Genomic DNA, 57,462 nt, shown 5'->3' on the forward strand with positions numbered 1-57,462 from the left:
TGTGGAAGCGCAGTAATGCGTTAAGCTAACCGATACTAATTGCTCGTGAGGCTTGATCCTATAACACTGATGGTTATGACCTGGTGATATAGCGTTCCAAGTGTCGTTCAATACAAAATCTGGCTGCACCGTCAGCAGCCAGCCAACACCAATTACATCCCCCTGTGCGTGATCATCGAGCTAGTCTCTGATCGCCACACGTTGTGTTTCTTCCAAGATTGGAGCAGTTGCCTAAACCGCAGCCGCTCAACCAGTTACGCCTGACGACCATAGCAAGGTGGTACCACTCCTTCCCATCCCGAACAGGACAGTGAAACGCCTTCGCGCCGATGATAGTGGACGGACGTCTGTGAAAGTAGGTCATCGTCAGGCTTTTATTCCGCAAAACCCCACAGGTAATCCTGTGGGGTTTTGTCTTTGTAGAGTGAGAACCCCTGCGTATTGAAAGCGGCATTGTTGGTTGCCACATGCGTAGAGCGGGATCCACTGCAGTACCTGGGCAAGACCCAACAAGACTCAGCAAGACCCAAGAAGTACGCCAAGATTCGAGCGGTTGAAGTTTCAGGCAGCCGCTCAAGCAGTTACGCTTGACGACCATAGCAAGGTGGTACCACTCCTTCCCATCCCGAACAGGACAGTGAAACGCCTTCGCGCCGATGATAGTGGACGGACGTCTGTGAAAGTAGGTCATCGTCAAGCTCTTATCCCTCAAAGCCCCGCCGGTTCCCGGCGGGGCTTTGTCTTTGGGCGAGGGCAGCCTGAATGGCTGGCGAAAGCTCGTCCAAATCGAAGCGCTTTGCAGGTCGTCAATCAGGCTGCAAGCCGCGCCAATGCTGAATGTGCACAAATAACAACGCCCGTGGGCGGGGGGGCTTTGTGCGGTAAGATTGACCGAGTCAATTCGTTGGAGCGTTATCGTGAGTGATACCCAGACCCCCGTGCCCGGTACGAAGTTGGACCTGCGCACGTTGACCCACGTGGCTTACGGCTTGTTTGCCTTGGGCTTTCTAACGAGTGGAATTCTGGGCATCGCGACATTAGCCGCCGTTGTGCTGATGTATCTGAAGCGCTCGGATGCGGCCGGCACGGTTTACGCTGCCCACTTCGACTGGATGCTGCGCACGTTCTGGTGGGCAATGTTGTGGTTGGCCATCAGCGGTATCGCCGTCTACATCTTCATTGGCTGGATCGGCCTGATCGCAACCGTCGTGTGGGTGCTGTATCGCCTGATCAAGGGCTGGCTGGCGTTGCTGGAAGGGGCGGCGCCCACCACCTACGCGTGACCTGAAAGCAATTCGGGCAACAGCAACAAGAAAGGCCGGCGAGATCGCCGGCCTTTTTCATGGGCGTTTGATGCGGTGCCAAGGACAGATACCTAAGACAGGACCACATAGGCCGCGACAGCAAGCATCGAGGCGCCGAAGACCGCGGCCTGGATGCGTACGGCACGGGGCGTATTGAACCGTCCAAGGATGATCTGGCCGCCATAGATCCAGGGGAAGTGGCAGAACAGGCCCAGGACAACGAAGGCGGCGCTTAACTGCGTCACCTGGGTGGTGAGGCTGGCGCCAGGGGTTAGGAATTGCGCGAACATGACCACGATCATTGAGTGGATTTTGGGGTTCAACGCGACGCAGATGAAACCGTCCCAAAAGCCCATTGCTTTCTGCGGCCGCGTCGTAGGGTCGGGCGCCACGGATGCGCGGAAGAAGCCCCAGGCGAGATAAAGCAGATAGGCGGCGCCCGCCCATTTCAGGACGGTGTGGAGTTGCGGGTACTCGTGCAGCGTGCCGCCCAAGCCAAACCCGTAGAGCGCGCAGAGCGCCAGGTTGCCGGCTTCGAAGCCGATCCAGAATGGCACCGAGCCCTTGATCCCGTAGCGGCCGCCGGCGGTGGCCAAGAGGGTGTTGCCCGGCCCGGGACTGATGATCATGGGAATGGCGTACCCCAGGAAAACGATCCAACTTTCCCATCCAATCATTACCGCTTCCTTTGAATGTGGTTGCCGCCAATCCCCCGGGGTTTCCGTGAGCGGGCGAGGTCGTAGTAGATAGCGCTTCCGGGGCGGGGCCAAACGATCTATTCTCATCTCTTCGATAAACCGAACTAATCGAGAACATGCGCCGTCTGCCACCGTTGGGCGCGTTGCGCGCCTTTGAGGCCGCTGCGCGGCATATGAGCTTTACGCTGGCCGCAGCTGAGCTCTGCGTCACGCAGGCGGCGATCAGCCATCAGGTGCGGCAGTTGGAGCACTGGCTGGGTCATCCCATGTTCACGCGCCGAGGCCATGCGTTGAGCCTCACGCAAAAAGGCACGGCCTATCTGGCCGAACTGTCGCAAGTGTTTGATCAGATGGCGGCGGCAACCGAGCGCGTGCGCGACAAGCAAGAGGGGCCTTTGCGGATCTCGGTGCTGCCTTCCTTTGCGTCGAGATGGTTGTTGCCGCGCTTGCCGGCTTTTCGTGCCAGGCATCCCGACGTGGAATTGAGGGTGACGAGCTCGGTGCAGCTGTGGAGCGGCGATGACGCGTTCGACATCGGCATCCGTTCGGGATTGGGGCGTTGGCCTGGCCTCAAGGCGGACCTGATTGCACGCGAGTTCTTGAGCCCGGTCTGCAGCCCTGCGTTGGCTGCCGGGCCGCCTGCGCTTAAGCGGCCGGAGGATTTGAAGCGCGTGGCGCTATTGCATGATCAGCCGCGCGCGGCGTGGCAGCAGTGGTGCCAGCATACCGGCGTGGCATTGGACCTTTCGCAAGGTCTTGTCTTCAACGATGCGGCGTTGGTATTGCAGGCTGCGATCGAGGGACAAGGCGTCGCGTTGGGGCGCCTGGTGCTGGCAGCGGATGACTTGCGAAAGGGGCGTCTGGTGCGACTGTTTGAGCACGCTTTACCGAACGATTACAGCTATTGGATCGTGTATGCGCGCTCGTCCGCGCAACGTCCGGAGGTGGCTGCATTTCGAAGCTGGTTGCTCGAAGAGGCGCGCCAAGCCTAGCGATCAGCGAAATGGGATCGACAGGAACCAGTGAGGGAGTGTGGCGTGTCCACAGAATGTGGAGCAGAGTGTCGCGCGGGAAATGGAGCTTGCGCGAGAGGAGGGTGTGCTAGCCCGGCGTGAGCCAGGGCGTCGCGACAATCCAAGAGGCAGGGACGTACGGGGTACGCCCTTTGCCTGCTTACTTCAGATGTGCGTTGACCAGTTTGGTCAGTTCGAACATTGTGACCTGATCTTTGCCAAAGATCGGACGCAGCTTGGCATCGGCGTTGATGTTGCGCTTGTTGCTGGCATCTTGCAGGTTGTGCTTCTTGATGTATTCCCAGATCTTCTTGGTGACCTCGGTACGCGGCACGGCTTCCGAGCCGATGACAGCGGCCAATTCGGCGCTGGGGGTCAGGGGCTTCATGAATGCAGCGTTCGGCTTGCGCGCGGTCGCGGGTTTGGAGGTTGTGGCCATAATGCGGCGCTCCTTCTCTGGCTGTTGGAAAAATTGTCCTGCGGCCGGAGCATAACGTGTCTCTCTCGTAAAGACAAAGGCATTTATCCTCTGTAGCAACTAAAATGCGCAGACTGTCCCCCCTACCACGTCATTCTGTAACCTCCTATGTACGCACGATCTCCTTTGGAATCAATTCGCCTATTTCATGACGAATTGACGGCGCTGCGGCGCGATTTGCATGCGCATCCTGAATTGGGCTTCGAGGAAGTCCGGACCTCCGGGATTGTGGCCGGCGCGCTTGAGGCGCTGGGCATCGAGGTGCATCGCGGCATCGGCAAGACCGGCGTGGTGGGCGTGATTCGCGGCAAGCGCTGCGACAGCGGGCGCATGATCGGGCTGCGCGCCGACATGGACGCCTTGCCCATGACCGAGGATAACGACTTCGGCCACAAGTCCACCAAGCCGGGCCTGATGCACGGTTGCGGTCATGACGGCCACACCGCGGTGTTGATCGGGGCGGCGAAGTACCTGGCGCAAACGCGCAATTTCGACGGCACGGCCGTGCTGATTTTCCAGCCGGCCGAAGAGGGCCGGGGCGGTGCGCGCGCCATGCTTGAGGACGGCTTGTTCGACACGTTTCCGTGTGACGCGATCTACGCGCTGCATAATTGGCCGGGCCTGCGGCCTGGCACGATCGGCATCAACCCCGGGCCGATGATGGCGGCGGCGGACCGCTTCGAGATCCAGATCACGGGCCGCGGCGGCCATGGCGCGCACCCTTACCAGACGATTGATCCAGTGACGATCGCGGGGCAGATCATTACGGCATTGCAGACCATCGTGTCGCGCAACGTGAACCCGCTGGATTCCGCGGTCGTGTCGATCGGGTCCATGCAGGCGGGGCATCCGGGCGCCATGAGCGTGATCCCGCGCGAAGCCAAGCTGGTGGGCACGGTGCGCACGTTCCGCAAATCGGTCCAGGAAATGGTCGAGACGCGCATGCGCGAACTGGTCACCGCGATCGCCAGCGCATTCGGCGGCACGGCCGAACTGATTTACGAGCGCATCTATCCGGCAACACTGAACACGCCGCAGCACGCCAACCTGGTGGCCGACATCGCGACCGAGATGATCGGCAAGGAAAACGTGGTGCGCGATCTGGTGCCGTCGATGGGTTCCGAGGATTTTTCCTTCATGTTGCAGAGCAAGCCCGGCGCGTACTTCCGGCTGGGCCAAGGCGGCGCCGAGTCGGGCTGCGTGCTGCATAACTCGCATTTTGATTTCAACGATGCCGTCATTCCCCTGGGCAGCGCGATGTTCTGCGCGCTGGCTGAACGGGGCATGCCGCTGGCAGATTAAGAAGCCTTCCATGTCTACTCCAAACACGAATCAGCTCACCATCACCCGCCCCGACGACTGGCACCTGCACCTGCGCGATGGCGCGGCGCTGGAAGCCGTGGTGGCTGATACCGCCCGCCAGTTCGCGCGCGCCATCATCATGCCGAACCTGAAGCCGCCGGTGACCACCACCGAACAGGCGCTGGCCTATCGCGGCCGCATCCTGGAGGCGCTGGGCAAGGCTGGCGGAAATCCGGAAGCGTTCACGCCGCTGATGACGCTATATCTGACCGACAACACGTCGGCGGAAGAGATCTTCCGCGCGCACGAGTCGGGCCAGGTCTATGCCGTGAAGTTGTACCCGGCGGGCGCCACGACCAACTCGGATGCGGGCGTGACCGATTTGCTGGGCAAGTGTGCGAAGGCGCTGGAAGCGCTGGAAAAATGCGGCATGCCGCTGCTGGTGCACGGCGAAGTGACCGACCCGGCGATTGACGTGTTCGACCGCGAGGCGATTTTCGTCGAGCGCGTGATGAAGCCGCTGCGCCGCGCGTTTCCGGCCCTGAAGGTGGTGTTCGAGCACATCACGACGAAGGAAGGCGCCGAGTATGTGCGGGACGCCGAAGGGCCGATCGCCGCGACGATCACGCCGCAACACATGCTGTACAACCGCAACGCGATCTTCCAGGGCGGCGTGCGGCCGCATCTGTACTGCTTGCCGATCTTGAAGCGCGAGACGCATCGTCTGGCCCTGGTCGAGGCTGCCACCAGCGGCAGCCCGCGTTTCTTCCTGGGCACGGACAGCGCGCCGCACGCGCGAGGCTTGAAGGAACACGCGTGCGGCTGTGCCGGCTGCTACACCGCGCTGCACGCGATGGAGCTGTACGCTACGGCCTTTGAGGCCGCGGGCAAGCTGGACAAGCTGGAGGCTTTTGCCAGCTTCCACGGCCCCGACTTCTACGGCCTGCCGCGCAATACCGGCACCCTGACGCTGGTGCGCGAGACGTATCAGGTTCCCGACGAGCTGGAGTTCGGCAATACGACCTTGGTGCCGCTGGCGGCAGGTGAAGCGTTGGCCTGGCGCGCGAAGGTCTGAGCAGCGGGCGCGGGCCCTGATAGGGCGCGCGGCGACGAATGAGAAACGGGGGAGCGGCTGTGCGCCACTCCCCCGTTTTGTTTGCCGTTTGGATGACGGCTATCTATATATATAGATAGGGACGTCAGAGCGTGCCGTCGCGGCGTGCTTCCAGCAGTTCCCAGCGGGCGAATCGTTCTTCGAGTTCGCTTTCCAGTTTGGCGAGTTCGCCGTTGATGCGATCGACCTCGGCGGGCGCATCGCGGTACAGGCTGCCGTCGGCCAGCTTGCCGGCGAGTTCGGCCTGTTGCGCTTCCAGCGCGGCGATGGCGTCCGGCAGGCCTTCAAGCTCGCGCAAGTCCCACGCGTTCATCTTGGTGGCCTTGGCCGGTTTGGGCTTGGCGACCTTGGCGCGCGCGGCGCTTTCGTCGACGGGCTTGGCGGCGCTGTCCACATCGGCTGCCGGGGCGGATGGCGCGGGGCGCTGGGCGACCCATTCGTCGTAGCCGCCGACGTAGTCGCGCCAGCGGCCGTCGCCTTCGTAGGCAATGGTCTGGGTGACGACGTTGTTCAGGAAGGCGCGGTCATGGCTGACGAGCAGCACGGTGCCGGCGTATTCCTGAAGCAGCTCTTCCAGCAGTTCCAGCGTTTCGATGTCCAGGTCGTTGGTGGGTTCGTCCAGCACCAGCACGTTGGCGGGGCGCGCGAACAGGCGCGCCAGCAGCAGGCGGGCCCGCTCGCCGCCGGACAGGCTGCGCACGGGAGAGCCGGCGCGGGCGGGCGAGAACAGGAAGTCGCCCAGGTACGTCATGACGTGCTTGCGCGTGCCGCCGATTTCGACCCATTCGCTGCCCGGGCTGATGATGTCGACGAGCGAAGCATTTTCATCCAGTTGTGCGCGCATCTGGTCGAAGTACGCCACCGCCACGTTCGTGCCCATGCGCGTGGAACCGGTGTCCGGCTGCATTTCGCCCAGGATCAGCTTGAGCAGGGTGGTCTTGCCGGCGCCGTTGGGGCCGATGATGCCGATGCGGTCGCCGCGCAGGATCGTCGTGGAGTAGTCATCCACCACGACCTTGTCGCCGAAAGTCTTGCCGACGTGTTCGAGTTCGGCCACGAGCTTGCCCGAACGCTGGCCTTCCGCCAGCGCCAGCGATACGTCGCCGATACGCTCGCGGCGTTCGGCGCGCTGGACGCGCAGGCTTTCCAAGCGACGGACCCGGCCTTCATTGCGCGTGCGGCGGGCTTCGACGCCCTTGCGGATCCAGACTTCCTCTTGCGCCAGCAGTTTGTCGAAACGGGCTTGTTCCAGGCGCTCGGATTCCAGCCACTGGGCTTTGCGCTCTTGCCATTGGGAGAAATTGCCGGGGAAGCTGAGCAGGCGCCCGCGGTCGAGTTCGACGATGCGGGTGGTGACGGCGTCCAGGAAGCGGCGATCATGGGTGATGATGACCGCGGCGCCGCGCCAGCTGCGCAGCATCTCTTCCAGCCAGGCGATGCCGTCGAAGTCCAGATGGTTGGTGGGTTCGTCCAGCAGCAGCAGATCGGGCTCTTCGACCAGGGCGCGCGCCAGCGCGACCCGCTTGCGGGTGCCTCCGGACAAGCCCGCGATCTGCGCATCGGCGGGCAGACCCAGCTTTTCCAGCATGGCGCGCACGCGCGAGGGGCGCTGCCAGTCTTCGTGGTCGCCTTCCACATTGCAGACGACATCGAACACTGTGGCGTTCTCGTCCAGCTCGGGTTCCTGTTCGACCGTGGCGACGCGCAGGCCCGAGTTGCGGGCGATATCGCCGTCGTCAGGCAGCGTCCTGCCGTCGAGCAACCTCAGCAGCGACGACTTGCCGGCGCCGTTGCGGCCGATGAGGCCGATGCGCTCGCCGGCCTGAATGGCGAAGTCGGCGTGGTCCAGCAGCGGATGGTGGCCGTAGGCCAGCTGGATGTCGGTAAGAGTGATGAGAGTAGCGAGGGCCATGTATGGAGTCGTTTTTGCGGCGTCTAAGCGGATCAGCGCGTATTGTCGCAGGAACCCCGCAAGCTCGTTTGGGGCGGGCGGGCCCGCGCCTTGGGACCTGCTTCGGGGACGGAGCCGTGACCTGTAATAGAATACGGACCGCAGGGCGGGTCGGGCGATCGCGGTGGATGCGAATCCATCGAGGAAGGTCCGGACTCCATAGGGCAGGGTAACGGCTAACGGCCGTCCGGCTGCGTCTTCGGGCGCGGTTGAGGAATAGGGCCACAGAGACGAGACTGCGAAGCGGGCGTGCTTGCACGCACAGGTACGGCCATCTCCGTATCGCGCCATTCGGCAACGAAGGGCGGCATCGCAGGGTGAAACGCGGCAACCTCTACCCGGAGCAACATCAAATAGGCATGCGTGCGACCCTCGGGTCGCGAAGGGCGGCTCCGTCCAAGCATGCGGGTAGGTGGCTAGAGCGGCTCAGCAATGATCCGCGCAGAGGAATGATCGTCCGCCAGGGAAACCTGGTGTACAGAATCCGGCCTATAGACCCGTCCTGCATCTAATTTCCCACACGCGAGTTGGCCAGGCCCCAAGCCTGGCCGCGCGTGGTCGCGCCTGAAGTCCGACGCGCAATTTTTTTGGCCGCGCATGGCGGGAGGCCCGGCGGGAAGCCTCGTCAGTTCGGGCGAAACGGCCCTTCGTAAAACAATGCAAAGTCATCCTTAGGCGCTACTTCTGAAGAAGGACTTGTAGAGTGTGCCGCAACCTCCTGATTTATTAGGGGGTTTTTCTTTTTGCAGTTTTACATATTGGTCTAAGTCCTTGTTGTGATTGAAAAAATTGCAACCACGCGCTTGACCGCCCCTGTGCCATACCGTAGAGTGGGAAATAGTAGGAAATTGTGCAATTAAGTGGGGTAAAAGTGGTGTTTCAGGGAAGCAGCGCGCTCACGCTGGATGCCAAGGGACGGATCTCGATTCCGACCCGGCATCGTGACGCGCTGATGTCGCAGGCCGATGGCCGGCTGACCCTGACCCGCCACCCCGACGGCTGCTTGCTGGTGTATCCGCGGCCGGAGTGGGAAAAGAAGCGCGAACAGATCGCCGCTTTTCCCATGACGGCTCGTGCATTGCAGCGGCTGTTGCTGGGCAACGCTCAGGATGTGGAACTGGATGGCTCCGGCCGGGTCCTGATCGCGCCTGAACTGCGCAACGCTTCCGGTATGACGCGCGATGTGATGCTGCTCGGTCTGGGCGCGCACTTCGAGCTGTGGGACGCCGCTACCCTGGCCAGCCGAGAGGCAGAGGATCTGGCCAAGGGTATGCCGGATGTGTTGAATCAGTTTTCGTTCTGAAAAATCTATGGAATTCGAACATCGGCCCGTTCTGCTGGAGCCGACGGTGGACGCACTATTGCTGCCCGACTTCGGCGGCAAGGGCGCGACACGGTCGCACACGCAGACCGAGCCGGATACGGCTACGCGGGCGGAACGCGGCGTGTTTGTCGACGGCACTTTTGGCCGCGGCGGGCACAGTCGCGAGCTGCTGGGCCGCTTGGGCAAGGATGCCCGGCTGGTGGTGTTCGACAAGGACCCCGAGGCGATCGCGGTAGCCAATGCGTTGGCGGCGGCGGACCCTCGGGTCACGGTTATTCATGGCGGCTTTGCCACCATGGCTGAAGAATTGGAGCAGCGCGGCATCGGCAAGGTCGATGGCGTGATGCTGGATCTGGGCGTGTCGTCGCCTCAGATCGATGACGCCGAGCGCGGTTTCTCGTTCATGCGAGACGGCCCGCTCGATATGCGGATGGACACCACTCGTGGTCCCACGGTGGCGGATTGGCTGGCGCAAGCCAGTGTGGATGAGATGCGGGAGGTCATAGCGGATTATGGCGAAGAACGGTTTGCTTTTCAGGTTGCAAAGGCGATTGCTGCTCGCCGCGCAACAAGGCCGCTGCGCACCACGCTCGAGCTTGCCGAGTGCGTCGCCAGCGCCGTCCGCACGCGCGAAAAGGGGCAGCATCCGGCCACACGCACCTTTCAAGCTTTACGGATTTACATCAATCGGGAACTCGAAGAGCTCGCGCGCACCCTCGCGGCAGCTCTAGACCTGCTTGCCCCGGGGGGGAGGTTGGCGGTGATCAGCTTTCATTCGCTTGAAGACCGCATGGTCAAGCAGTGCATCGCGGCGGCGGCGCGTCCGGCCGCCGCGCATGCACGCCTGCCGCTGCGCGAAAGCGAAATGCCGCAACCCATCCTGCGTTCCCTGGGCCGTGTCCTGGCTGAAGACGATGAGGTCTCGGCCAATGCCCGCGCCCGCTCCGCTGTCCTGCGCGTTGCCGAACGCACCGAAACGCCGCTGCCCGCCGAGGGCGGCTTTGCGTTCGTGAAGATCGGCTCGCTGCCCGGCAGCGACCTGGCTCCGCCGCCTCGCCGCGGCGGCAAGGGGGGGCGGCGCTAATGGGTCGTGTCAACCTGATCATTGCGGCTTTACTGATGCTGTCGGCCATTTCCCTGGTCACCAGCCGGTATCAGTCGCGCCAGCTCTTTGTCGAGCTGGGACGTGATCAGGCCCAGGAACGCGACCTGGAAACCAACTGGCGCCGCCTGCAGCTTGACCGCGCCGAACTGGCCCGCAACGCGCGGGTCGATGTGATTGCACGCGACGGCCTGAAGATGATTCCCATCGTTCCGGACCGCACGCTGTATCTGAATCAAGCGCCCGTCTCCACGGCTGGGGGCGCCAAATGAAACGCGTTCCCTTCTTCGACAACCCGGTCCTGCGGGGGCAATTGCCCACCTGGCGCGCGCGTCTGGTGCTGATCCTGCTGTTTGGCGGGTTCACGGTGCTGGCTGGCCGCGCACTGTTCCTGCAAGGGTTGTCGACGGAGTTCCTGCAACAGCAGGGCGAACGCCGCTATGAACGCACGCTGACCCTGGCGGCCACGCGCGGCAAGATCACGGACCGCAATGGCGCGGTGCTGGCCTCCAGTGTGCCGGCGCGCGCCATCTGGGCCATTCCCGAAGACGCCAAGCAGGGCACGCCCGCGCAGATGGATGCGCTGGCCAAGCTGCTGGAAACGCCGGTGGCCGACCTGCGCCACCGCCTGGTCGACGAAGACAAGAACTTCGTCTACCTGAAGCGCCAGGTCTCGATGGACGTGGCCGACAAGATCAAACAGTTGGGCATGCCGGGCGTGCACCAGCAGCCCGAGACGCGCCGCTACTACCCCGACGGCGACGTGATGGCCCACGTGGTGGGTTTCAACAGCGTCGAAGATCAGGGCCAGGAAGGCGTCGAACTGACGTTCAACCAGCAGCTGTCGGGCCGTCCCGGCAGCCGCCGCGTCATCAAGGACCGGCTGGGCCGCGTCATTGAAGACGTGCAGGCCGTGACCTTGCCGGTCGATGGCCGCGACTTGCGCCTGTCGATCGATACCCGTTTGCAGTACCTGGTGTTCAAGGAATTGAAGGACGCCATGGACAAGCACCAAGCCAAGGGCGCCACCGCCGTGGTTGTGGACGTACAGACGGGCGAAATCCTGGCGCTGGCCAACGTGCCGACCTTCGACCCGAACAAGCGCGAGAGCTTCCACGGGTCCAAGCTGCGCAACCAGGCCATTACCGATACCTTCGAGCCGGGCTCGATCATGAAGCCGTTCACCGCCGCGCTGGCGCTGGACCTGGGCCGCATCACGACGTCGACGCTGTTCGAAACCGGCAATGGCCGTTTCCAGTATCAGGGCAGCACGATCAGCGACGTGAGCCGCAACGGCACGCTGGACGTGGCCGGCGTGCTGCGCAAGTCCAGCAACATCGGCATGACGATGATCTCCGAGAAGCTGGAATCCCGCGAAATGTGGGACCGCTTCACCGAATTGGGCCTGGGTCAGGCGCCTCAGGTGGGATTTCCCGGCGCTGCGCCGGGCCGCCTGCGCCCGTGGGACCGCTGGCGCCTGATCGAAAAGGCGACGATGGCCTACGGCTACGGCCTGTCGGTCTCGCTGCTGCAAGTGGCGCGCGCCTACACCGTCTTCGCCCGCAATGGCGACATGGTGTCGCTGACCCTGGTCAAGCGCGACAGCGACCCCACCAGCGTCAAGATCTACACGCCGAAGACGACCGCCATGGTACGCGCGATGCTTGAGGCCGCCGCCGGCCCCGAGGGCACGAAGGCCGCTCAGGTGCAGGGCTACCGTGTGGCTGGCAAGAGCGGTACCGCGCGCAAGATCGTCGACGGCAAATACAGCATGCAGCGTTATCGGAGCTCCTACGTGGGCTTCGCTCCGGTGTCCGATCCGAAGATCGTGGTGGCCGTGTCCATCGACGAGCCGACGGTCGGCGGCTACTACGGCGGCGCGATCGCCGCGCCCGTGTTCTCCCATATCGTGGGGGGGAGCCTGAGGCTGATGGGGGTGCGGCCGGACGCGCCTTTTGAATCCACGATTGTTGCTGGTCTCAAGGAGCCAGGCAGATGAGCGCCAAAGGCTTCCTCTCCTCCCCTGTCGCCACGGTTGCCGAAACCGTGGCGTGGTTGCATGCGCGCGTCTCGTTGACGGCGCACCTGAAGTTGGACTCCCGCGATATCGAGCCGGGTGACGTGTTCGTCGCCTGCCCGGGCCTGTCCAGCGACGGACGTCTCTATATAGATAAGGCGTTGGCGCTGGGCGCCAGCGCCGTGTTGTTCGAAGCGCCCGCCAGCGAGTCCGTCCTGGCCGCGGCGGCCGACACGCCCATGTTGCCGGTGACCGGTCTGCGCGCCTTGCTGGGCGAGCTGGCCGACACCTGGTACGGCCGCCCGTCCGCCGCGTTGGCGGTGGTGGCGGTGACCGGCACCAACGGCAAGACCTCGTCGGTGCAATGGATTGCGCATGCGCTGAGCCGCAATGACAAGCCTTGCGGCACCATCGGCACCCTGGGCGCCGTGCTGCCCGACGGCCGCACGCTGGGCGGCGACCTGACGACGCCCGACGTCCTGACCGTGCACCGCACGCTGGCCGCCATGCGCGACGCCGGCGCCAAAGCCGTGGCCATGGAAGCGTCGTCGATCGGCATCGAGCAAGGCCGTCTGGACGGCGTGCGCATCGCGCTGGCCGCCTTCACGAACCTGACGCGCGACCATCTGGATTACCACGGCACGATGGAACACTACGAGGCCGCCAAGGCCCGCCTGTTCCGCTGGCCGGGCCTGACCGCCGCCATCGTCAATGCCGATGACGCCGCCGGACGCCGCCTGATCGCCAGCCTGCCTGCGGGCACGGGCGCAATGGGCTACAGCCTGAGCGATTCGCCCGAGATCCCGGCCGCGATGCGTGCGCGAGATCTTCAAGCCACGTCCCAAGGCCAGATCTTCACGCTGGTGTCGCCGCATGGCGAAGCCCAGATCGTGACGCGTCTGCTGGGGGCGCACAACGTGTCGAACCTGCTGCTGGTGGCTGGCGTGCTGTACAAGCTGGGCCTGCCTTTTGCGCAGATCGCGCGTGAGTTGGCTGCGACCGACCCTGTGGACGGCCGCTTGCAGACCGTGGAATCGGTGCCGGTCACGACGCAGGCCCATGCCGGCCGCAGCCCGTTGGTGGTTGTGGATTACGCGCACACGCCGGATGCCTTGTCGCGCGCCTTGACCGCATTGCGCGCCGTGGCCGTTGCCCGCTCGGGCCGCCTGATCTGCCTGTTTGGCTGCGGCGGCGAACGCGATCCGGGCAAGCGCCCCGAAATGGGCCGAATTGCTGCGGAACTGGCCGATCACGTGGTGGTGTCCAGCGACAATCCGCGTACGGAATCGCCCGAAGCGATCGTTCAACAGATTCTGGCCGGCATCCCGGAAGCGGCGCATGCCGACGTGCAGGTCGACCGCGCACGCGCCATCATGCAGACCATCTGGGCCGCGTTGCCCGAAGACGTGGTGTTGCTGGCCGGCAAGGGGCACGAGACCTATCAGGATGTCGGGGGCGAAAAACTGCCTTTCGACGACCGTGAATGGGCGCGTCTGGCGATGCTGCTGCCGCAGGTCAAGGGCGTGTCCACCGACACCCGCCGCATCGATACGGGCGAACTGTTCGTGGCGCTGGTCGGTGAAAACTTCGACGCGCACAACTATCTGGACCAGGCCGAAGGCCGTGGCGCTTGCGCGGCTGTGGTCGCGCATCCCGTCAGCGACGCCAAGCTGCCGCAGCTGGTGCTGGGCGACACCCGCGTCGCGCTGATGCGCATCGGCGCGGCGTGGCGTTCGCAGTTCTCATTGCCCGTTGTGGCAGTGACCGGCAGCAACGGCAAGACGACCACCAAGGAAATGATCTCGGCCATGCTGGCCGAGTGGCGCGGCGAAGCAGGCCGGCTGGCCACCGCCGGCAATCTGAACAACGATATCGGCGTGCCGCTGACCCTGCTGCGTCTGCGCCCCGAGCATCGCGCGGCGGTTTTCGAATTGGGGATGAATCACCCGGGCGAGATCGCGCAACTGGCCGCCATGGCCGCGCCGACCGTCACGCTGGTGACCAACGCCCAGCGCGAGCATCAGGAATTCATGCACACCGTCGAAGCGGTGGCGCACGAGAACGGCGCCGCGATCGCGGCGCTGCCGGACGACGGCATTGCCGTGTATCCGGGCGACGAACCGTATTGCGCGATCTGGGACGCGCTGGCCGAGCCGCGCCGCGTCCTGCGCTTTGGTTTGCAGCCTGGCCTGGACGTCTACGCGGAACACATTCTTGCGGACGTGAGCGCCACGCGCTGCCGCGTGGTGACGCCTGTCGGATCGGCGGATCTGGTGCTGCCGGTGCCCGGTTTACACAACCTGCGCAATGCGTTGGCCGCGATCGCCAGCGCCATCGCGGCGGGCGTGCCACTGGACAGCGCGGTGCGCGCCCTGGCGGGCTTTGTCCCCGTCGCGGGCCGCATGCAGCACAAGCAAATGAGTGACGGAACGTTGCTCATCGATGACACCTACAATGCCAACCCCGATTCGGTTCGTGTGGCCATCGACGTGCTGGGCCGCATGGCCGGCAAGCGTGTCCTGGTGTTGGGCGACATGGGTGAAATCGGGGACAACGGTCCCGCCTTGCATGCCGAGGCGGGCATTTACGCGCGCGAGCAAGGGCTTGACGCGTTGATCACGCTAGGCGAAGCCAGCCGGGCGGCCGCGGCCGCGTTCGGAGCTGGCGCGCACGCCTGCGCATCGGTAGACGAAGTGGTTGCCGCCTTGCGCGGTTTGCGCGCGTCCTGCGTATTGGTAAAGGGATCGCGTTTTATGCGCATGGAGCGGGTTGTGACGGCTTTTTCTTTGAATGACGGACAGGCGGCCAAGGGGCAGGGAGAGCACCATGCTGCTTGAGATCGCCCGTCTGCTTTCCGATGATGTGCGCGCGCTGGGCGTGTTTGAGTACATCACTTTGCGCGCCGTGCTGGCGTGCGCGACGGCGTTGCTGATCGGTCTCGTCGCCGGTCCGCGTGTGATCCGCAAGTTGACCGAGATGAAGATCGGCCAGGCCGTGCGTTCGTACGGCCCGGAATCGCATCTGGTCAAGACGGGCACCCCCACGATGGGCGGCGTGCTGATCCTGATTTCCATCGCCATCAGCACCTTGCTGTGGGCGGACTGGACCAACCGCTTCGTGTGGGTGGTGCTGCTGGTGACGTTCGGCTTCGGCTGGATCGGCTGGCGCGACGATTACCGCAAGGTCGTCTATCGCGATCCGGAAGGCATGCCCGCGCGTCAGAAATTCTTCTGGCAGGCCACCATCGGCATGATCGCCGCCGTGTACCTGGCGTTCGCCGTGTCGGCGCCGGCCAACACCGAACTGTGGCCGCTCTTCAAGGCCTGGGTCGGCAGCGGCTTCACGATGGCGTTGCCGACGCGCGCCGACTTGATCGTGCCGTTCTTCAAATCGGTGAGCTATCCGCTGGGCGTGCTGGGCTTCGTGGCGCTGACCTGGGCCGTGATCGTGGGCACCAGCAACGCCGTGAACCTGACCGACGGCCTCGACGGCCTGGCCATCATGCCCACCGTGATGGTGGGCAGCGCGCTGGGCATCTTCGCCTACGTGGTCGGCCGCGTGGACTATTCCAAGTACCTGCTGTTCCCGTATATTCCCGGCGCCTCGGAATTGATGGTGCTTTGCGCGGCGATCGGGGGCGCGGGACTGGCCTTTTTATGGTTCAACGCGTATCCGGCCCAGGTGTTCATGGGCGACGTCGGCGCGCTGGCGCTCGGCGGCGCGCTGGGCACCATCGCGGTGATCGTGCGCCAGGAAATCGTGCTGTTCATCATGGGCGGCGTGTTCGTGGTGGAAACGCTGTCGGTGATGATCCAGGTGACCTGGTTCAAGTACACGAAGCGACGTTATGGCACAGGTAGACGCATATTCCGCATGGCGCCGTTGCATCATCACTTTGAAGTGGGTGGCTGGAAAGAAACCCAGGTGGTCGTGCGTTTCTGGATCATCAGCATGATGCTGGTGCTGATTGGCCTCTCTACGCTGAAGTTGCGATGAATACGATGGAAACCTCCCGCGCTGACGCGCAGCTCGTCCTGATCCTCGGATTGGGCGAGACGGGTGTCGCCGCCGCTCGCTGGTGCGCCCGCCTGGGCGCCCGCTTGCGCGTGGCCGACACGCGCGCCGAGCCGGGCGGATTGGCGGCGCTGCGCGATGCGCTGGCGCAAAGCGATGTGGAATACCGCCTGGGTTGCGACGTGTCCTTCGATACGGCGCTGCTGGATGGCGTGAACCAGGTTGTGCTGAGCCCCGGCCTGGCGCCGACCCTGCCGCCTGCCGCCGACCTGCTGCGCGAGGCCGAGGCCCGCGGCATCGAAGTGGTCGGCGAAATCGAATTGTTTGCACGCGCGCTGGCCGACCTGGCCGAGACGCGCGAGTACCGTCCCCGCCTGCTGGCGGTGACGGGCACCAACGGCAAGACCACCGTGACCGCGCTGACGCGCGACCTGATCGACGCCAGCGGCCTGTCGGTCGTGGCGGCCGGCAATATCAGCCCCGCCGCGTTGACGGCGCTGATCGACGCGCTGGACAACGACGCGCTGCCGCAGGTCTGGGTGTTGGAGTTGTCCAGCTTCCAGCTGGAAACGACGCGCTCGCTGATGGCGGATGCGGCCGTGGTGTTGAACGTCACGCAGGACCACCTGGACTGGCATGGCGGCATGGAGGCGTATGCCGAGGCCAAGGCGCGCCTCTTGAAGATGGCGCGTGTCGCCATCGTCAACCGCGACGACCCGCTGACCGTGCGCATGGTGCAGACCGTGAATGCCCTGAACGTGCGCAGCTTCGGCCGCGACATGCCGGAACTGGTTGGTGACATGGGGTTGGAACTGGGGCAGGGTGTGGCCTGGCTGGTCGCCGCTGAACCCGTCGATTTCGATGAGCCCGCGCCGCCCGTGCGTAGGAAGAAGGACGCGCCCGAACCGGTGCGCGCCAACGGCCGCATGAGCCGCCTGATGCCCGTGGACGCCTTGCGCATCCGCGGCATCCACAACGCCTTGAATGCGCTGGCCGCGTTGCAGCTGGCGCGCTGCCTGGATCTGGGTTGGGGCGCCATGCTGCGCACGCTGCGCGAATACGCCGGCGAACCGCATCGCGCGGCGTTCGTGCGCCAGATCGGCGGCGTCGACTACATCAATGACAGCAAGGGCACCAACGTGGGCGCCACCGTCGCCGCGCTGGAAGGCCTGGGCCAACCCGTGGTGCTGATCGCCGGCGGCCAGGGCAAGGGCCAGGACTTCTCGCCGTTGATTCCGGTGGTGTCGCGCCACGCGCGCGCCGTGATGCTGATCGGCGTGGACGGGCCCGAGATCGGCCGCGTGCTGGCACCGACCGGCGTCAACTGCATCACCGTCGATTCGCTGCATGACGCCGTGCGCGGCGCTGCGGAACTGGCGCAGCCCGGCGACGCCGTGCTGCTGTCGCCCGCCTGCGCCAGCCTGGACATGTTCCGCAACTACCCGCACCGCGGGCAGGTTTTCGTGGAAGAGGTCGAAGACCTGGCCCGCGACCGGGGAGAGGTGGCATGAGCCTGATCGCCGATCTCACCGCCAGCGTCAATGCCGTACGGCCCGGCCGTACCAAAATGCGCAACTTCGATCTGCCGCTGGTCATCGCGGCGTCGACGTTGTTGCTGCTTGGCTTGCTGATGGTGTATTCGGCGTCGATCGCGCTGGCCGACGGCCCGCGTTACGCGTCCTACGGGCGCTACTACTTCGTGATCCGCCACGGCCTGTTCGTCAGCGCCGGGCTGCTTGCCGGCGCCGTAGTGCTGGCGATCCCGATCCGCGTCTGGCAGCGCATGGCGGTGCCGCTATTCGTGGTGGCGATGATCCTGCTGGTCGCGGTGCTGGTTCCCGGCATCGGCCGTGAGGTCAATGGTGCCCACCGCTGGATTCCCTTGGGTCCCTTGAACTTCCAGCCGTCCGAATTGATGAAGCTGGCCGCGTTGCTCTACGCTGCCGACTACACCGTGCGCAAGCAGGAACACATGCAGGCGTTCGCCCGGGGCTTCCTGCCGATGGCTTTCGCGCTGGCCGGCGTGGGCATGCTGCTGCTGCTGGAGCCCGACTTGGGCGCCTTCATGGTGATCGTGGCGATCGCCATCGGCATCCTGTTCCTGGGCGGTATCAACGGCAAGTACTTCAGCAGCCTGCTGGCCGTGCTGGTCGGCACCTTCCTGATGCTGATCTGGCTGTCGCCGTGGCGTCGGGCGCGCCTGTTCGCCTATCTGGATCCCTGGAACGAAGACAACGCCTACGGCAGCGCCTATCAGTTGTCACACTCGCTGATTGCCTTGGGCCGTGGTGAATGGTTCGGCGTGGGCCTGGGCGCCAGCGTTGAAAAGCTGCATTACCTGCCTGAAGCGCACACCGACTTCCTGATGGCGGTGGTGGGCGAAGAACTGGGCTTTGTGGGCGTGATGGCGGTGATTACGTTGTTCGCCATCATCATCTATCGCGGTTTTGATATCGGCCGTCAGGCCATCGCTATGGAACGCACGTTCGCGGGGCTGGTGGCGCATGGCGTGGCGATGTGGTTCGGCGTGCAGTCCTTTATCAACATGGGCGTGTGCCTTGGCCTGCTGCCCACCAAGGGTCTGACCCTGCCGCTGATGAGCTACGGCGGTTCCGGTGTGGTGATGAATCTGTGCGCCCTGGCCATGCTGATTCGGGTCGATGTGGAAAACCGCGTGATGATGCGTGGGGGACGGGTATGACCGCCGCCCGCACCATCCTGATCATGGCCGGCGGGACCGGCGGGCACATCATGCCCGGCCTGGCCGTGGCCGATGTGCTGCGCGAGCGTGGCTGGCGCGTGTTGTGGCTGGGCAACCCGGACAAGATGGAAGGCAAGCTGGTGCCGCCACGCGGCATCGAGCTGGTGCCGCTGCGGTTCCAGGGCGTGCGCGGCAAAGGCGCCTCGGCGCTGCTGAAGCTGCCGTTCCTGCTGCTGCGCGCCTTCGCGCAAGCCTGGTCGCGCTTGTCGGACGTACGTCCGGACGTCGTGCTGGGCATGGGCGGCTACGTAGCCTTCCCGGGCGGCGTGATCGCCGCGCTGCGCGGCACGCCGCTGGTCGTGCACGAACAAAATGCCGTGGCCGGCACCGCGAACAAGTGCCTGGCCAAGATGTCGCGCCGCGTGCTGAGCGGATTCCCCGGCGTCCTGCCCAAGGGCGAAGCCATGGGCAATCCCGTGCGCGCGGACCTGTGCGACTTGCCAGACCCGGCCGTGCGCTATGCTGGCCGCACCGGCCCGCTGCGCGTGCTGATCGTGGGCGGCAGCCTGGGCGCGCAAGCCTTGAACACGACGGTTCCGCAGGCGCTGGCGCGCTTGCCGCAAGACAGCCGCCCGGTGGTCATTCACCAGGCCGGCGAACAACATTTGCCCGCGCTGCAGCAGGCCTACGCCCAAGCGGGCGTGCAGGCCGACTGCCGCGCATTCATCGATGACATGGCGGGCGCCATGGGTGATGCGGATCTGCTGATCTGCCGCGCCGGCGCCATGACGGTGTCCGAAGTGGCCGCGGCGGGTGTCGCGGCGCTGTTCGTGCCGTTCCCGCATGCCATCGATGACCATCAGACTGCCAACGCGCGCTTTTTGAGCGACGCGCAGGCCGCTTGGCTGCAGCCGCAGTCCGCCTTGACGCCCGAGTGGCTGGCGGACTGGCTCGCCCAGCGTTCCCGACAAGAACTGGAAGCCGTTGCCATCCGGGCCCGCGCCCATGCGCACCCGGAAGCGGCGGCTCATATCGCCGACGTCTGTGAACAAGCAGCGGGGCGTTCATCATGAAACACAGAATTCAACATATCCATTTCGTAGGCATCGGCGGCTCGGGCATGAGCGGCATTGCCGAAGTGCTGCTCAACCTGGGCTACACGATCAGCGGTTCCGACCTGAACGAGTCGGCCGTGACGCGTCGCCTGGCAAGCCTGGGCGTGAAGATCGCGATCGGCCACGTGGCCAGCAATGTCACGGGGGCAGGCGCCATCGTGACGTCCACGGCCGTGGCCGGCGACAACCCCGAAGTGATCGCGGCGCGCGCCTCGCGTATTCCGGTGGTGCCGCGCGCCATCATGCTGGCCGAACTGATGCGCCTGAAGCGCGGCATCGCCGTAGCCGGCACGCACGGCAAGACGACGACGACCAGCCTGGTGGCCAGCGTGCTGGCCGCCGGCGACCTGGACCCCACCTTCGTGATCGGCGGCCGCCTGAATTCGGCCGGCGCGAATGCGCGGTTGGGGCAGGGCGACTACATCGTGGTGGAAGCCGACGAGTCCGACGCGTCGTTCCTGAACCTGCTGCCGGTGATGGCCATCGTGACCAACATCGACGCCGACCACATGGACACCTACGGGCACGATGTGGCGCGCTTGAAGAGCGCGTTCATCGAATTCACGCAGCGCCTGCCGTTCTACGGCAGCGCCGTGCTGTGCTCGGACGACGCCAACGTGCGCGAGATCATGCCGTTCGTGTCGCGTCCCATCACGACCTACGGTTTGAACGAAGACGCGCAGGTGCGCGCCTATGAAGTGCAGCCGGATGGCACGCGCATGCGTTTCAACGTGCAGCGCACGCACCGCGAAACGCTGCTGCCGCCGTTGCAGGTGGAACTGAATCTGCCGGGCCTGCACAACGTCCGCAACGCGCTGGCCGCGATTGCCGTGGCGACCGAGCTGGGCGTGTCCGACGAGGCGATCTGCGACGCCTTGTCCGCATTCAAGGGCGTGGGCCGCCGCTTCACGCAAACAGGCGAATTCCCCGTGCCGGCCAATCATGGCGGCGGCACGTTCACCGTGATCGACGACTACGGCCATCACCCGGTCGAAATGGCCGCGACGCTGGCTGCCGCGCGCGGCGCATGGCCCGACCGCCGCATCGTGCTGGCGTTCCAGCCGCACCGCTACACGCGGACGCGGGATTGCTTTGAAGATTTCGTACGGGTGCTGGGCACGGCCGACGCCGTGCTGCTGACCGAGGTCTATGCCGCAGGCGAACCGCCCCTGGTGGCGGCCGACGGCCGCGCCCTGTCGCGTGCCTTGCGCGTGGCCGGCAAGGTCGAACCGGTCTTCGTCGAAGACGTGGCTGAACTGCCGCAGGCCGTGGTGGACTTCGTGCGCAACGGCGACGTGGTGATTGTGATGGGCGCGGGGTCGATCAGCAAAGTCCCGGCCCAAGTGGGAGAACTGGCATGAGCACGCAATTCGGCAAAGTAGGTGTGTTGTACGGCGGCCGTTCCGCCGAGCGCGAAGTGTCGCTGATGTCCGGCAAGGGCGTGCAGCAGGCGCTGGCCAGCGCCGGCGTGGACGCGCACCTGTTCGACACGGGCGAACGCAGCCTGGCCGAGCTGGCCGCTGAAGGCTTCGACCGGGTGTTCATCGCCCTGCATGGCCGCTATGGCGAAGACGGCACGATCCAGGGCGCCCTGGAACTGCTGGGCATCCCTTACACCGGCAGCGGCCCGATGGCCTCGGCGCTGGCCATGGACAAGACCATGACCAAGCGCGTGTTGCTGCAGCATGGCCTGCCTACGCCTGACTTCGAAGTGCTGGACGCCGACACGGAACTGCGCCTGGTCCCCGACCGCCTGAGCCTGCCGCTGATCATCAAACCGCCGCATGAAGGTTCGACCGTGGGCATCACCAAGGTGGTGGGCTATTCGGACATGAAGGAAGCCTACGCCGCGGCCGCCCGCTACGACAGCGAAGTGCTGGCCGAGCAGTTCATCACCGGCCGGGAATTGACCGTGGCGGTGCTGGGTTCCGGCAAGGGCGCGCGCGCGCTGCCGGTGATCGAGATCGCGGCGCCGGGCGGCAACTACGACTACGAACACAAGTATTTCTCGGACGACACGCAGTATTTCTGCCCGGCCAACCTGCCGCCCGAAGTGGCCGAAGACGTGTCGGCCATCGCGGTCAAGGCCTATCGGGCGCTGGGCTGCGAAGGCTGGGGCCGCGCCGACTTCATGCTGGATCGCGACAACCGTCCCTGGCTGCTTGAACTGAATACCTCGCCTGGCATGACCAGCCACTCTTTGGTGCCCATGGCTGCGAAGGCCGTGGGGATCAGCTACGCCGACCTGTGCGTGGCGATTCTGTCCGAGGCCTCGTGCAAAGTGCACGGCGTCTCCCGTAACGCTTGACCTGGATAATCCGTGTGGAACGACGCTCGCACTACCAACCTGATCGCCAACACGCTAGCCGTGCTGGCGGTTTGCGCCATGCTCCTGGCGGGCGTGGTGTGGGTGGTGCAACGCCCGTTCTTCACGCTGTCGGCGATCGAGCTGGAGTCCATGCCGGACACCGAGCTGCATTACGTGTCGCCGGGGGCGGTGCGATCGGCGATCGCCGGCCGCTTCAAGGGCAACTTCTTCACGGTGGACCTGGACGATGCGCGCGAGCTCTTCGAGTCGGTGCCGTGGGTGCGCCATGCGACCGTGCGCCGGATCTGGCCCAACGTGCTGCGCGTGCAGATCGAGGAACAGCAGCCCCTGGCGCTGTGGAACGAGAACCAGATGATCAACACCTGGGGCGAAGCGTTCACGGCGAACACGGGCGAGGTGGACGACGAAACCGTGCTGCCGCAGTTCTCCGGGCCCGAGGGCACCGAGTCGCTGGTCGTGCAGCGCTACGCCGAGCTGGCGCGCTGGTTCGCGCCGCTGGACATGCATGTCAAACAGTTGGAACTGAGCCCGCGCTACGCCTGGCGCGTGGTGCTGTCCAACGGCATGATGCTGGACCTGGGCCGCGATCCGGGCGCCGATGCGCCGGATCCGCACGGCTTGCCCGGCGCACTGCCGTTCGCGGCTCGCATTCAACGCTTTGTGCAGGCGTGGCCCGCCGTGTCGGGGCGCCTGGAAGGGCGCACCATCACGCAGGCCGACCTGCGCTATCCCAATGGTTTCGCCCTGGCGCTGGCCCCGTTGCCCGCGTCGGAAGCCAAATCCAAATCCACACCGAAACCTCCCAAGAAACGCTAACGCCATGACCCGTGACATCAAGGACCTTATCGTCGCCCTCGATATCGGCACCAGCAAGGTGGTGGCTGTGGTGGCTGAAATTTTGCCCGAAGGGCGATTCGAAGTGCTTGGCCTTGGCCAGCATGAATCGCGCGGCATGCGCAAGGGCGTGGTCGTCAACATCGAGACCACTGTGAATTCGATTCAGCGCGCGCTTGAAGAAGCCGAGCTGATGGCAGATTGCAAGATTCGCGACGTCTATACCGGCATTGCCGGCAGCCATATCCGCAGCTTCAACTCCAGCGGCATGGTCGCTGTGAAGGACAAGGAAGTCACCGCCACCGACGTTGCCCGCGTCATCGAGACCGCCAAGGCGGTGAACATCCCGACGGATCAGCAAGTGCTGCATGTGCTGACCCAGGAATTCATCGTCGACGGCCAGGAAGACATCCGCGAACCCATCGGCATGAGCGGCCTGCGCCTGGAAGTGCGCGTGCACATCGTGACGGGCGCGGTCAGCGCCGCGCAGAACATCGTCAAGTGCGTACGCCGCTGCGGCCTGGAAGTGCAGGACCTGATCCTGCAGCCGCTGGCCTCCAGCCTGGCCGTGCTGACTGCCGACGAGAAAGAACTCGGCGTCGTGCTGGTCGACATCGGCGGCGGCACGACCGATGTCGCCATCTTCACCGGCGGCGCGATCCGCCACACGGCGGTGCTGCCGATCGCCGGCGACCAGATCACCAACGACATCGCGGCCATGCTGCGCACGCCGACGCCGGATGCCGAAGAAATCAAGCTGCGCTACGGCGTGGCCAAGCAGGTGCTGGCCAGCCCGGACGAGTCCGTGGAAGTGCCGGGCCTGGGCGACCGCGGCCCGCGTCAGGTCAAGCGCCAAGCGCTCGGCGCCGTGATCGAGCCGCGCGTGGAAGAACTGTTCACGCTGGTGCAGCAGGTCGTGCGCGATTCCGGCTACGAAGATCTGCTGGCCTCGGGCGTGGTCCTGACGGGCGGGTCAGCGCAGTTGCCCGGCATGATCGAACTGGCCGAGGACGTGTTCCTCAAGCCGGTGCGCGTGGCGGTTCCCGAATACGAAGGCAGCCTGGCCGACGTGATGCGCAATCCGCGCTTCTCGACGGTGATGGGCTTGTTGCAGGAAGCGCGTATGCAGCGCGTACGTGGCCGCAAGGTCGCGGCCCAGACAGGCAATTTCAAGAGCCTGCTGGCGCGCATGAAGGAATGGTTTATGAATTAAAGGGTGCAGGTTGGGGCCTGCTCCTTGGCGTGACTCGCGGCGGTATTGCGGGGGGCGCCAGAAAGAGGAGGCGTCTCAAACCCGTGGCGGACCTATGTAGTCGGCATCGGCTTTGAGGCGATTCACAAAAGATAGGCTGTTGGGGAATTTTTGTGATTTGCAAAATCGGACTTGTGAGGGAGTCATCATGATGAACTTTGAGATGCTTGAGAACAACACCAAAGGGACCGTAATCAAGGTCGTTGGTGTGGGTGGTGCGGGCGGCAATGCCGTCGCGCACATGATTCGCAACGGCGTGCATGGCGTGGATTTCATCTGCGCAAACACCGATGCGCAAGCGCTGGCGGCAACCAATGCCCCGGTGCAGATTCGTCTGGGCCGTACCGGCCTGGGTGCGGGCGCCAAGCCCGAGCAGGGACGTGCGTCGGCTGAAACCGCGCGCGAGGAGATCCGTGCCGCGCTGAATGGCGCGCACATGGTCTTCATCACCGCCGGCATGGGCGGTGGCACCGGCACCGGCGCAGGTCCGGTCGTGGCCGAGGTGGCGAAGGAACTGGGCATTCTGACCGTAGGCGTGGTCACCAAGCCCTTCACCTTTGAAGGCAACAAGCGCCTGAAGATGGCCGAGGACGGTATCTCGGAATTGGCCAAGCACGTGCATTCGCTCATCGTGGTGCTCAACGAGAACCTCTATGAACTGATGGACGAGGACGCGACGCAGGAAGACTGCTTCCGTTCGGCCGACGATATCCTGCACAACGCGTGCGCGGGCATCGCCGAAATCATCAACGTCGAAGGCAACGTCAACGTCGACTTTGAAGACGTCAAGACGATCATGGGTGAGCAAGGCCAGGCCATGATGGGCACGGCATCGGCATCGGGCGCTGACCGCGCTCGCGTCGCCGCCGAGCACGCCATCGCTTGCCCGCTGCTGGAAGGTGTGGACCTGAACGGCGCTCGCGGCGTGCTGGTCAACATCACCGCCAGCCGCTCGCTGAAGATGCGCGAAACGCGCGAAATCATGGAAACGATCCGCAGCTACGCTTCGGACGACGCGACCGTGATCTTCGGCACCGCCTACGACGAAACGATGGGTGAAAACCTGCGCGTGACCGTGGTTGCAACCGGCCTGGGCCGTGCGCAAGCGCGTCCGCAACTGGTTCAGAACACCGCTGAAGTGCTCCGCACCGGTACCGACAACATGCCCATGGGCACGATGCCGGCCGGCCAAGGTGGCGATTACCGCAATCTGGACATGCCGTCGGTCATGCGCAATCCGCGCAGCCAGGCGTCTGCCCAGGTCCGCGCGCTGGAAAGCTCGGGCATGGATCACTTCGACATCCCGGCGTTCCTGCGCAAGCAGGCGGATTGAACCAAAGAGCCGGCCACAGGCTCTAAACGCACTCCCTCATCTCCGGCTTGCCTGTCCCCGCGGGCAAGCCGGAGGCGGAGCGGTCCGTGTTTCCCTTGCACGGTTCTAATAAGGGACGGAGGTATCGGTCGATCCCGCGCGCTGATGGCGTCAAGGGTCGGACAGCGTTACAATACGTCAGTTACGCCGGCAATCTGTCCTCTTCGTGCCGGCTTTCTGGCTCTAACACCCCAAGTCTCATGTTCCGACAACGCAGCATTCAGAATCTAGTCCGCACGACAGGCGTCGGCGTCCACTCCGGGCGGCGGGTAGAACTCACCCTGCGTCCGGCGCAACCCAATACTGGCATTGTCTTTCACCGCGTGGACCTGCCGCAGGTCGTTGACCTGCCCGCGCAAGCCACTGGCGTGGGCGATACGCGCATGGCGTCCGTCCTGCAACAGGGCAATGTCCGCGTCTCCACGGTGGAACACCTCATGTCGGCGCTGGCCGGCCTGGGAATCGACAACCTGCATATCGACCTCACTGCCGAAGAAGTCCCCATCATGGACGGCAGTGCGGCAACGTTTGTTTATCTGTTGCGCTCGGCGGGCATCGTCGAGCAGAACGCGCCCAAGCAGTTCATCCGCGTCAAAAAGACGGTGGAAGTGCGCGAAGGCGAAGGCCGCAACGAGAAGTGGGCCCGGCTGGAGCCCCATGAAGGCTACGCGCTGGCCTTCTCGATCGACTTCCGCCACCCCGCCATCGACTCCACGGCCAATTTCGCCGAGATCGATTTTGCGACGCACTCGTATGTGCGCGAGATCGCCCGTGCGCGCACCTTCGGTTTTGTGAACGAAGTGGAAGCCCTGCGCTCGATGGGCCTGGCGCGCGGCGGCAGCCTGGACAACGCCATCGTCATGGACGAATACCGCGTGCTGAACAGCGACGGACTGCGTTACGACGACGAATTCGTGAAGCACAAGATCCTGGACGCCATCGGCGACCTGTATCTGTTGGGCAAGCCCCTGGTGGCGCGCTATGTGGCGTGCAAATCGGGCCACGGCCTGAACAACCAGTTGGCTCGTGCGTTGCTGGCCCAGCAAGATGCCTGGGAACTGGTCACCTATGAATCGCAGGCAGAGGCGCCGCAGGCGTTTCGCCACGAGTGGAAGCTGGCCTGACGCCAGGCTTCCCATCTGGACCTGAATGCCGGGGCCTGTCCCCGGATCCCTTCAGGTTCCTGCTTAAGGATGGCGCGGGTTGCCATCCTCCGGAGCAAAAGTCGCCATCCGGTCGCAAACCATCGGGCTAGCCGCTCGAAAACTTGGTTTCGCTTCGTTTCCGGGCGCCTCTGGCGCCGGACAGGGCCGGATTGATTCAGCTACGCTTGTGATGCCTTAAAAGCTTGGCGACCGCGTCAGCCAACGGGCCGGGCCGCAGGCTGTCGTGCAGCGACTCGAACGCGCCCAGGGCCTTGTCCCCAAGCGGTTGCGCCTCTTTGGGAGGGCGCGGCTGGCGGGCACCGGGCTTCGGTAACCCCGCTTGTACCTTGACGGCAATTTCGTTAAGGTTCCAGCCTTGGTCTGCCAAGGTACGCGCGATGCGCGGCGCCAATTGACGCATCTTGGCGGCATGGGCAGCACTAGGCACCACCAGGTGCAGGCACTGGTTTTCCAGTTTGCCCACCTGGCAGACAGCACCCAGCGGGGTGGGCAGAACCGCCGCCACCGCATACTGAATTTGCAAGTGCTTGCGGGCAGTCGCCAGTACCCCGGCGCCCCGCATGTCATGACCCAGCCATCCCAGTGCGGTATTTTCTTTCCGCCGGCTGGAACCGGAACGTTGACGGGTTGAAGCAGGTCTATTCATCCCGGCTTTAAAGAATTAGGAAGCAACCTTGAAAATCGTGATTATGCACGCCCGCGACGGGCGGGACGGGCATTTCACCCTGGGAGGCGCGCGGTTGGCGTTGTTTCTCGGGGCCGCGCTCGTCACGGCAGCCATCTTCGGCGCCGCACTACAACGATACCTTACTCCGATACTGCCCACCGTCCAGACCGTGGGCTGGCCATTGGGCGGGCAGCCGGGGCGCGACACCGATTTCCTGCGTGGAAACATGAACTTGCTGGCCGCCAAGGTGGGCGCGCTGCAGGCCAAGCTGGTCAGCATCGACGGATTGGGCCAGCGCGTGGCCAAGGTGGCAGGCGTGGCCTACACCGATCCGGAACTGGCCAAGCAGTTGGCCGTGGCGCAGCCCGAAGCGCTGACCCAGCCGGAAGCCACCCAGGTCATGGACGACCTGTTCACCGATCATCCGCCGCCCAGCGCGGCCTCGGCCGAAGCGCTGGGCCGCCAACTGGATGAAATCCAGGCGCGGCTGGCGCAGCAGTCGGACAACCTGAAACTGCTGGATGCGGCGTTGACCAAGCGCTCGGCGGACCAGGCGCGCATGCCGACCGCCATGCCGATCACCGATTACCCCTATCTGAGTTCTTCGTACGGCTGGCGCCGCAACCCGGTGACAGGCCGCACGGCCATGCACGAAGGGCTGGATTTCGCCGCGCCGTCGGGCACGCCTATCCTGGCGGCCTCGGGCGGGGTGGTGCTGGAAGCCAAGTTTCAACCGGGTTTCGGCAATATGGTCGAGATCGATCACGGTGATGGCCTGATCACGCGTTACGCCCATGCTTCGTCCTTGATGGTCAAGCAGGGGCAATTGGTTGACCGCGGCCAGCAAGTGGCGCGCGTAGGCAGCTCGGGCCGATCGACCGGCCCCCATCTGCACTTTGAAGTCCGCCTTGCCGGACAGCCCCTGGACCCCAGATTGTTCCTGGGATCGCAGCAGCATGCCCCGCCTGCCGTGGCGCAGGCGACGGCGACTGAACCTGCGGCGCGCTGACCGGTCCAACAGGACAATGACAGCACCCTGGTCATAGATCCAGGCTATTACGCTCCAGGTGCGTTAAACTGGTTCGTTTCCCAGCGGACCCCCGCTCAACCAATAACATCAAAGTCACGGGTGACGCTGCCCTGGCCCTTTGCAGGCGCGGCGTGGCACGTGCGGCCGACATACGCATGGTTTCTCTGCTCAAAAAACTCATAGGTAGCCGCAACGACCGGCTGCTTAAGCAGTATCGCAAGCTGGTAACCCAGATCAATGGGCAGGAGCCCAAGATTTCCGCGCTTTCCGATGCGGAGCTGGCGGCCAAGACTGACGAATTCCGATCCCGATACGCCCAGGGCACCACGCTGGACGACCTGCTGCCCGAAGCGTTCGCCGTTGTGCGCGAAGCCGGCAAGCGGGTGTTCGGCATGCGCCACTTCGACTCCCAGCTGTTGGGCGGCATCGCGCTGCACAGCGGCAAGATCGCCGAAATGCGCACGGGGGAAGGCAAGACGCTGATGGCCACGTTGCCCGTCTACCTGAACGCGGTCGCCGGCAAGGGCGTGCACGTGGTGACGGTGAACGATTACCTGGCCCGCCGCGACGCTGAATGGATGGGGCGCCTGTACCACTTCCTGGGCATGACCACGGGTGTGGTGGTGCCGCAGCAGCCCAACGACGAGAAGAAGGCCGCCTACGCCGCCGACATCACGTACGGCACCAATAACGAATTCGGCTTCGACTACCTGCGCGACAACATGGAATACCGTGTTGAGGACCGCCGCCAACGCGTGCTGTTCTACGCCATCGTCGACGAAGTGGACTCGATCCTGATCGACGAAGCCCGCACGCCGCTGATCATCTCGGGCCAGGCTGAAGACCATACCGAGCTCTACATCCGCATGAATGCGGTGCCGCCGCTGCTCAAGCGCATGGCCAGCGAGCCCAAGCCGCAGGAGCCGGAACCCGAAGGCGACTACTGGGTCGACGAAAAGAGCCAGCAGGTCTACCTGTCCGAAGCCGGGCACGAAAACGCCGAAGCCATCCTGGCCCGCCTGGGCATCCTGCCGGAAGGCGAGTCGCTGTACGACCCCCGCCATATCGCGCTGATGCACCACCTGATGGTGGCTCTGCGCGCCAACAACCTGTTCTTCCGCGACCAGCAGTACGTCGTGCAGGACGGCGAGGTGGTGATCGTCGACGAATTCACGGGCCGCCTGATGGTGGGCCGCCGCTGGTCCGATGGTCTGCACCAGGCCGTCGAGGCCAAGGAAGGCGTGAAGATCCAGCACGAGAACCAGACGCTGGCGTCCATCACGTTCCAGAACTACTTCCGCATGTACGAAAAGCTGTCCGGCATGACCGGTACGGCCGATACGGAAGCGTACGAATTCCAGGAAATCTACGGGCTTGAAACGGTCATCATCCCGACCAACAAGCCCATGATCCGCAAGGACCAGAACGATCAGGTCTTCAAGACCGATCCGGAAAAGTACAACGCGATCCTTGAAGACATCCGTGATTGCCACGAGCGCGGCCAGCCCGTGCTGGTGGGCACCACCAGCATCGAAAACTCCGAGCTGCTGTCGGGCCTCCTGAAGAAGGCCAAGCTGCCGCACGAAGTGCTGAACGCCAAGCAGCACGCCCGCGAAGCCGAGATCGTTGCCGAAGCCGGCAAGCCGGGCCACATCACCATCGCCACCAACATGGCGGGCCGCGGCACCGACATCGTGCTGGGCGGCAGCGTCGACAAGCAGGTCGACCTGATCCGCGCCGACGAATCGCTGTCGGAAGCCGAAAAGGCCGCGCGCATCGAAAAGGTGCGTGCCGAGTGGAAGCCGCTGAACGAGCAGGTCAAGGCCGCCGGCGGCCTGCGCATCATCGGTACCGAGCGCCACGAATCGCGCCGTATCGACAACCAGCTGCGTGGCCGTGCCGGCCGCCAGGGCGATCCGGGCTCGTCCCGTTTCTACCTGTCGCTGGAAGATTCGCTGATGCGCATTTTCGCGGGCGACCGCGTGCGCGCCATCATGGAACGCCTGAAGCTGCCGGAAGGCGAGCCCATCGAGGCGGGCATGGTGACGCGTTCGATCGAAACCGCGCAGCGCAAGGTGGAAGGCCGCAACTTCGACATCCGCAAGCAATTGCTGGAATACGACGACGTGGCCAACGACCAGCGCAAGGTGCTGTATTCGCAGCGCAATGACGTGCTGGAAGCCGCCAGCGTGGGCGCCACCGTGCAGAACCTGCGTGACGCCGCCGTGACCGATCTGTTCAACACGTACGTGCCGCCGGAATCGGTGGAAGAGCAGTGGGACGTGCCGGCGCTGCAGAAGGCGCTGGAAGCCGACTGGCAGCTGCATCTGCCGCTGACCGAGATGCTGGAGAAAGAAACCAGCCTGACCGACGAAGACCTGCGCGAGCGCGTGCTGGCGGCTGCCCGCGACGCCTACCAGGCCAAGGTCGATCAGGTGGGGACGGAATCGTGGTCGCAGTTCGAGCGTTCGATCATGCTGCAAGCGATCGACACGCACTGGCGCGAACACCTGTCGGCGCTGGATTACCTGCGTCAGGGCATCCATCTGCGCGGTTATGCGCAGAAGAATCCCAAGCAGGAATACAAGCGCGAAGCCTTCGAACTGTTCTCGGGCATGCTGGACCGCATCCGCGACGACGTCGTCCGCGTGCTGATGACGGTGCGCGTGCAGTCGTCGGAACAGGTCGAACAGGCCGAAGCCGAAGCCGCCCAGCCGCATGTGCAGAACGTGCAATACCATCACTCGGACTACGACGAAGCCCTGGCCCAGTCGGAATCGGACGATGGCGCACAGCCGGTACGCAACGCGTTGCCGAAGGTCGGCCGCAACGACCCGTGCCCGTGCGGCAGCGGCAAGAAGTACAAGCAGTGCCACGGCAAGCTCGTCTGATCCAGGGATAACACGCCATGCTGCATTCCGTCGGCCGTACCGAATTCGACCATGCCGTCGTCATGGTGCGCGACCGGCTGGATGCGCTGGCGCCGCACTTCGAGCGTCAGGGCTTTCACCTGAGCGACAAGGCGGTACATAACCTGGGGTCGTGCAATCGGCTGATCGTGCTGGAAAGCACGTATGTCGAACTGCTGGGCTGGCCGGCGGGGGCGCCGCCCGTGCGCCGTGAAATCGCCGATTCGCCGTTCGGGCTGGAAGCGCTGGTGTTCCGCACCTATGACGCCGAGGCCACCTACGAGCGGCTGAAGGCGGCGGGTTTTGCCGTGAATCCCGTGCAGGAGCTGACCCGTCCCGCGATGCTGGACGGCCAGGAAGTGCAGGCGCGTTTCCACACCGTGCGCTTTGCCGAGCAGCCCTTGCCCGGCATCCGCATGTATTTCTGCCGCCATCTGACGCCCGAGTGCGTCTGGTCGCCTGAATTGATGGCGCACCCCAACGGCGCGCGCAGCCTGCTGCGTATCGACGCCCGTGCCGCGGATGCGCGGGCGGTGGCCGAACGGCTGGCGCTGGTGGCGGACGTCAACGCCGAAGCCGCTACCGGCGGCTGGGATGTGCCGTTGGCCAATCTGCGCATCCATGTGCAGCAGGATGCCGCGGCCGCCACCCCCACGCTGACTACGCTGACGCTGGAAAACCGCGACGGTGCGCACTACACGCTGGATACCGGCCTGTAATTCCTTCGTTTCGCCAGCGTTCGTACGGGCCCCTCGGGCCCGTTTTCATTTCCGGTTCTGCTTGACGTTCGCAGCGTTGGCGGCGGGCGTTCGCCTGCCCGCGTCCGGGCAAACCCGGGTTGTCGGTCAAAGTGTATGCACTTTAGTATGCACTTCATTCCCCTGGAAATCTTCCCGTTTTCGACCCGGTATGCCGCAAACCCCTTCCGCCATCCGACCCGCCGCCCGCACCTCCGCTGGCCAGGCCGAGCTCTATGGCGCCGTCAAGGCGATGGCGGTGCGCTTTGATTTCAAGCCGGGCGAACGCATCAACGAAGTCGAGCTGGCGCGGCGCCTGAATGTCAGTCGCACGCCGCTGCGCGAGGTGCTGAACCAGTTGATGGTCGAGGGCTTTCTGACTCGCTCGGTCAACCGGGGCTTCATCGCCCGCTTGCTGGACGCCAAGCAGATCCACAGCCTGTACGAATACCGCGCGGTACTGGAGGCCGGCATCGTGCGCGCCGCCTGCGAGCGCGCCAGCGACGAAGAACTGGCCGGGTTGCGGCAATTCGTCGAGCGTTCCCGGGACGTGCCGGAAGACAGCGACGCGACGCGCCTGCTGGAGCTGGATGAAGCCTTCCACCTGCAACTGGCCCGCCTGTCGCGCAACGAAGAATTCGTGCGCGCGCTGGAAAGCGTCAATGCCCGCATCCATTTCGTGCGCTGGATCGACATGCAGCAGGGCCGGCGCAGCCATACCCAGGGCGAGCACCTGCGCATCGTGCAGGCGCTGGAGCAACGCGACATGGACGCCTTGCCGGGCTTGATGAACACGCATATCGGACGCCGGCTGGATCAGATCACGGACGTGATACGCACGGGCTTTTCAACGATTTACATGCGGGACCAGGCCGAACCCGCCACGGCAGCGCCGGCCAACACCATGACAGCAGGGGAAAAAAAATGACTCACACGATGAAGCGGGTACTCGCGGCGCTATGCGCGACAGCCGCGGCCGGGGGCGCCATGATCGCCGCGCCGGCCGCAGCCGAAGAACGGCCACTGATCCTGGTGGTGCCGTATCCGCCGGGCGGCAGCACGGACATCCTGGCGCGCATCCTGCAGCCGCGCCTGTCGCAGCAATTGGGCGGGCGCGCGGTAGTGGTGGAAAATCGCCCGGGCGCGGCCAGCCAGATCGCGACGGCCTTTGTGGCCCGCGCCGAACCGGATGGCAATACGCTGCTGGTCAGCTTCGACAACCACGGCATCAATCCTGCCGTGAAGTCCAAGCTGCCGTACGACACGTTCAAGGATTTCGTGGCGATTTCGCAGACCGTGCGCTTTCCGCTGGTGATCGGCGCGAACCCAGGCGTGCCGGGGGATAACCTGAAAGCCTTCCTGGCGGCCGCCGCCAAAGAGTCCCCGAACAAATTCAACTATGCGTCGACAGGCGTCGGTTCGCTGAACCACCTGGCACCCGAAGAACTCAAGCGGCTGTCGAAAGTGGAGCTGCTGCACGTACCGTATGGCGGCGGTGGGCCGGCCATCCAGGCGGTGGTGGGCGGGCAGGCCAACATGACGTGGCTGAGCTTCGCGGCGCTGCGCGGCCAGATCCAGGCCGGCAAGATCAAGCCGCTGGCCGTGGCGGGCGAAAAGCGCCTGCCGGAACTGCCGAATGTACCGACGGTGGCCGAGTCCGGGTTCCCGGGTTTCGTCGCCTATTCGTGGAGCGGCATGTTCGCGCCGAAGGGCACGCCCGAGGCCACGGTGAAGAAGCTGACCGCGGACTTCAAGGCGGTGCTGGCCGACCCGGAAATCAAGAAGAAGGTCACGGAAGCGGGCTTCGAGATCGTGGCATCCGACGGCCCTGCGCTGGATACCTACGTAAAGTCGGAATACGACCGCTGGAGCGCGTTCATCAAGAGCAGCAACATTAATCTGGATAACTGAGTGGCGGACCGCCGGGCGGTGTGCCGCCCGGTTCCGTCCACGAAACACGTGGAGATGACATGGAAAACCTGACCGGCGCCGAAGCCATGGTGCGGATGCTGCAGCACAACGGCGTCAAACATATTTTTGGCCTGTGCGGCGACACCAGCTTGCCGTTCTACGATGCGCTGTACCGTCTGGACCACGGCATGCAGCACATCCTGACGCGCGATGAGCGCAGCGCTGGCTACATGGCCGACGCCTATGCCCGCGTGACCGGCAAGGTCGGCGTTTGCGAAGGCCCCAGCGGCGGCGGCGCGACCTATCTGCTGCCGGGTCTTGTCGAAGCCAACGAGTCGTCGATTCCCGTTCTGGGCATCACCTCCGACGTGGCGGTGGGCTCGCGCGGCAAATATCCGCTGACCGAACTGGACCAGGAAGCGCTGTACCGTCCGCTGACGAAATGGAACCGCACGATCGATCGGGCCGACCAGATTCCCGGCATGGTGCGCGCGGCATTCCGCGCCATGACTACCGGCAAGCCCGGCGCGGCGCACCTGTGCTTTCCATATGACGTGATGAAGCAGCAAGTGGACGCGTCCGATGTCTGGGCGCAGCCCGAGCACGGCCAGTTCCCGTCGATGCGCTTCGCGCCGGACCCCGCGGACGTGGCACGCGCCGCGCAGCGCCTGGTCGGCGCCCGCGCCCCAGTGATCATCTGCGGCGGCGGCGTGGTCATCGCCGGCGCCAGCGGTGCCTTGCAGACGCTGGCCGAAACACTGAAGGCCGCGGTTTGCGTGACGGTCAGCGGGCAGGGCAGCCTGGCCGACACGCATCCGTTGAACGCCGGCGTGGTGGGCTCCAATGGCGGCGTGATGGCCACGCGTGATGTGGTGGCCGCGGCCGACGTGGTGCTGTTCGTGGGCTGCCGCGCCGGGTCGACGTCGACCGAGCACTGGCGCTTCCCGAACCGCGACGTGCCCATCCTGCACATCGATATCGATCCCATGGTGATCGGCGCCAACTACCTGACCGAAGTCGGCCTGGTGGGCGACGCCAAGCTGGCGCTGGAAGCGCTGGGCACCGAGGTGCAGGCCCGCCTGGCGCACCGGAATTCCGACGCCGTGGACGGCGCGGTGCTGGCCGGCCGTGCCAAGGCCGCCCGCCTGGCGCAGCTGGAACCGTTGGCCAACAGCCTGGATGCACCGATTCGCCCCGAGCGCGTCGTGCAGTCGCTGAACCGCCTGCTGCCGGACGACGCGGTCGTGTGCGCGGACCCCGGCACGCCTTGCCCGTACTTCTCGGCCTACTACGACGTGTCGCGCCCCGGCCGGCATTTCATTACCAACCGCGCGCACGGCGCATTGGGCTTTTCGATGTCGGCGGCGCTCGGCGCGTGGGTCGGCCGCCCGCAATCGAAGTGCGTGTCGGTGATGGGCGACGGCAGCTTCGGCTTCACGGTGGGTGAACTGGAAACCATCGTGCGGCACAAGGCGCCGCTGCTGATGATCGTGTTTTCGAATTCGGTCTACGGCTGGATCAAGGCCAGCCAGAAGGCGGGCTACGACCAGCGCTACTACAGCGTGGACTTCAACCGCACCGACCATGCCCGCATCGCCGAAGCCTACGGCGTGAAGGCCTGGCGCGTGGAGGATCCGTCCAAGCTGGATGCCGCGATCAAAGCCGCCATGGAGCATGACGGCCCGGCGTTGATCGATGTGGTCGCGCAGCCCTTGCAGGACGCGGCGGCACCCGTCAGCCAGTGGATGGGGTGATCCCGGCTGGGGGCGCTTCTGCCGCGCAGTAAGAGGGGTTGAGCGGCAGCGCCGCAAAAAATTCCATTCCGAAGCGCGGCGGGCGCTCCTATACTGGTGCGCTTCGGCGCAGCGGCCCAGGTCGGTGGCGCGACACGCAACGGGAGCGACAGCATGGATCTGGGCATCAGCGGCAAAACGGCATTGGTCTTTGGCGGCAGCCGCGGCATGGGCCGGGCTTGCGCGCTGCAATTGGCGCGCGAAGGGGTGGCGGTGACCATCGCGGCCCGCAATCCGCAGACGCTGGAGCAGGCCGCCGCCGAGATCTCCCGCGAAACCGGCAACGGCGTGGGCTGGGTGTCGGCCGACCTGACCCAGCCGCACGGCCGGGACGCGGCGATCGCCGCCTGCCCGCACCCCGACATCCTCATCAACAACGCCGACGGCCCCTTGCCCGGTGACTTCCGGGACTGGACGCGCGAGGACTGGATCGCATCGCTGGACGCCATGATGTTGGGTCCGATCGACATGATCCGGCGCGTGGTCGACGGCATGATCGAGCGGCGCTTCGGCCGCATCGTGAACATCGTGTCGCGCAGCGTGAAGGCCCCGCATGCCGAACTGGGCTTGTCCAACGGTGCCCGGTCGGGCCTGATCGGCTTTGTGGGCGGCCTGGCGCGCCAGACCGTGCGGCACAACGTCACCATCAACAACCTGCTGCCGGGCGCCTTCGCCACCGACGCGCAGGTCAGGCATATCCAGGGCATGCTGGAGCAGTCCGGCAAGACGTTCGACCAGCTCTGGGAAGAGCGCGGGCGGGCGAATCCGGCCGGCCGTTACGGGCAGCCGGAAGAGGTCGGGGCGCTGTGCGCCTATCTGTGTTCCGCGCATTCCGGCTATATGACGGCGCAAAGCATCCTGATCGACGGCGGCGGCTACCCGGGCACCTACTAGGCGGGTTGGCGGCAGCGTGCTGCGCGTGGCTGGACGCGGGCAGCCGTAACAGGCAAGATTGGCACCCACCGCGCTGAGGAAACCATGGACCAGACCGACATCAAGATACTGGCGTTGCTGCAGAAGGACGCCACCTGTTCGGTCGCCGAAATCGCCGAGCAGGTGAACCTGTCGGTCACGCCGTGCTGGCGCCGTATCCAGAAGCTGAAGGATGACGGCGTTATCGCCCGCAACGCCATCCTGCTGGACCCCCGCGCCCTGGGCCTGAACCTGACGGTCTTCGTGTCGATCAAGACCAGCCAGCACAACGAGAAATGGACCCAGAGCCTGATCAACGCCGTCATGGCGCTGCCTAATGTGGTGGAGTTCCACCGCATGGCGGGCGACATCGATTACCTGCTGAAAGTCGTGGTCGAGGACATGGCCGCCTATGACCGCTTCTACCGCCGGCTGATCGGCGCGGTCGACCTGCTGGACGTCAGCGCCAGCTTCTCGATGGAAATCATCAAAAGCACCACGGAATTGCCCCTGGACGCGGTCTAGCGGCGGGCGCGCAATTTTTTTCCGCGCACGCGGGTCGTGGCGGATGCAAATTTCTTTCGGCGTGTTGCGAAGGCCCCATCTCGCAATTCTTTTGCGCGGCCGTCGGCGTAGGATATCGCTCATTCCTGCTAGGGAATGAATCGGGATATCAGAGGACCCTATGTCGTTGGCAGTACCCGCCGGCTGTGCCGGTCTGGCAAAAACGCGGCAAGCGCTGTCGGTGGACGATCTGCTGGCCGGATGGAACGGCGTGGACGATCTGTGGGTGTTCGCCTATGGATCCCTGATCTGGCATCCCGGTTTCGCGTGGCGCGAACGCCGCCTGGCGACTGTGCGCGGTTATCACCGGTCGCTGTGCCTGTGGTCACACGACCACCGCGGGTCGCCGGACAACCCCGGCCTGGTGTTCGGGCTGAATCGCGGCGGATGCTGCCGCGGCGTGGCCTACCAGATCGCGGCCAGCGATGTGCCCACGGTGTTCCAGGCCCTGTGGCGCCGCGAGATGGTGACCGGCGCCTATACCCCGCGCTGGCTGACCTGCCATACCGACGCCGCTCCCGTGCCGGGCCTGGTCTTCCTGCTGAACCGCGCCTGCGACGAGTATGCGGCCGATCTCAGCGATGACCGCCTGCTGGCCTCCGTGCGCAATGCCGTGGGGCAATCCGGCCCTTGCCTGGACTACGTGGTGGAAACCGAGCGCGCGCTGCGCGCCCACGGCATCGATGATTGGCGGTTGGGGGACCTGGTCCGGAAATTGGGCCAGGCCTTCTAGGCAGCGGCCGCGCGCGTCAGAAGTGCCAGCGGCCGAAGACGAACAACACGTTGCCCGCGCCAGATGCGCCGGGAATGTAGGTCGCATACAGCATGGCGTCCTTGTAGCCGGCGCCCACCAGCGGCAGGATCCCCGGGAACGGCACGTAGCTCATAATGTCGTGGCGCGCGGTCAGGAAGACGGTGTAGCCTGCGCCCAGGCGGAAGTTCTCGCTGACCTGCCCGATCTTCAGGAAGCCGTAGCCCGCGATGGGTTCGACCTTGCTGTGCGAATCCAGGAACGCCATGGCGTACAGGCCCTGCCAATCCCCGTCTTCATCGTAGATGCTGCGGCCGTAGCCGCCGCCCCAGGCCAGTTCGTTGAAGCTGTTGATCTTTTCGCGGCTGTACATCGCGCGGTTGTGCCACGCGTAGCCGCTTACATAGAGGTCGTTGCCGCCCTCGGTCCAGATCTGGTCCAGGCGGTTGCAGGCCGACTGCGCCCAGGAGGGCAGGTTTTCACAGGCTTGCGCCGTGGCGGCGAAAGTCGAGAGCAGCACGAAAAAGAGGGCTGCCCGGAGTTTGGCGGTCATTGCGGGTACTAAGGGAAAAGATGACAGTTCCATGACTTTACATGGAGCTGCGGTGTTTTCCCTGTCACTTCGCTGTCACGAGGCGACGTGCCGGTCTGCCCGGGCACACAAGCGGGGCAGGCAAACCAGGCAGCGCCTGACTGTTGCAGTGAGGCTACAGCAGGAAGAAGGTGGCCAGGCCCAGGAAGATAAAGAAGCCCAGCGAGTCGGTGGCGAAGGTGAGCAGCACCGACGACCCCATCGCGGGGTCCTTGCCAAAGCGGGCACGCACCATCGGCACCAGCACGCCGACCGAGGCGCCGACCAGCATGTTGCAGACCATCGCGGCCATCATGACCACGGCGATCGAAAGCGAATGCGAGATCACCCAGGCGAAGAGAGCGGCCACCAGGCTGCCGCACAGCCCGACCAGCAGGGTCACGAACAGCTCGCGCTTGACCAGTTGCCACAGGTTGCGCCCGGTGATCCGGCCCATGGCCAGCGCCCGGATGATGAGCGTCATGGTCTGGTTGCCCGAATTGCCGCCGATGCCGGCCACGATGGACATCAGGAACGCCAGGATGACGATCTGGCTGACGGTGCCTTCGAACTGGGAGGCCACGAATGAGGCAGTGGCCGCGGTACAGAGGTTGAGCAGCAGCCAGGGCGCGCGGTTGCGCAAGGCGGTGCTGACGGGCGCGAAGATGTCTTCTTCTTGCAGACCGGCGCGCGACAGCGCCTGTTCCTGCGAGTCTTCGCGCATCACGTCCACGACGTCGGCGATGGTGACGCGGCCGATCAGGCGGCCCTGGTCGTCCATCACGGGGGCGGACACGAGGTCGTAGCGTTCGAATGCGCCGGCGGCGTCGGCGTCGGAATCCAGCGGGTTCAGCGCCAGGAAATCCGAATTCATGACAGCGCGCACTTCGGTTTCGGGCTCGCTGACCAACAGGCGCGACAAGGGCAGGATGCCCTGCAGCTTGTCCTGGCGGTCCACCACGAAGATCTGGTCGGTGTGGTCGGGCAGCTCGTGCAGGCGGCGCAGGTAGCGCAGCACCACTTCCAGCGTGACGTCCTCGCGCACCCGGACCATTTCGAAGTCCATGATCGCGCCCACGCTGTCTTCCGGATAGCCCATGGCTTCCAGCAACTGCGCGCGTTCTTCTTCGGTCAGGCCCTTCTGCACTTCGGCCACCACGTCGGGCGGCAGGTCGGGCGCCAGGTCGGCCAGCTCGTCGGCGTCCATGTTGCCGGTGGCGGCGACCAGGTCCTGGCGGTCCATCGCTTCGATCAGCGATTCCCGCACCCAGTCTTCGACTTCCAGCAGCACGTCCGCGTCATGCTCGGGGCTGACCAGCTTCCAGATGGCCTGGCGTTCGTCCTTGGGCAGCGATTCCAGGATGAAGGCGATGTCTGCCGGGTGCAGGCCGTCCAGCAGCGTCTTGAGTTCAGCCTCGTGCTGGCGGTGCACCAGGTCTTCGACCAGCGTGGCCTTGGCGTCGCCTTCTTCCTGGCGATGCACCAGGTCGGCAACCAATTGCTGGCGGCGCAGGCGTTCCTGCACTTCGGCCAGGGCGGTCTGGGCGTCTTCCGGGTCGAGGCGGCGGGGCGTCGCGGGCGGTTTCTGCGCGGCGGCGGACTGCGTCATGCGTTACGGCTCAAAGAGTGGGGAGGGGGCGGCTGCGCCGCGCTTCGTCGGTGGCGACGTAGGTGAGCGTGGCCTCGGTGACCTTGACGACTTCGGCGTCCAGGCGCTGGCGTTCGGCATAGACCTCGACCGACACCGTGACCGACGTCGTGCCGGTCTTGGCGATGGATGCGTAGAAGCTGAGGAGGTCGCCCACGAACACGGGCTCTTTGAACTGGAAGGCATTGACCGCGACGGTGGCCACGCGGCCGGCGGCGCGGCGCGCGGCGGGGATCGACCCGGCGATGTCGACCTGAGCCATGATCCAGCCGCCGAAGACGTCCCCGTGGATATTCGCGTCAGCGGGCATCGGCATGACGCGCAATACCGGGTCGCGATTGGCAGGCAGAGTCGTAAACGGGGTTTTGGTGCTGGAGGTCATGCGGCCGACTCCAAAGCAAGGGAACCAGCCGATTATGCAGGAAAAACGAGACCGCGGCGTGTGCGGCAAGGGCCGCCGCGGCGCTTTGCCGCAGCGGCCCGTCGATCAGGTCGCCAACTTCACGATACCGTAGCCGCCAACCAACAGCCAGGCGTACAGGATCAGGCCCAGCGCCATCACGCGGGGGCCGGCTTTCTTGATCTGGGCGAAGCGGGTTTCGATGCCGAGCGCCGTCATGGCCATGGTCAGGGCGAAGACGTCCAGGCGGCGGACGGCGGCGATGGCATCGGGGGGGATGATGTTTAGCGAGTTGATGATGGCCAGCACCAGGAAGCCGACCGCGAACCAGGGAATCGGCAGCTTGGCGCCCTTGGCCTGGCCGCCGGCCTGGCTGGCGGCGCTGCGCAGGTACATGCCCAGGACCAGCAGCACTGGCACCAGGAGCGCCACGCGGGTCATCTTGACGATGGTGGCGACTTCGGTGGTGGCGGGGTCGATATTGCTGGCGGCGCCGACGACCTGCGCCACTTCATGGATGGTGCCGCCGATGTAGATGCCAAGCGCCTGGGTGTCGAAATCAAGCCAGCCAGCGTGGTACAGGATGGGGTATAGGAACATGGACAGGGTGCCGAACAGCACCACGGTGGCGACCGCGACGGCGCTCTTGTGCGGGGCGGCCCGCAGCGTGGGTTCGAAGGCCAGCACGGCGGCAGCGCCGCAGATTGCGCTGCCGGCGGCCGTCAACATGGCTGTGTCGCGGTCCAGGCCCAGCATGCGCTGGCCCACGACGGTGCCGATCAGCAAGGTGCCCAGCACGACGGCGACCGAGACGGCCAGCCCCGGCAGGCCCACCGCCGCGATTTGCTGGATGCTGATGTTCAAGCCATAGAAAGCCACGGCGATGCGCAAGAGGCGGCGCGCGGTGAAGTTCACGCCCACGCCCCAATCGGCCGGCATCGTGCCGCGCAGGAAGTTGCCGTACAGCATGCCGCAGACGATGCCTACGACCAGCGGGGAAAAGCCCAGTTGGCGGATGGCGGGCAGGTCGGCCAGCTGCATCACCGCACCCGCCATCAAGCCAACGAACAGCACCCCGTTTAGCTTGTCCCGCCACGGCGTGGTGGTGGGTGCGGCGGCCGGGGCGGCTGCGGTCGCGCCGGCTGCGGCCGGAAGGGGGGCGGTGGTGCTGGAAGAGGTGCTCATGACTGGCCCTTTGGGCATATCTAAATAACTTCACGAAATATTAGATCTCGCTCTACTATTTGAAAAATCTTTATTTTGAATATGTAATATCAGAAATTCTGATAGTTAGGCCGCCATGACTCCGGATCAATTGCTGACCTTCGCTTGTGTAGCCGATACCGGCAACATCAGCCGCGCCGCCCAGGTGCTGCATTTGTCCCAACCCGCCGTCTCCGGCCAGCTGCGCATGCTGCAGGAATGGTTCGGCGAACCGCTGTACCGCCGCAGCGGCCACGGCATCGCGCTGACGGAAGCCGGCGAACGCCTGGCCGAGCAGGCCCGGCAGCTGCGCCAGGTGTATCGCCAGGCGCAGGCCGTGCGCGAAACGTGGCGCGGGCTGGAAACCGGCGCGCTGCGCCTGGGCGCCAGCACCACCCCCGCCAGCTATCTATTGCCGCGTCTGGTGGCGGATTTCCGCCATGCTTTTCCCGCGGTCAGCCTGCACCTGTCCGACGGCAACACGCGGGAAATCGTCGAACGCTTGCCCGCGCTGGACCTGGCTTTCATTGAAGGCGATGTGCCCACTGGCTTGCCGGCGGATACTGCGGTGCATGCCTGGCGGCAGGACGAAGTCGTGGCGATCGTGCGGGCTGATCACGCGCTGGCGGGCAAGGGCGCGGTGACGTTGCGCGATCTGGCCGCGTCGCCGCTTGTGATGCGTGAGCCCGGCTCGGGCGTACGGCGGCTGGTCGAGCGCGCGTTCGCGGATGCGGGGCTGGCGCCGTCGGTGGGGTTGGAACTGGCCGGCGTCGAAGGCGTGAAGCAGGCGGTGCGCGCGGGGCTGGGGGTGGGGTTCGTGTCCGTCATGTCGATGCGGCATGAGGACGGGGCATTGGCGGCATTGCGCCTGTTGCCCAAGCCGCTGACCCGCACGCTCAGCATCCTGGTGCCGCATGCGGACGCCGCCGCCCGCGCCACCGGCCGCTTTTTGGCGATGTGCCTGGCGGTCGGGGCGGCGGACGGCGGGTAGGGTCAGGCCTTGGCCAGGCGCTTCAGGGCCAGCTGAACCCAGTACGTGCCGCCCAGGGGCAGCAGTTCATCGTTGAAGTCATAGCTGCCGTTGTGCAGCATGCAGGGGCCCAGGCCGTGGCCGCTGTCGCGGTGGTCGCCCGTGCCGTTGCCGATCCAGACGTAGCAACCCGGCAGTTCCTGCAGCATGAAGGCGAAGTCTTCCGCACCCATCGTGGGTTGCACGTGGTCGTTGACGTTGGCCTCGCCGACGATGTCGCGCAGCACGTCGGCACAGAACGCGGCTTCTTCGGCGTGGTTGATCGTGGGCGGGTAGTTGCGCTGGAACGTGAATTCCACCTCGCAGTCCATGGCCGCGCAGGTGTGGCGCGTGATCTCTTCCATACGGCGTTCGATCAGGTCCAGCACGTCCAGCGTGAAGGTGCGCACCGTGCCGCGCAATTCGGCGTGGTTCGGCACGACGTTGTCGGCGCTGCCGGCATGGATCTGCGTGATGCTGAGCACCGCCGCGTCCAACGGGTTGCGGTTGCGCGTGATGATGGTCTGCAGCGACTGCGCCAGTTGCACCGCGGCCATGACGGGATCGATGCCCAGGTTGGGCATGCCGGCGTGCGTGCCCTTGCCCTTGACCACGATCGAGAATTCGTTGCTGGAGGCCATGATCGGGCCGGGCGTCAGGCCGAACTGGCCGGGCTTCATGCCGGGCCAGTTGTGCATGCCGAACACCGCTTCCATCGGGAAACGCTTGAACAAGCCGTCGTCGATCATGCGCTTGGCGCCGCCGCCGCCTTCTTCGGCGGGCTGGAAGATCACGTACACGATGCCCGCGTAATCGCGGTGCTGCGACAGGTATTGCGCCGCGGCCAGCAGCATGGCGGTATGGCCGTCATGGCCGCACGCGTGCATCTTGCCTTCGTTCTTGCTGGCGTGCGCAAAGGTGTTGACCTCTTGCATGGGCAGCGCATCCATGTCGGCGCGCAGGCCCACGGCGCGGTCGCCGGGCTGGTTGCCGCGGATGATGCCGACGACGCCCGTGCCACCCAGGCCGCGGTCGACTTCGATGCCCCATTCTTCGAGCTTGGCGGCCACCACGTCGGCGGTGCGGAATTCTTCGAAGGCCAATTCAGGATGCGCGTGGATGTCGCGGCGGATCTTGGAGATATCGTGATGCCAGGCGACGATAGGTTCGAGCAGTTTCATGGGGGAAGTCAGGCGGAATAAGAGAACGCAACAAGGTTATCATCAATCAAAAATCTATTTAATGGAGACAACTACCATGACGCGTCCGTGGCTTGCCCATTACCCGCAGGGGGTTCCGGCGGAGATCTCCACTGAGGGTTATTCCTCACTGGCCGACCTGCTGGACCGGGCCTGCAAGCAATACGCTTCGCGCATCGCCTGCACGGCGATGGGCAGCGACATCACCTATGCGCAACTGGACCGGCATGCGCGCGCGTTCTCGGGATGGCTGCAAAGCCTGGGGCTGCCCAAGGGCGCCCGCGTTGCGCTGATGATGCCGAACGTGCCGGCGTATCTGGTCGGCATGCTGGGCACGCTGCGCGCCGGGCTCGTCGTGGTGAACGTCAACCCGCTCTACACGGCCGACGAACTTGAGCGCCAGCTGCAGGACAGCGGCGCGTCCGTCATCCTGATCCTGGAAAACTTTGCGCACACGCTGCAGGCCGTGAAGAACCGCGGGCAGCTCAAGCATGTGGTCGTGACCGGGCCGGGCGACCTGCTGGGCGGCCTGAAGGCGCCGATCGTCAACTTCGCCGCGCGCCATATCAAGAAGATCGTGCCGGCCTGGCGGATCGACGGCGCGCGCATGCTGCCCAAGGTGCTGGACGATGGCGCGGGCCTGCCGTTCACGCCGCCCGTGTTGACGATGGATGACGTGGCGGTGCTGCAATACACCGGTGGCACCACCGGCGTGCCCAAGGGCGCCATGCTGTCGCATCGCAACCTGACGGCCAACGTGCTGCAGACGGAAGCCGTGGCGCAGCCCGTCGTGCATGACCTGGCGAACAGCCAGCTGACCATCATCAGCGCGCTGCCCCTCTATCACGTGTTCGCCATGACGGTGTGCGGCCTGTATGGCCTGCACGCGGGCATGCGCAACGTGCTCATCATCAATCCGCGCGATCAGCCGTCGCTGATCAATGCGTGGCGCAAGGTCCCGGTGAATCTGTTCCCCGGCGTCAATACGCTGTTCAACGCGTTGGCGCACAATCCGGATTTCGCGAAGCTGGATTTCTCGGCGTTGCGCTTGACGCTGGGCGGCGGCATGGCCGTGCAGCAATCGGTGGCCGAACGCTGGCTGAAGATCACCGGCAGGCCGCTGATCGAAGGTTATGGCTTGTCCGAGACCTCGCCGGTGGCGACGGTGAACCCGACCAACGCCACGGCCTATTCGGGTTCCATCGGCTTGCCGCTGCCTTCCACCGACGTGGCCATCCTCGACGACGCCGGCCACGAAGTGCCGCTGGGCGAACGCGGGGAAGTGGGCATTCGCGGGCCGCAAGTCATGCTGGGATATTGGCAGAAGCCCGAGGAAACGCGGCAGTCCATGACGGCCGACGGATTCTTCCGCACGGGTGATATCGGCATCATGGACGAGCAGGGCTACACGCGCATCGTGGACCGCAAGAAGGACATGATCGCGGTGTCCGGCTTCAAGGTCTATCCGAACGAGGTCGAGGCCGTGGTGGCGCAACTGCCGGGCGTGCTGGAATGCGCGGCGATCGGCGTGCCGGACGAGCACTCGGGCGAAGCGGTGAAGGTGTTCGTGGTTAAGAGCGATCCGTCGTTGACCGAGGCCCAGGTGCAGGACTGGTGCCGCGAAAAGCTGACAGGCTACAAGCGCCCGCGCTTCGTGGAATTCCGCGATGAACTGCCCAAGAGCAATGTGGGCAAGATCCTGCGCCGCGAGCTGCGGCCCGATGCGCCGGCTGCCGCACCCGCGGGCAAAGCGACGGCCTGAAGCCCGGTTTCAGCCGGGCTTGGCGAGGTGGGGCGCGATCATGTCATGCAGGGCGCGTTCGATGGCGGGGTTGCCCGCCACGACGCGTCCGCCGATCGGCCAGGGGTCCAGCTTGTGCATGTCCGTGCACGTGCCGCCCGCTTCGCGCAGGATCAGCGTGCCGGCGGCCACGTCCCAGGGTGCGAGGCCCATTTCCCAATAACCGTCGTAACGGCCGCAAGCCGTCCATGCCAGGTCCAGCGCCGCTGCGCCCATGCGGCGCACGCCGCGCGCACGCTTGATGGCGTCGTCCAGCATGGGCATGTATTGCCCGGCGAATGAGAAGTCACGGAACGGGAAGCCCGTGGCCAGCACGGAGTCTTCGATCGTCTGCGTGCGTGAACACTTGATGCGGCGGCCGTTGAGCCAGGCGCCGATGCCGTACACCGCGGTGAACAGCTCTTCGCGGTTGGGGTCGTACACCACGCCGATCACGGGCGTGTCTTCCGCCAGGGTGTCGGTCGCCGATATCGCGGTGCCCGCGTGGGCGATCAGCGCGATCGACACGGCGTAGTGCGGGATGTCATGCAGGAAATTGGTGGTGCCGTCGAGCGGATCGATGTACCACGTGGCGATGCCCTTGGGCTTGCCGCCGGTCTCTTCGGCCACGATGCCGAACTTGGGCGTGCGGGTCTGAAGCTCCTGGATGATGACGGCCTCTGCCTCGCGGTCCGCCTGGGAGACGAGATCATTGCGCGCCTTGCGGTCGATCACGAGATCGGCGCGGTGATGCGCGTAGGATTGCAGGATGGCCGCGCCGCCATGAGCCGCAGTGACGGCCGCGTCGATCGCGGCGCACAGGTCTATGGGCGAAGCCTGCGAACGGGGCTGATCATAGGTATCCATGTAAACCAGTGTAAGCCCATGTATGCGTCAAATCTGAGGCAAAGGCCTGAAACACGGGCGCCGGCGTGGTGTCCATCCAACGCCGGCGCGCCAGACGCTCGATAATTCGCCTTTGTCTCAACCTTGATTGTTTCCCGGGATCCCATGTCTGCGCCTTATGTTCCCTTGACGCCCGCAGTGGTCGATATCGACGCTGACGGCAAGCTGTATAGCCCCGTGTATGGCGATGTCTATCATTCGCCTTCCGGTGCGCTCGGGCAGGCGGAGCACGTGTTTCTGCGCGGCAACGGGCTGCCCGGCCGCTGGCAGGGCCGCAGGGGGTTCACCGTCTGCGAGACGGGTTTCGGCCTGGGGCTGAATTTCCTGGCGCTGTGGAAGGCGTGGCGCGATGACCCGCAACGGTCCGCCACGCTGCACGTGATCTCGATGGAAGCCCATCCGTTCACGCAAGAAGACCTGTCCGCCTTGTTAGCGCGCTACACACCGGAGCCGTTTGCGGTGCTGGCGCAGCGTCTGGCCGCGCAGTGGCCCGTGCTGCTGCCGGGGCTGCATCGCCTGGAATTCGAGAACGGCGCCGTGACGCTGACGCTTTGTTTTGGGCGGGCGCAGGTGCTGGCGCCACGCTTGGGCGCACGGGTCGATGCCTTTTTCCTGGACGGGTTTGCCCCTGACCGCAATCCGGATATCTGGTCCGAGCCCCTGTTGCGCACGTTGGCCGATCTTGCGGCGCCGGGGGCGACGGTGGCGACCTGGGCCTGCACCGGCGCGCTGCGGCAAGCCTTGCAGGAAGCCGGTTTCGATGTGCGGCGCGAGCCGGGCTACGGCGGCAAATGGCACATGACGGTGGGCGAGGTCCGCGAGCAAGGCCGCGCGGCGGCGGCCCCCGGCGTGGACGCCGGCCATGCCGTGGTGGTGGGTGCGGGGCTGGCGGGCGCGGGAATCGCGCAAGCGCTGGCAGGCCGCGGTTGGCGCGTCACGGTGCTGGATGCGGGCCGGGCGCTGGGGGCGCCCGCGCATGCGGGCCATCTGGCTGCGGCGCTGACGCCGGTGGTGGCGCGTGACGACAATGCGCGGGCGCGGCTGTCGCGCGCGGGCAGCCAGCGCGCCCTGGCCCGTTGGCAAGGGTTGGCCGGCGATGCGGCGCCGCGCGTGTGCGGCACCGTGCAGGTCGAGCGCGATGCGGGCAAGTCGGCTGCGCTGGCCGGCACCCTGGAAACCCTGGCGTTTCCGTCGGATTGGGTGCGTCAAGTGGATCGCGACGAGGCCAGCGCCCTGGCCGGCCTGCCGCTGGCCCGCGGCGGGGTGCTCTTTGCCCAGGGCATGTTGGTGCAGCCAAACCGGCTGATCGACGCGCTGCTGGCCACCCCGGGCGTGACGCTGCTTCCCGGTCAGGCGGCGCGTGTGGAGCCTAGCGGGCAGGGCTGGCGCGTGCTGGATGGGCAAGGCGCCGAATTGGTGCAGGCCCAAACGGTCATCCTGGCCAATGCGGCTGGCGTGCGCGGCGTACTGGCCGACAGCGGCCTGCTGGATCCCCTGCCGCGCGTGGCGCAGATGCATGCATTGACGGGCGAGGTAACGCTGGTGCCTGCCGAGGCGCTGTCGGGCGGCCCCCGTTGCATCGTCGGCGGGGAAGGGTATTTGCTGCCGGATGTGGGCGCAGGCTGCGTGGTGGGTAGCACGTACGTCCATGATGCGGCCGAGGCGCGGATCAGCGCAGACGGCCAGCGGGTCACGCTGGCCAAGGCGGCAGGGCTACTAAGCGGTCACTTCCCCGAGTTCGACGCCCTGGTTCCGGGCAGCCTGCCCGGTTGGGCCGGCTGGCGCGCCGTGTTGCCGGGACGCTTGCCGGCAGTGGGGGAATTGCCGCATGCTCGGGGCTTGTGGTTGGCGGTGGGCTATGCCTCGCGGGGGCTGTCCTGGTCGGCATTGATGGGCGACTTGATCGCTGCTCGCCTGGCGGGCGAGCCGTCGCCGCTGGAAACCGATCTGGCCCAACTTATTTCTCCACGGTGAAAAAAAGTCAGGCCGGTGACGGGCCTCGCGGTCAGGTGGCGTAGAATTGCAGTAATTGCCAGGATTTGGCGCCAAATAGGCCGCATTGGGCTCGAAATTGGCGTTTCGGCAGCGCACGGGCGTGTAGACCGATAGGCGCTGGCCGAGGGCTTTATGCCCCTTTTTTGGATGAGATCGCCTTCCAAAAGAGGGACCGAGTTTATTTCAAAGCTCAAATCCGTCAAAATAGCGTCTTTTGATGGTTTTTGGCTTAAGCCGGGGGATGCTCTGTGCCGCCCAAGTTCGACTTTGCCCATACTACCCAGCTCGATAATGTCGAGCTGCTGACGTCCCGCCCCAGTCGTTTCGATTTCGATGCGGGCGATGGGTTGCACCTGGTAGTCGAGGCGCATGCGCCTGGTGTTTTTCGCCTGCGCTGCGGCGAGGCGAACCACCTGAATGAAGATAAGCCCAGCGCGCGTGCGCGCGCCGTGGCGGAGATGCTGCTCGCGCGCCAAGAGGCCGTGGGCGAAGCCGCCATTGCCCCTCGCGAAGGCGGGGATGGCTGGCGCATTACCCAGGGCGACGTCGCCCTGGAGATCCAATCCAACCCCGTGCGTGTGGCGCTCTACCGCAACGAGGAACGGGTGTTCGAGTCCGAGGTTTCCGCGCATACGCCCGCATTTGGGCATAACGCGCTGGACCAGGACGATGACGCGGTCTGGTCTGCGGGGTTCACCCTGCAGGCGGATGATCGCGTCTTCGGCCTGGGCGAAACCCCGGGCGACTTGAACCGCCGCGAGGAATCGGTCGTTTCCGATGACCCTGAGCACCGTGCCTTGCCATTGGCATGGAGCCCGCGCGGCTGGGGCGTCTACGTGAACACCATGCGCCGCGTCGAGCACGCGGTGGGCGTCGCGCCCGCGGAATCGGCCTACGTGCTGACCGTGGACGATGCCGTGCTGGACGTGTTCCTGTTCGCCGGCGAACCCGCGGAAATCCTGAACCAGTACACCGCGCTGACCGGCCGAGCCGGCCAGCCCGTGCTGTGGGCGATGGGCGCGTGGCTGCAACAGGCGGCGGGCGAAATGCCGACGCAGACGGTGGCCCTGGTTGCCCGCATGCGTGAAAACCAGATCCCGGTGGATGCCGTGACCCTGGCGCAGCCTGCCGCTTGGGGCTTCCAGGCGGACAAGGCCGTTTTCGAATGGGACGCCCAGCGCTTCCCGGACGCCAAGCAGATGCTGGCGCTCTTCCACAAGCACAACGTGCACGTGTCGGCCTCCGGTTTCCCCGGCGTGCTGAAGACCAGCCCGCTGTTCGAAGAACTGGAAGACCGCGGCTGGCTGCTGGCCAAGGATGACGGTTCGGCCCAGGTGTTCGACGGCAACGCCGCCACCTCCGGCCAGCCTTATGGCTTGCTGGACCTGACCTATCGCGACATCTACAACCAGTGGGTCGAGCGTCATCGCCAATTGGTCGAAGACGGCCTGGACGCGCCCGCGTGCGACGCCCAGATCGCCATCCCCGACGGCGTGACCGCCCGCAACGGCGAAACCGGCCCGGCTCTGCGCAGCATGTATCCGCTGCTGGTGCGCCGCGCGCTGTTCGACGCTGTTGCCGGCCTGAAGGTGCCGCCGGAAGGCGTGGTGCCCAGCTCCGACCTGTTCCCCGCCGCCCAGCGCTTGCCGTGGCAAGTGGGGCCGCAGGTGGAAAACACCTGGGATGGCTTGCGCCATACCCTGCGTACCGCCTTGTCGATCGGCGCCAGCGGCGTGCCGGTGCAAGTGCATGGCATCGGTTCGGGCTCGCGCGACCGCTCGGGCATGACGTCCGAGCTGTACCTGCGCTGGCTGACGGTGGGCGTTTTCTCGGCGAACTTCTCGTTCCAGGGCGTTGAAGGCCTGATGCCTTGGGACTTCGGCGAAGAAACGCTGGCCCAGGCCAAGACGTGGATGCAATGGCGCTACCGCCTGGTGCCCTATGTGCTGGGCGCCATCGAGGATTCGGCGCGCACTGGTCTGCCGGTGCAGCGTTCCATGGCCCTGTCGTTCCCGAACGATCCGCATGCCCATGAATGGGACCTGCAATACCTGTTGGGCCCGGCCCTGCTGGTGGCGCCGGTGACCGAACCCGGCAAGCAGGTACGCGTGTACCTGCCCAAGGGCGAGGCCTGGTGGGACCTGAACACGGGGCATCGCTACGAAGGCGGCACCACCTGGACGATCGACTGCGAACTGGGCCAGTTCCCGGTTTTCGGCCGCGAAGGGCACATGCTCTGTCTGGGACCGGCCGCGCAGCATACGGGCGAGTTCAACTCGGCCCGCATTCTGGACGAAGTCTGGATGTTCGGCATGCCGGTGCATAACCCGGTCGTCATGCGCAACAAGATCCGCGTGATGCAGATGCAAGGCTCCAGCTACATCAAAGGGCTGGAAGGGCTGCGCATTTCGCCGTCCGAAGGCCTTGAGGTCAAGCGCCGGGGCGCGGAAGTCCGCATTTCCCGCGCTCGTTGACAGTAGCGTGGCCGGTTCGCCGGCCACCGCGACAAAAGGGCAGTCAGGAAGGCTTTCCTTCCTGACTGCCCTTTACGCCTTCTGTCCGGCACCGATTGCAGGATTCGAGATAGGCCCTGTGGGCCCGCCCTCGGGCGGCCACGGCGTTCTATATTACTTATAGTTATAGAAAATGGAAAAAACGGTCGTTCTCTTTAGAAGAGAAAAGATACAAAATCGCTTGCCATGATCCACATCGAGAACCTATCCAAGACCTATGCCACGCCGCATGGAGAATTCCAGGCGCTGCGAGGCATCAACCTGCATATTGCGCAGGGTGAGGTCTTCGGCATCATCGGCCCCAGCGGGGCCGGTAAAAGCACGCTGGTCCAGTGCATCAATTTGCTGGAACGTCCCAACCAAGGCACGATCGCCATCGGTGGGCAGCAACTGACCGGCCTGAATGAAGCGCAACTGCGTGAGCAGCGGCGCCGCATCGGCATGGTGTTCCAGGGCTTCAACCTGCTGTCGCGCCGTACCGTCTACGGCAACGTCGCCTTGCCGCTGGAAATCGCCGGCGTTGCCAAGGCCGAGATCCCGGCCCGCGTCGAACGCCTGCTGGCGCTGGTGGGCCTGGAGCATCTGCGCGACCGCTATCCCAGCCAGATCAGCGGCGGCCAGAAGCAGCGCGTGGGCATTGCGCGCGCGCTGGCCAACAACCCGGACGTGCTGCTCAGCGATGAAGCCACGTCCGCGCTGGATCCGGAAACCACGCACAACATCCTGGCGCTGCTGCGCGACATCAACCGCAAGACCGGCGTGACCGTCGTCATGATCACGCACCAGATGGAAGTCGTGCGCGAGGTCTGCGACCGCGTTGCCGTCCTGTCGCAAGGCGAAGTGGTGGAAGTGGGCAGCACGCGTGAAGTGTTCGCGCAGCCGCGTCACGACGTCACGCGCGGCATGGTGTCGGCCGCTACCGCGTCCGACCTGACCGACGCCACGCTGGCCGCCGCGAAAGAACGCATCGCCGCGCTGGCCGCCGCCAAGCCGGGTCAGGCCGTACGCCTGCTGCGCCTGTCGTTGACCGGCACGGACGCGTCGGGATCGTTCCTGTCGGACCTGTCCAAGCAGTACTCGCTGGACGTCGGCCTGGTGCAGGCCCGCGTCGAAGACATCCAGGGCGTGGCCGTGGGCACGATGTTCGTGCTGGCTCAGGGCGCGCCCGCCGCGGTCAAGGACGCGATTGCCGCGTTGACCGCCCGTGACATCACCGTTGAAGAAATAGCTCATGAGTCCGCAACTGATCGATCTGCTTATTACGTCGCTGCTTGACACCCTGCTGATGGTGGGTGTGGCCAGCGCCATCGCGGTGGTTATCGGCATTCCGCTGGGCGTGACGCTGGCCGTGACCGCGCGCGGCAACATGCTGGAGAACCAGCCCGTCAACCACGTGCTGGGCGCCATCATCAACGCCACGCGCTCGGTGCCGTTCGTGATCCTGATGGTTGCGATCATCCCGTTCACCCGCCTGGTGGCACAGACCTCCATCGGCACCACGGCCGCCATCGTGCCGCTGTCGGTGGCCGCCATCCCGTTCATGGCCCGCATCGCCGAGAACGCCATGCGCGAAGTGGATCCGGGGCTGATCACCGCCGCGCGCGCCATGGGCGCATCGCCGATGCAGATCATCCTGAAGGTGCTGCTGCCCGAGGCCTTGCCCGGCCTGATCGCCGCCACCATCGTCACGGTCGTCAGCCTGATCGGCTATTCGGCGATGGCCGGCGCCATCGGCGGCGGCGGCCTGGGCGACCTGGCCATCCGCTACGGGTATCAACGTTTCCAATCGGACGTCATGGCCGCGGTCGTGATCGTGCTGATCGTATTGGTCCAGGCGATCCAAAGCCTTGGCGACCGCTTCGTGCGCCGCATGTCGCATCGCTGATCGCAATAGCGCCTATTCATTCTTCTCTCTACATCCGTTATTCGGGATATCGCAACATGAGCATCAAGGTTTTGAAGTCGCTGGCCGCGTTCGCCCTGGGCGCCGCCGTTTTTGCCCAGCCCGCGCTGGCCCAGGACAAGCCGCTGAAGGTTGGCGTCACCGCCGGCCCGCACGCCCAGATCTTTGATGTGGTCAAGGCCGAAGCCGCCAAGCAGGGCCTGAATATCCAGATCATCGAATTCACCGACTACGTGCAGCCCAACGTGGCGCTGGCCTCGGGCGACCTGGACCTCAACAGCTATCAGCACCAGCCCTATCTGGACAACGCCAACGCCGACCGCGGCTACAAGCTGGTCAGCATCGCCAAGACCGTGATTTTCCCGATCGGCATCTACAGCAAGAAGATCAAGTCGCTGGCCGATCTGAAAGACGGCGCCCGCATCGCGCTGCCGAACGATCCGACCAATGGCGGCCGTGCCCTGCTGCTGCTGCAAGCCAATGGCTTGATCAAGCTGCGTCCGGAAGCCGGCCTGAAGGCGACCCCGATCGACGTCGTCGAGAACAAGAAGAAGCTGCGCTTCATCGAGCTGGACGCCGCCCAACTGCCGCGTTCGCTGGACGACACCGACGCCTCGGCCATCAACACCAACTTCGCGCTGGAAGCCGGCCTGAACCCGACCAAGGACGCAATCGCCCAGGAGTCGCCGGATTCGCCGTACGCCAACGTGCTGGTCGTGCGTGAGAAGGACAAGGACCGTCCCGAGTTCGCCAAGCTGATCAGCGTCTATCACAGCCCGGCCGTGAAGCAGTTCATCGAGACCAAGTACAAGGGCGCCGTGGTGGCCGCCTGGTAAGTCCAGCGTCATCTGCCCGGAAGAACGGCCGCCCAGCGCGGCCGTTTTTCATGGGCGGCAAGCGAGTGGTCATGGCAGCTTGCCGCCAAACTTTTTGACAAGACCAAAAAAATCCGCCATAATTTCTGGCTTCGGTCGGGCTGATAGCTCAGTCGGTAGAGCAGCGGACTTTTAATCCGTTGGTCGCGAGTTCGAGTCTCGCTCAGCCCACCACCCCTGCCTTTTTACGAAGGTAGAAAGAGAATCAAGCACCAGCGAGCGATCGCGGTGCTTTTTTTTCGTCTGTACGAAGCGAAGCTGCAGCGAAATCGGGAGCAGCTGCCTGCGCGTTAAGGGCTTGACCTTCACATCATTGGAACCTTTATCTTGGTCTGCATCTGAAGGGAAATCCCAGTTAAAGGAGCAGTGATGAGCGCCACAGCAGACAGCACCGCGATCAGTCTTCCGATCGAAGGCATGACGTGCGCCTCGTGCGTTGGCCGCGTCGAGAAAGCCTTGAAAGCCGTGCCGGGCGTCCACAAGGCCAGCGTCAACCTGGCCACCGAACGCGCCGATATCACGTTTGACGGGATGCCGAACGTCGTAGCGGCTGTCCAGGCTGTTCAGAAGGCCGGTTATGCCGTCGCCGAGAACACCATCGAGCTGTCGGTGTCAGGAATGACGTGCGCCTCGTGCGTCGGCCGGGTCGAAAAGGCTCTGAAGGCCGTGCCGGGCGTCAGCGCCGCAACCGTCAACCTGGCCACCGAGCGTGCGCAGGTGACCGCCACCGGCGGCACGTCGCCGACCGCGCTGATACAGGCGGTGGCCAAGGCGGGGTACGAGGCAAAAGTCCTTTCCGGCGAATCCACCGATACGGATGCGGTCGCCGAACGCCAGGCCGCCGAGCTGAAATCGCTCAAGCGCGCGCTGACGATCGCCGCGGTCTTCGCGTTGCCCGTGTTCATCATGGAAATGGGCGCGCATCTGGTTCCGGCGTTCCACCACGTCATCGCCGAAAGCATCGGCACGCAGAACAGCTGGTACATCCAGTTTGTGCTGGCAAGCATCGTCCTGTTCGGGCCCGGCCTGCGCTTCTTCCAGAAAGGCATCCCGGCGCTGCTGCGCGGCGCGCCTGACATGAATTCGCTGGTGGCGGTGGGCACGTCCGCCGCGTATGCCTATTCGGTGGTCGCGACCTTCGCGGCCGGGCTCCTGCCTGCCGGCACGGTCAATGTCTATTTCGAAGCCGCCGCGGTGATCGTGGCGCTGATCCTGCTTGGGCGCTATCTCGAGGCCCGAGCCAAGGGCAACACCTCCGAGGCCATCAAGCGTTTGCTGGGCCTGCAGGCCAAGACGGCGCGCGTCGTCCGCGACGGCGCCACGATTGAGCTTGCCATCGAAGACGTCGTCGCGGGCGACCTGATCGAAGTCCGCCCCGGCGAACGCGTTCCCGTGGACGGCGAGGTGGTGGAAGGCAGCAGCTTCATCGACGAATCCATGATCAGCGGCGAACCCGTTCCCGTAGAGAAAAGCCCGGGCGCGGAAGTCGTCGGCGGCACGGTCAATCAGAATGGCGCGCTGACGTTCCGCGCCACCAAGGTCGGCAACGACACCGTGCTGGCGCAGATCATCCGCATGGTCGAGCAGGCGCAGGGCTCCAAGCTGCCGATCCAGGCCATGGTGGACCGCATCACGATGTGGTTCGTGCCGGCCGTCATGGCGGCGGCGGTGGCGACCTTCATCATCTGGCTCACCTTCGGGCCCGAGCCTGCGCTGACGTTCGCGCTGGTCAATGCGGTGGCCGTGCTGATCATTGCCTGCCCCTGCGCCATGGGCCTGGCCACGCCGACCTCCATCATGGTGGGCACCGGGCGCGCGGCGCAGATGGGCGTGCTGTTCCGCAAGGGCGAAGCCTTGCAGTCCCTCAAGGACGCCAAGGTGGTGGCGGTGGACAAGACCGGCACGCTGACCAAGGGCCGCCCCGAACTCACGGACCTTATCGTCGCCTCCGGCTTTGAGCGGTCTGCCGTATTGGGCAAGGTGGCGACGGTGGAGGCGAAATCTGAGCACCCCATCGCGCAGGCGATTGTCGACGCCGCCCGGGCGCAAGGCATTTCCCTGGGTGCCATCGAGCAATTCCAGTCGATCACCGGTTTCGGCGTCAGCGCTCGCGTGGACGGTGACCTGGTCGAGATCGGTGCCGACCGCTACATGCGGGACCTGGGCCTGGATGTCGCCATGTTCGGCCAGGACGCAGCGCGCCTTGGCGACGAGGGCAAGACGCCCCTGTATGCCGCGGTCAATGGACGGCTGGCTGCCATGATCGCCGTGGCCGACCCGATCAAGGAAACAACGGCCGCCGCGATCCGGGCGCTGCACGACCTGGGCCTGAAGGTCGCCATGATCACCGGCGACAACCGGCGCACGGGCGAGGCGATTGCCCGCCAGCTTGGCATCGACGAGGTGATCGCGGAAGTGCTGCCTGACGGCAAGGTCGCTGCCGTGCAGCGCCTGAAGCAGCAGTACGGTCCCCTTGCCTACGTGGGCGACGGCATCAATGATGCGCCGGCGCTGGCCGAAGCCGATGTGGGCCTGGCGATCGGCACCGGCACGGACATTGCTATCGAGGCGGCGGACGTGGTGCTGATGTCTGGCGACCTGGGGGGAGTGCCCAACGCCATCGCCTTGTCCAAGGCCACCATCCGCAACATCAAACAGAACCTGTTCTGGGCGTTCGCTTACAACGTGGCCTTGATTCCCGTCGCGGCCGGCCTGCTGTACCCCGTCAACGGCAGCCTGCTGTCACCCGTGTTCGCAGCCGGCGCCATGGCGCTGTCCAGCGTCTTTGTCCTGAGCAACGCGCTGCGCCTGCGCCGCTTCGTGGCTCCGTTCGCCGTCAAGGCCTGAGGCCTGCCGGGCGTCGAGCGTGGGGGAGGCTCCCCCGCGCTTTCCTCACCTAAGACAAGGTCCGGGTGGCCGCGCCCGACAGGTCATGCAGGCTCAGCCCGCAACCGCGGGCGCGCTCTGCGAGGGATTCGCTCTGCGCCAGCGCCCGCCGGCTTTCTTCCAAAAGCACGTCTAGTTGCTCCTGTAATGTGGCGGCCATGAGCCAGGCCCTTTCCGCGAACAACTCGGCGAACTGGTCCACGCAGGGCTTGCA

The 57,462-nt window shown here is 65.1% G+C and carries 47 protein-coding genes, 1 tRNA gene, 2 rRNA genes and 1 other RNA gene (1 of these 51 only partly in view); 40 read left to right on the forward strand and 11 right to left on the reverse strand.

Going from position 1 to position 57,462, the window contains the following annotated elements:
• Positions 1–259 precede the first annotated feature (259 nt).
• From rrf (AC3WMU_RS18970) to AC3WMU_RS18980, 3 genes are all read left to right on the forward strand, one after another.
• Positions 260–372: ribosomal RNA gene (gene rrf, locus AC3WMU_RS18970) — 5S ribosomal RNA — on the forward strand.
• Between the two features lie 214 nt (positions 373–586).
• Positions 587–699 (forward strand): 5S ribosomal RNA (rrf, locus tag AC3WMU_RS18975).
• 218 nt (positions 700–917) lie between these two features.
• Positions 918–1,283 carry a DUF4870 family protein gene (locus tag AC3WMU_RS18980; protein WP_006226250.1) on the forward strand — a complete coding sequence of 122 codons (366 nt, stop codon included), beginning with the start codon at positions 918–920 and terminating at the stop codon, positions 1,281–1,283.
• 92 nt (positions 1,284–1,375) lie between these two features.
• Here the strand turns inward: AC3WMU_RS18980 and AC3WMU_RS18985 are convergent, their stop codons facing one another.
• A complete protein-coding gene (locus tag AC3WMU_RS18985) occupies positions 1,376–1,981 on the reverse strand; it encodes a LysE family translocator (protein WP_492282821.1) in 606 nt (201 codons plus the stop codon).
• 137 nt (positions 1,982–2,118) lie between these two features.
• On the opposite strand from AC3WMU_RS18985, the gene gcvA reads away from it, so the two are divergent.
• Positions 2,119–2,994, forward strand: a complete 876-nt coding sequence (gene gcvA, locus AC3WMU_RS18990) for a transcriptional regulator GcvA (RefSeq protein WP_492282822.1) — start codon at positions 2,119–2,121, stop codon at positions 2,992–2,994.
• 181 nt (positions 2,995–3,175) lie between these two features.
• Here gcvA and AC3WMU_RS18995 read toward each other — a convergent pair whose 3' ends face one another.
• On the reverse strand, positions 3,176–3,454 hold the full coding sequence (locus AC3WMU_RS18995) for an SWIB/MDM2 domain-containing protein (RefSeq protein WP_006217453.1): 279 nt from the start codon (positions 3,452–3,454) through the stop codon (positions 3,176–3,178).
• 147 nt (positions 3,455–3,601) lie between these two features.
• On the opposite strand from AC3WMU_RS18995, the gene AC3WMU_RS19000 reads away from it, so the two are divergent.
• Complete coding sequence (locus AC3WMU_RS19000; protein WP_006226253.1) at positions 3,602–4,795, forward strand: M20 aminoacylase family protein; 1,194 nt, start codon at positions 3,602–3,604, stop codon at positions 4,793–4,795.
• On the forward strand, positions 4,791–5,870 hold the full coding sequence (pyrC, locus tag AC3WMU_RS19005; RefSeq protein WP_085946965.1) for a dihydroorotase: 1,080 nt from the start codon (positions 4,791–4,793) through the stop codon (positions 5,868–5,870). The genes AC3WMU_RS19000 and pyrC overlap by 5 nt, the downstream gene beginning before the upstream one ends.
• 124 nt (positions 5,871–5,994) lie before the next feature.
• Here pyrC and AC3WMU_RS19010 read toward each other — a convergent pair whose 3' ends face one another.
• Entirely contained in the window at positions 5,995–7,821 is a 1,827-nt protein-coding gene (locus AC3WMU_RS19010) for an ATP-binding cassette domain-containing protein (protein WP_006226255.1), read from the reverse strand.
• A 142-nt stretch (positions 7,822–7,963) separates the two neighbouring features.
• On the opposite strand from AC3WMU_RS19010, the gene rnpB reads away from it, so the two are divergent.
• From rnpB to lpxC, 16 genes are all read left to right on the forward strand, one after another.
• Positions 7,964–8,368: RNase P RNA component class A (gene rnpB, locus AC3WMU_RS19015), an RNA gene on the forward strand.
• 366 nt (positions 8,369–8,734) lie between these two features.
• Positions 8,735–9,163: a division/cell wall cluster transcriptional repressor MraZ gene (mraZ, locus tag AC3WMU_RS19020; RefSeq protein WP_006226256.1), complete on the forward strand. Its 429-nt coding sequence runs from the start codon at positions 8,735–8,737 to the stop codon at positions 9,161–9,163.
• Between the two features lie 7 nt (positions 9,164–9,170).
• Positions 9,171–10,268: a 16S rRNA (cytosine(1402)-N(4))-methyltransferase RsmH gene (gene rsmH / locus AC3WMU_RS19025; protein WP_006226257.1), complete on the forward strand. Its 1,098-nt coding sequence runs from the start codon at positions 9,171–9,173 to the stop codon at positions 10,266–10,268.
• Positions 10,268–10,558, forward strand: coding sequence for a cell division protein FtsL (gene ftsL, locus AC3WMU_RS19030; RefSeq protein ID WP_006226258.1), 291 nt, complete (start codon positions 10,268–10,270; stop codon positions 10,556–10,558). The genes rsmH and ftsL overlap by 1 nt, the downstream gene beginning before the upstream one ends.
• A complete protein-coding gene (locus AC3WMU_RS19035; protein ID WP_006226259.1) occupies positions 10,555–12,285 on the forward strand; it encodes a peptidoglycan D,D-transpeptidase FtsI family protein in 1,731 nt (576 codons plus the stop codon). Before ftsL ends, AC3WMU_RS19035 begins: the two co-directional genes overlap by 4 nt.
• The gene (murF, locus tag AC3WMU_RS19040) at positions 12,282–15,140 is read left to right on the forward strand and encodes a bifunctional UDP-N-acetylmuramoyl-L-alanyl-D-glutamate--2,6-diaminopimelate ligase MurE/UDP-N-acetylmuramoyl-tripeptide--D-alanyl-D-alanine ligase MurF (protein ID WP_492282823.1); all 2,859 of its coding nucleotides are present in this window, start codon (positions 12,282–12,284) and stop codon (positions 15,138–15,140) included. The genes AC3WMU_RS19035 and murF overlap by 4 nt, the downstream gene beginning before the upstream one ends.
• Positions 15,130–16,299 carry a phospho-N-acetylmuramoyl-pentapeptide-transferase gene (gene mraY / locus AC3WMU_RS19045; protein ID WP_006226261.1) on the forward strand — a complete coding sequence of 390 codons (1,170 nt, stop codon included), beginning with the start codon at positions 15,130–15,132 and terminating at the stop codon, positions 16,297–16,299. Before murF ends, mraY begins: the two co-directional genes overlap by 11 nt.
• Complete coding sequence (gene murD, locus AC3WMU_RS19050) at positions 16,296–17,828, forward strand: UDP-N-acetylmuramoyl-L-alanine--D-glutamate ligase (protein WP_492282824.1); 1,533 nt, start codon at positions 16,296–16,298, stop codon at positions 17,826–17,828. Before mraY ends, murD begins: the two co-directional genes overlap by 4 nt.
• The gene (ftsW, locus tag AC3WMU_RS19055) at positions 17,825–19,018 is read left to right on the forward strand and encodes a putative lipid II flippase FtsW (protein WP_088587621.1); all 1,194 of its coding nucleotides are present in this window, start codon (positions 17,825–17,827) and stop codon (positions 19,016–19,018) included. The genes murD and ftsW overlap by 4 nt, the downstream gene beginning before the upstream one ends.
• Positions 19,015–20,091, forward strand: coding sequence for an undecaprenyldiphospho-muramoylpentapeptide beta-N-acetylglucosaminyltransferase (gene murG, locus AC3WMU_RS19060; RefSeq protein ID WP_006226264.1), 1,077 nt, complete (start codon positions 19,015–19,017; stop codon positions 20,089–20,091). The genes ftsW and murG overlap by 4 nt, the downstream gene beginning before the upstream one ends.
• The gene (murC, locus tag AC3WMU_RS19065; RefSeq protein WP_492282825.1) at positions 20,088–21,494 is read left to right on the forward strand and encodes a UDP-N-acetylmuramate--L-alanine ligase; all 1,407 of its coding nucleotides are present in this window, start codon (positions 20,088–20,090) and stop codon (positions 21,492–21,494) included. Before murG ends, murC begins: the two co-directional genes overlap by 4 nt.
• A complete protein-coding gene (locus tag AC3WMU_RS19070) occupies positions 21,491–22,441 on the forward strand; it encodes a D-alanine--D-alanine ligase (RefSeq protein ID WP_315844803.1) in 951 nt (316 codons plus the stop codon). The genes murC and AC3WMU_RS19070 overlap by 4 nt, the downstream gene beginning before the upstream one ends.
• A 12-nt stretch (positions 22,442–22,453) precedes the next feature.
• A complete protein-coding gene (locus AC3WMU_RS19075; RefSeq protein WP_006226267.1) occupies positions 22,454–23,278 on the forward strand; it encodes a cell division protein FtsQ/DivIB in 825 nt (274 codons plus the stop codon).
• 4 nt (positions 23,279–23,282) lie between these two features.
• The gene (gene ftsA / locus AC3WMU_RS19080; RefSeq protein ID WP_006217473.1) at positions 23,283–24,509 is read left to right on the forward strand and encodes a cell division protein FtsA; all 1,227 of its coding nucleotides are present in this window, start codon (positions 23,283–23,285) and stop codon (positions 24,507–24,509) included.
• Positions 24,510–24,696: 187 nt separating this feature from the next.
• Positions 24,697–25,881, forward strand: coding sequence for a cell division protein FtsZ (gene ftsZ, locus AC3WMU_RS19085; protein ID WP_035213763.1), 1,185 nt, complete (start codon positions 24,697–24,699; stop codon positions 25,879–25,881).
• Positions 25,882–26,120: 239 nt separating this feature from the next.
• On the forward strand, positions 26,121–27,044 hold the full coding sequence (gene lpxC, locus AC3WMU_RS19090; protein ID WP_006226269.1) for a UDP-3-O-acyl-N-acetylglucosamine deacetylase: 924 nt from the start codon (positions 26,121–26,123) through the stop codon (positions 27,042–27,044).
• A 196-nt stretch (positions 27,045–27,240) separates the two neighbouring features.
• On the opposite strand, the gene AC3WMU_RS19095 is transcribed toward lpxC, so the two are convergent.
• Positions 27,241–27,648 (reverse strand): DciA family protein, encoded by a 408-nt coding sequence (locus AC3WMU_RS19095; RefSeq protein WP_006226270.1) that lies wholly within the window; start codon positions 27,646–27,648, stop codon positions 27,241–27,243.
• Between the two features lie 127 nt (positions 27,649–27,775).
• Between AC3WMU_RS19095 and AC3WMU_RS19100 the strand changes: the two genes are divergently transcribed.
• The 9 genes from AC3WMU_RS19100 (at position 27,776) to AC3WMU_RS19140 (ending at position 38,342) form a co-directional block, all read left to right on the forward strand.
• Complete coding sequence (locus tag AC3WMU_RS19100; RefSeq protein ID WP_006226271.1) at positions 27,776–28,762, forward strand: M23 family metallopeptidase; 987 nt, start codon at positions 27,776–27,778, stop codon at positions 28,760–28,762.
• Positions 28,763–28,938: 176 nt separating this feature from the next.
• Complete coding sequence (gene secA, locus AC3WMU_RS19105; protein WP_006226272.1) at positions 28,939–31,674, forward strand: preprotein translocase subunit SecA; 2,736 nt, start codon at positions 28,939–28,941, stop codon at positions 31,672–31,674.
• Positions 31,675–31,691: 17 nt separating this feature from the next.
• Positions 31,692–32,411, forward strand: coding sequence for a VOC family protein (locus tag AC3WMU_RS19110; RefSeq protein WP_006226273.1), 720 nt, complete (start codon positions 31,692–31,694; stop codon positions 32,409–32,411).
• A gap of 190 nt (positions 32,412–32,601) precedes the next feature.
• The gene (locus AC3WMU_RS19115; protein WP_006226274.1) at positions 32,602–33,357 is read left to right on the forward strand and encodes a GntR family transcriptional regulator; all 756 of its coding nucleotides are present in this window, start codon (positions 32,602–32,604) and stop codon (positions 33,355–33,357) included.
• Positions 33,354–34,340, forward strand: coding sequence for a tripartite tricarboxylate transporter substrate binding protein (locus tag AC3WMU_RS19120; RefSeq protein ID WP_492282826.1), 987 nt, complete (start codon positions 33,354–33,356; stop codon positions 34,338–34,340). The genes AC3WMU_RS19115 and AC3WMU_RS19120 overlap by 4 nt, the downstream gene beginning before the upstream one ends.
• Before the next feature lie 59 nt (positions 34,341–34,399).
• Entirely contained in the window at positions 34,400–36,094 is a 1,695-nt protein-coding gene (locus AC3WMU_RS19125) for a thiamine pyrophosphate-binding protein (protein WP_006226276.1), read from the forward strand.
• Between the two features lie 153 nt (positions 36,095–36,247).
• Positions 36,248–37,027 carry an SDR family oxidoreductase gene (locus tag AC3WMU_RS19130; protein ID WP_006226277.1) on the forward strand — a complete coding sequence of 260 codons (780 nt, stop codon included), beginning with the start codon at positions 36,248–36,250 and terminating at the stop codon, positions 37,025–37,027.
• Between the two features lie 84 nt (positions 37,028–37,111).
• The gene (locus AC3WMU_RS19135) at positions 37,112–37,570 is read left to right on the forward strand and encodes an Lrp/AsnC family transcriptional regulator (RefSeq protein ID WP_006226278.1); all 459 of its coding nucleotides are present in this window, start codon (positions 37,112–37,114) and stop codon (positions 37,568–37,570) included.
• Between the two features lie 160 nt (positions 37,571–37,730).
• Positions 37,731–38,342 carry a gamma-glutamylcyclotransferase gene (locus AC3WMU_RS19140; protein WP_006226279.1) on the forward strand — a complete coding sequence of 204 codons (612 nt, stop codon included), beginning with the start codon at positions 37,731–37,733 and terminating at the stop codon, positions 38,340–38,342.
• Between the two features lie 16 nt (positions 38,343–38,358).
• Here AC3WMU_RS19140 and pagP read toward each other — a convergent pair whose 3' ends face one another.
• The 4 genes from pagP to AC3WMU_RS19160 all read right to left on the reverse strand — a co-directional run bounded on the left by pagP (position 38,359) and on the right by AC3WMU_RS19160 (position 42,164).
• Positions 38,359–38,913 (reverse strand): lipid IV(A) palmitoyltransferase PagP, encoded by a 555-nt coding sequence (pagP, locus tag AC3WMU_RS19145; RefSeq protein WP_006226280.1) that lies wholly within the window; start codon positions 38,911–38,913, stop codon positions 38,359–38,361.
• 154 nt (positions 38,914–39,067) lie between these two features.
• Positions 39,068–40,540 carry a magnesium transporter gene (gene mgtE, locus AC3WMU_RS19150; protein WP_006226281.1) on the reverse strand — a complete coding sequence of 491 codons (1,473 nt, stop codon included), beginning with the start codon at positions 40,538–40,540 and terminating at the stop codon, positions 39,068–39,070.
• 10 nt (positions 40,541–40,550) lie between these two features.
• Positions 40,551–40,961, reverse strand: a complete 411-nt coding sequence (locus AC3WMU_RS19155; RefSeq protein WP_006226282.1) for an acyl-CoA thioesterase — start codon at positions 40,959–40,961, stop codon at positions 40,551–40,553.
• Positions 40,962–41,066: 105 nt separating this feature from the next.
• A complete protein-coding gene (locus tag AC3WMU_RS19160) occupies positions 41,067–42,164 on the reverse strand; it encodes a YeiH family protein (RefSeq protein ID WP_006226283.1) in 1,098 nt (365 codons plus the stop codon).
• A gap of 115 nt (positions 42,165–42,279) precedes the next feature.
• Here AC3WMU_RS19160 and AC3WMU_RS19165 point away from each other — a divergent pair, with 115 nt between their 5' ends.
• The gene (locus tag AC3WMU_RS19165; protein WP_088587632.1) at positions 42,280–43,173 is read left to right on the forward strand and encodes a LysR family transcriptional regulator; all 894 of its coding nucleotides are present in this window, start codon (positions 42,280–42,282) and stop codon (positions 43,171–43,173) included.
• Between the two features lie 2 nt (positions 43,174–43,175).
• On the opposite strand, the gene AC3WMU_RS19170 is transcribed toward AC3WMU_RS19165, so the two are convergent.
• On the reverse strand, positions 43,176–44,372 hold the full coding sequence (locus tag AC3WMU_RS19170) for a M20 aminoacylase family protein (RefSeq protein WP_006226285.1): 1,197 nt from the start codon (positions 44,370–44,372) through the stop codon (positions 43,176–43,178).
• 76 nt (positions 44,373–44,448) lie between these two features.
• Between AC3WMU_RS19170 and AC3WMU_RS19175 the strand changes: the two genes are divergently transcribed.
• Complete coding sequence (locus tag AC3WMU_RS19175) at positions 44,449–46,152, forward strand: AMP-binding protein (RefSeq protein ID WP_492282827.1); 1,704 nt, start codon at positions 44,449–44,451, stop codon at positions 46,150–46,152.
• 9 nt (positions 46,153–46,161) lie between these two features.
• On the opposite strand, the gene AC3WMU_RS19180 is transcribed toward AC3WMU_RS19175, so the two are convergent.
• A complete protein-coding gene (locus AC3WMU_RS19180; protein WP_492282828.1) occupies positions 46,162–47,037 on the reverse strand; it encodes an inositol monophosphatase family protein in 876 nt (291 codons plus the stop codon).
• Between the two features lie 144 nt (positions 47,038–47,181).
• On the opposite strand from AC3WMU_RS19180, the gene mnmC reads away from it, so the two are divergent.
• The 7 genes from mnmC to AC3WMU_RS19215 all read left to right on the forward strand — a co-directional run bounded on the left by mnmC (position 47,182) and on the right by AC3WMU_RS19215 (position 57,209).
• Complete coding sequence (gene mnmC, locus AC3WMU_RS19185) at positions 47,182–49,050, forward strand: bifunctional tRNA (5-methylaminomethyl-2-thiouridine)(34)-methyltransferase MnmC2/FAD-dependent 5-carboxymethylaminomethyl-2-thiouridine(34) oxidoreductase MnmC1 (RefSeq protein ID WP_492282829.1); 1,869 nt, start codon at positions 47,182–47,184, stop codon at positions 49,048–49,050.
• A gap of 269 nt (positions 49,051–49,319) precedes the next feature.
• Positions 49,320–51,545, forward strand: coding sequence for a glycoside hydrolase family 31 protein (locus AC3WMU_RS19190; protein WP_315138065.1), 2,226 nt, complete (start codon positions 49,320–49,322; stop codon positions 51,543–51,545).
• A gap of 225 nt (positions 51,546–51,770) precedes the next feature.
• Entirely contained in the window at positions 51,771–52,859 is a 1,089-nt protein-coding gene (locus AC3WMU_RS19195; RefSeq protein ID WP_006226290.1) for a methionine ABC transporter ATP-binding protein, read from the forward strand.
• The gene (locus tag AC3WMU_RS19200; protein WP_492282830.1) at positions 52,816–53,469 is read left to right on the forward strand and encodes a methionine ABC transporter permease; all 654 of its coding nucleotides are present in this window, start codon (positions 52,816–52,818) and stop codon (positions 53,467–53,469) included. The genes AC3WMU_RS19195 and AC3WMU_RS19200 overlap by 44 nt, the downstream gene beginning before the upstream one ends.
• Before the next feature lie 56 nt (positions 53,470–53,525).
• Positions 53,526–54,323, forward strand: a complete 798-nt coding sequence (locus AC3WMU_RS19205; RefSeq protein WP_006226292.1) for a MetQ/NlpA family ABC transporter substrate-binding protein — start codon at positions 53,526–53,528, stop codon at positions 54,321–54,323.
• A gap of 137 nt (positions 54,324–54,460) precedes the next feature.
• A tRNA-Lys gene (locus AC3WMU_RS19210) sits at positions 54,461–54,536 on the forward strand.
• A 195-nt stretch (positions 54,537–54,731) separates the two neighbouring features.
• Entirely contained in the window at positions 54,732–57,209 is a 2,478-nt protein-coding gene (locus AC3WMU_RS19215) for a heavy metal translocating P-type ATPase (protein ID WP_492282831.1), read from the forward strand.
• A 49-nt stretch (positions 57,210–57,258) separates the two neighbouring features.
• Here the strand turns inward: AC3WMU_RS19215 and AC3WMU_RS19220 are convergent, their stop codons facing one another.
• On the reverse strand, positions 57,259–57,462 hold the 3' portion of the coding sequence (locus AC3WMU_RS19220) for a ClpX C4-type zinc finger protein (RefSeq protein WP_006226294.1). 84 nt of this gene lie beyond the right edge of the window; the window shows 204 of its 288 coding nt (coding positions 85–288); its start codon lies beyond the right edge, outside the window — the gene reads right to left on this strand; its stop codon occupies positions 57,259–57,261.

It is taken from the genome of Achromobacter sp. FW305-C-13 (assembly GCF_058783475.1).

Bases quoted from the DNA above. Each gene is read 5' to 3' on its own strand.
- AC3WMU_RS19135 (WP_006226278.1), top strand. From the start codon at position 37,112: ATGGACCAGACCGACATCAAGATACTGGCGTTGCTGCAGAAGGACGCC.
- AC3WMU_RS19195 (WP_006226290.1), top strand. From the start codon at position 51,771: ATGATCCACATCGAGAACCTATCCAAGACCTATGCCACGCCGCATGGA.
- AC3WMU_RS19180 (WP_492282828.1), bottom strand. From the start codon at position 47,037: ATGGATACCTATGATCAGCCCCGTTCGCAGGCTTCGCCCATAGACCTG.
- AC3WMU_RS19110 (WP_006226273.1), top strand. From the start codon at position 31,692: ATGCTGCATTCCGTCGGCCGTACCGAATTCGACCATGCCGTCGTCATG.
- AC3WMU_RS19130 (WP_006226277.1), top strand. From the start codon at position 36,248: ATGGATCTGGGCATCAGCGGCAAAACGGCATTGGTCTTTGGCGGCAGC.
- rsmH (WP_006226257.1), top strand. From the start codon at position 9,171: ATGGAATTCGAACATCGGCCCGTTCTGCTGGAGCCGACGGTGGACGCA.
- AC3WMU_RS19070 (WP_315844803.1), top strand. From the start codon at position 21,491: ATGAGCACGCAATTCGGCAAAGTAGGTGTGTTGTACGGCGGCCGTTCC.
- AC3WMU_RS19170 (WP_006226285.1), bottom strand. From the start codon at position 44,372: ATGAAACTGCTCGAACCTATCGTCGCCTGGCATCACGATATCTCCAAG.
- AC3WMU_RS19120 (WP_492282826.1), top strand. From the start codon at position 33,354: ATGACTCACACGATGAAGCGGGTACTCGCGGCGCTATGCGCGACAGCC.
- AC3WMU_RS19125 (WP_006226276.1), top strand. From the start codon at position 34,400: ATGGAAAACCTGACCGGCGCCGAAGCCATGGTGCGGATGCTGCAGCAC.
- AC3WMU_RS19215 (WP_492282831.1), top strand. From the start codon at position 54,732: ATGAGCGCCACAGCAGACAGCACCGCGATCAGTCTTCCGATCGAAGGC.
- ftsZ (WP_035213763.1), top strand. From the start codon at position 24,697: ATGATGAACTTTGAGATGCTTGAGAACAACACCAAAGGGACCGTAATC.
- murD (WP_492282824.1), top strand. From the start codon at position 16,296: ATGAATACGATGGAAACCTCCCGCGCTGACGCGCAGCTCGTCCTGATC.
- murF (WP_492282823.1), top strand. From the start codon at position 12,282: ATGAGCGCCAAAGGCTTCCTCTCCTCCCCTGTCGCCACGGTTGCCGAA.
- AC3WMU_RS19035 (WP_006226259.1), top strand. From the start codon at position 10,555: ATGAAACGCGTTCCCTTCTTCGACAACCCGGTCCTGCGGGGGCAATTG.
- mraY (WP_006226261.1), top strand. From the start codon at position 15,130: ATGCTGCTTGAGATCGCCCGTCTGCTTTCCGATGATGTGCGCGCGCTG.
- lpxC (WP_006226269.1), top strand. From the start codon at position 26,121: ATGTTCCGACAACGCAGCATTCAGAATCTAGTCCGCACGACAGGCGTC.
- AC3WMU_RS19175 (WP_492282827.1), top strand. From the start codon at position 44,449: ATGACGCGTCCGTGGCTTGCCCATTACCCGCAGGGGGTTCCGGCGGAG.
- AC3WMU_RS19000 (WP_006226253.1), top strand. From the start codon at position 3,602: ATGTACGCACGATCTCCTTTGGAATCAATTCGCCTATTTCATGACGAA.
- AC3WMU_RS19095 (WP_006226270.1), bottom strand. From the start codon at position 27,648: ATGCGGGGCGCCGGGGTACTGGCGACTGCCCGCAAGCACTTGCAAATT.
- murC (WP_492282825.1), top strand. From the start codon at position 20,088: ATGAAACACAGAATTCAACATATCCATTTCGTAGGCATCGGCGGCTCG.
- murG (WP_006226264.1), top strand. From the start codon at position 19,015: ATGACCGCCGCCCGCACCATCCTGATCATGGCCGGCGGGACCGGCGGG.
- AC3WMU_RS19010 (WP_006226255.1), bottom strand. From the start codon at position 7,821: ATGGCCCTCGCTACTCTCATCACTCTTACCGACATCCAGCTGGCCTAC.
- ftsA (WP_006217473.1), top strand. From the start codon at position 23,283: ATGACCCGTGACATCAAGGACCTTATCGTCGCCCTCGATATCGGCACC.
- AC3WMU_RS19155 (WP_006226282.1), bottom strand. From the start codon at position 40,961: ATGACCTCCAGCACCAAAACCCCGTTTACGACTCTGCCTGCCAATCGC.
- AC3WMU_RS18985 (WP_492282821.1), bottom strand. From the start codon at position 1,981: ATGATTGGATGGGAAAGTTGGATCGTTTTCCTGGGGTACGCCATTCCC.
- AC3WMU_RS19205 (WP_006226292.1), top strand. From the start codon at position 53,526: ATGAGCATCAAGGTTTTGAAGTCGCTGGCCGCGTTCGCCCTGGGCGCC.
- AC3WMU_RS19165 (WP_088587632.1), top strand. From the start codon at position 42,280: ATGACTCCGGATCAATTGCTGACCTTCGCTTGTGTAGCCGATACCGGC.
- AC3WMU_RS19160 (WP_006226283.1), bottom strand. From the start codon at position 42,164: ATGAGCACCTCTTCCAGCACCACCGCCCCCCTTCCGGCCGCAGCCGGC.
- secA (WP_006226272.1), top strand. From the start codon at position 28,939: ATGGTTTCTCTGCTCAAAAAACTCATAGGTAGCCGCAACGACCGGCTG.
- AC3WMU_RS19100 (WP_006226271.1), top strand. From the start codon at position 27,776: ATGCACGCCCGCGACGGGCGGGACGGGCATTTCACCCTGGGAGGCGCG.
- AC3WMU_RS19140 (WP_006226279.1), top strand. From the start codon at position 37,731: ATGTCGTTGGCAGTACCCGCCGGCTGTGCCGGTCTGGCAAAAACGCGG.
- ftsL (WP_006226258.1), top strand. From the start codon at position 10,268: ATGGGTCGTGTCAACCTGATCATTGCGGCTTTACTGATGCTGTCGGCC.
- AC3WMU_RS19200 (WP_492282830.1), top strand. From the start codon at position 52,816: ATGAGTCCGCAACTGATCGATCTGCTTATTACGTCGCTGCTTGACACC.
- mnmC (WP_492282829.1), top strand. From the start codon at position 47,182: ATGTCTGCGCCTTATGTTCCCTTGACGCCCGCAGTGGTCGATATCGAC.
- pagP (WP_006226280.1), bottom strand. From the start codon at position 38,913: ATGACCGCCAAACTCCGGGCAGCCCTCTTTTTCGTGCTGCTCTCGACT.
- AC3WMU_RS19115 (WP_006226274.1), top strand. From the start codon at position 32,602: ATGCCGCAAACCCCTTCCGCCATCCGACCCGCCGCCCGCACCTCCGCT.
- mgtE (WP_006226281.1), bottom strand. From the start codon at position 40,540: ATGACGCAGTCCGCCGCCGCGCAGAAACCGCCCGCGACGCCCCGCCGC.
- ftsW (WP_088587621.1), top strand. From the start codon at position 17,825: ATGAGCCTGATCGCCGATCTCACCGCCAGCGTCAATGCCGTACGGCCC.
- gcvA (WP_492282822.1), top strand. From the start codon at position 2,119: ATGCGCCGTCTGCCACCGTTGGGCGCGTTGCGCGCCTTTGAGGCCGCT.
- AC3WMU_RS18995 (WP_006217453.1), bottom strand. From the start codon at position 3,454: ATGGCCACAACCTCCAAACCCGCGACCGCGCGCAAGCCGAACGCTGCA.